Annotated in this window: 38 protein-coding genes (1 of these 38 only partly in view); 20 read left to right on the top strand and 18 right to left on the bottom strand. The window is 64.5% G+C overall.

The window, feature by feature from the left end; all coding sequences use genetic code 11:
- Positions 1-111 precede the first annotated feature (111 nt).
- The 3 genes from FHS94_RS15150 to FHS94_RS15140 form a co-directional block, all read right to left on the bottom strand.
- Positions 112-393, bottom strand: coding sequence for a hypothetical protein (locus FHS94_RS15150; RefSeq protein ID WP_184059361.1), 282 nt, complete (start codon positions 391-393; stop codon positions 112-114).
- A 192-nt stretch (positions 394-585) separates the two neighbouring features.
- Positions 586-1,818: a hypothetical protein gene (locus tag FHS94_RS15145; RefSeq protein WP_184059359.1), complete on the bottom strand. Its 1,233-nt coding sequence runs from the start codon at positions 1,816-1,818 to the stop codon at positions 586-588.
- A 659-nt stretch (positions 1,819-2,477) separates the two neighbouring features.
- A complete protein-coding gene (locus tag FHS94_RS15140; RefSeq protein WP_184059357.1) occupies positions 2,478-2,723 on the bottom strand; it encodes a hypothetical protein in 246 nt (81 codons plus the stop codon).
- A gap of 231 nt (positions 2,724-2,954) precedes the next feature.
- Between FHS94_RS15140 and FHS94_RS15135 the strand changes: the two genes are divergently transcribed.
- From FHS94_RS15135 to FHS94_RS15125, 3 genes are all read left to right on the top strand, one after another.
- On the top strand, positions 2,955-3,374 hold the full coding sequence (locus tag FHS94_RS15135) for a hypothetical protein (protein WP_184059355.1): 420 nt from the start codon (positions 2,955-2,957) through the stop codon (positions 3,372-3,374).
- 262 nt (positions 3,375-3,636) lie between these two features.
- A complete protein-coding gene (locus tag FHS94_RS15130) occupies positions 3,637-4,065 on the top strand; it encodes a hypothetical protein (protein ID WP_184059353.1) in 429 nt (142 codons plus the stop codon).
- The gene (locus tag FHS94_RS15125) at positions 4,058-4,276 is read left to right on the top strand and encodes a helix-turn-helix transcriptional regulator (protein WP_184059351.1); all 219 of its coding nucleotides are present in this window, start codon (positions 4,058-4,060) and stop codon (positions 4,274-4,276) included. Before FHS94_RS15130 ends, FHS94_RS15125 begins: the two co-directional genes overlap by 8 nt.
- 280 nt (positions 4,277-4,556) lie before the next feature.
- On the opposite strand, the gene FHS94_RS15120 is transcribed toward FHS94_RS15125, so the two are convergent.
- Entirely contained in the window at positions 4,557-5,264 is a 708-nt protein-coding gene (locus FHS94_RS15120) for a hypothetical protein (RefSeq protein WP_184059349.1), read from the bottom strand.
- A 19-nt stretch (positions 5,265-5,283) separates the two neighbouring features.
- Positions 5,284-6,084 carry a COG4705 family protein gene (locus tag FHS94_RS15115; RefSeq protein WP_184059347.1) on the bottom strand — a complete coding sequence of 267 codons (801 nt, stop codon included), beginning with the start codon at positions 6,082-6,084 and terminating at the stop codon, positions 5,284-5,286.
- Between the two features lie 264 nt (positions 6,085-6,348).
- Between FHS94_RS15115 and FHS94_RS15110 the strand changes: the two genes are divergently transcribed.
- Positions 6,349-6,546 (top strand): hypothetical protein, encoded by a 198-nt coding sequence (locus FHS94_RS15110; RefSeq protein WP_184059345.1) that lies wholly within the window; start codon positions 6,349-6,351, stop codon positions 6,544-6,546.
- Between the two features lie 279 nt (positions 6,547-6,825).
- Here the strand turns inward: FHS94_RS15110 and FHS94_RS15105 are convergent, their stop codons facing one another.
- On the bottom strand, positions 6,826-7,296 hold the full coding sequence (locus FHS94_RS15105) for a hypothetical protein (protein WP_184059343.1): 471 nt from the start codon (positions 7,294-7,296) through the stop codon (positions 6,826-6,828).
- Between the two features lie 702 nt (positions 7,297-7,998).
- On the opposite strand from FHS94_RS15105, the gene FHS94_RS15100 reads away from it, so the two are divergent.
- Together FHS94_RS15100 and FHS94_RS15095 are read left to right on the top strand one after the other, a co-directional pair.
- Positions 7,999-8,319, top strand: coding sequence for a ribonuclease E inhibitor RraB (locus FHS94_RS15100; RefSeq protein WP_184059341.1), 321 nt, complete (start codon positions 7,999-8,001; stop codon positions 8,317-8,319).
- A gap of 687 nt (positions 8,320-9,006) precedes the next feature.
- Entirely contained in the window at positions 9,007-9,753 is a 747-nt protein-coding gene (locus FHS94_RS15095; RefSeq protein WP_184059339.1) for a hypothetical protein, read from the top strand.
- Positions 9,754-9,779: 26 nt separating this feature from the next.
- Here FHS94_RS15095 and FHS94_RS15090 read toward each other — a convergent pair whose 3' ends face one another.
- A complete protein-coding gene (locus FHS94_RS15090; protein ID WP_184059337.1) occupies positions 9,780-11,096 on the bottom strand; it encodes a hypothetical protein in 1,317 nt (438 codons plus the stop codon).
- Positions 11,097-11,341: 245 nt separating this feature from the next.
- On the opposite strand from FHS94_RS15090, the gene FHS94_RS15085 reads away from it, so the two are divergent.
- From FHS94_RS15085 to FHS94_RS15070, 4 genes are all read left to right on the top strand, one after another.
- On the top strand, positions 11,342-12,238 hold the full coding sequence (locus tag FHS94_RS15085; protein WP_184059335.1) for a hypothetical protein: 897 nt from the start codon (positions 11,342-11,344) through the stop codon (positions 12,236-12,238).
- Positions 12,239-12,363: 125 nt separating this feature from the next.
- Complete coding sequence (locus FHS94_RS15080) at positions 12,364-14,649, top strand: integrase (protein ID WP_184059333.1); 2,286 nt, start codon at positions 12,364-12,366, stop codon at positions 14,647-14,649.
- Positions 14,646-15,626 (top strand): TniB family NTP-binding protein, encoded by a 981-nt coding sequence (locus FHS94_RS15075; protein WP_184059331.1) that lies wholly within the window; start codon positions 14,646-14,648, stop codon positions 15,624-15,626. The genes FHS94_RS15080 and FHS94_RS15075 overlap by 4 nt, the downstream gene beginning before the upstream one ends.
- A 322-nt stretch (positions 15,627-15,948) precedes the next feature.
- Positions 15,949-17,637 carry a hypothetical protein gene (locus FHS94_RS15070; protein WP_184059329.1) on the top strand — a complete coding sequence of 563 codons (1,689 nt, stop codon included), beginning with the start codon at positions 15,949-15,951 and terminating at the stop codon, positions 17,635-17,637.
- 96 nt (positions 17,638-17,733) lie between these two features.
- On the opposite strand, the gene FHS94_RS15065 is transcribed toward FHS94_RS15070, so the two are convergent.
- Positions 17,734-20,112, bottom strand: coding sequence for a PAS domain S-box protein (locus FHS94_RS15065; protein WP_184059327.1), 2,379 nt, complete (start codon positions 20,110-20,112; stop codon positions 17,734-17,736).
- Positions 20,113-20,248: 136 nt separating this feature from the next.
- On the opposite strand from FHS94_RS15065, the gene FHS94_RS15060 reads away from it, so the two are divergent.
- From FHS94_RS15060 to FHS94_RS15030, 7 genes are all read left to right on the top strand, one after another.
- Positions 20,249-20,950 carry a DUF4129 domain-containing protein gene (locus tag FHS94_RS15060; protein ID WP_221234793.1) on the top strand — a complete coding sequence of 234 codons (702 nt, stop codon included), beginning with the start codon at positions 20,249-20,251 and terminating at the stop codon, positions 20,948-20,950.
- Positions 20,947-22,206, top strand: coding sequence for a hypothetical protein (locus FHS94_RS15055; protein WP_184059325.1), 1,260 nt, complete (start codon positions 20,947-20,949; stop codon positions 22,204-22,206). Before FHS94_RS15060 ends, FHS94_RS15055 begins: the two co-directional genes overlap by 4 nt.
- Positions 22,203-23,159 (top strand): AAA family ATPase, encoded by a 957-nt coding sequence (locus FHS94_RS15050; RefSeq protein ID WP_184059323.1) that lies wholly within the window; start codon positions 22,203-22,205, stop codon positions 23,157-23,159. The genes FHS94_RS15055 and FHS94_RS15050 overlap by 4 nt, the downstream gene beginning before the upstream one ends.
- A gap of 31 nt (positions 23,160-23,190) precedes the next feature.
- Positions 23,191-24,504, top strand: coding sequence for a DUF58 domain-containing protein (locus tag FHS94_RS15045; protein ID WP_184059321.1), 1,314 nt, complete (start codon positions 23,191-23,193; stop codon positions 24,502-24,504).
- A complete protein-coding gene (locus FHS94_RS15040; protein WP_184059319.1) occupies positions 24,501-25,523 on the top strand; it encodes a stage II sporulation protein M in 1,023 nt (340 codons plus the stop codon). The genes FHS94_RS15045 and FHS94_RS15040 overlap by 4 nt, the downstream gene beginning before the upstream one ends.
- A complete protein-coding gene (locus FHS94_RS15035; RefSeq protein ID WP_184059317.1) occupies positions 25,504-26,370 on the top strand; it encodes an RDD family protein in 867 nt (288 codons plus the stop codon). Before FHS94_RS15040 ends, FHS94_RS15035 begins: the two co-directional genes overlap by 20 nt.
- Positions 26,371-26,450: 80 nt before the next feature.
- Positions 26,451-27,197 (top strand): cytochrome b, encoded by a 747-nt coding sequence (locus FHS94_RS15030; RefSeq protein WP_184059315.1) that lies wholly within the window; start codon positions 26,451-26,453, stop codon positions 27,195-27,197.
- A gap of 24 nt (positions 27,198-27,221) precedes the next feature.
- On the opposite strand, the gene FHS94_RS15025 is transcribed toward FHS94_RS15030, so the two are convergent.
- From FHS94_RS15025 to rpiA, 6 genes are all read right to left on the bottom strand, one after another.
- Positions 27,222-27,968 carry an HAD-IIB family hydrolase gene (locus FHS94_RS15025; RefSeq protein WP_184059313.1) on the bottom strand — a complete coding sequence of 249 codons (747 nt, stop codon included), beginning with the start codon at positions 27,966-27,968 and terminating at the stop codon, positions 27,222-27,224.
- Complete coding sequence (locus FHS94_RS15020; protein ID WP_343055308.1) at positions 27,965-28,786, bottom strand: Cof-type HAD-IIB family hydrolase; 822 nt, start codon at positions 28,784-28,786, stop codon at positions 27,965-27,967. Before FHS94_RS15020 ends, FHS94_RS15025 begins: the two co-directional genes overlap by 4 nt.
- Positions 28,787-28,829: 43 nt before the next feature.
- On the bottom strand, positions 28,830-29,816 hold the full coding sequence (gnd, locus tag FHS94_RS15015) for a phosphogluconate dehydrogenase (NAD(+)-dependent, decarboxylating) (RefSeq protein ID WP_184059309.1): 987 nt from the start codon (positions 29,814-29,816) through the stop codon (positions 28,830-28,832).
- 76 nt (positions 29,817-29,892) lie between these two features.
- On the bottom strand, positions 29,893-31,017 hold the full coding sequence (gene tal, locus FHS94_RS15010) for a transaldolase (RefSeq protein ID WP_184059307.1): 1,125 nt from the start codon (positions 31,015-31,017) through the stop codon (positions 29,893-29,895).
- 2 nt (positions 31,018-31,019) lie between these two features.
- Positions 31,020-33,128 (bottom strand): transketolase, encoded by a 2,109-nt coding sequence (tkt, locus tag FHS94_RS15005; protein WP_184059305.1) that lies wholly within the window; start codon positions 33,126-33,128, stop codon positions 31,020-31,022.
- A 108-nt stretch (positions 33,129-33,236) separates the two neighbouring features.
- Positions 33,237-33,911: a ribose-5-phosphate isomerase RpiA gene (gene rpiA / locus FHS94_RS15000; protein ID WP_184059303.1), complete on the bottom strand. Its 675-nt coding sequence runs from the start codon at positions 33,909-33,911 to the stop codon at positions 33,237-33,239.
- A gap of 193 nt (positions 33,912-34,104) precedes the next feature.
- Between rpiA and FHS94_RS14995 the strand changes: the two genes are divergently transcribed.
- The 3 genes from FHS94_RS14995 to FHS94_RS14985 are packed head-to-tail and all read left to right on the top strand — an operon-like array spanning position 34,105 to position 40,235.
- Complete coding sequence (locus FHS94_RS14995) at positions 34,105-35,319, top strand: efflux RND transporter periplasmic adaptor subunit (RefSeq protein ID WP_343055307.1); 1,215 nt, start codon at positions 34,105-34,107, stop codon at positions 35,317-35,319.
- A 6-nt stretch (positions 35,320-35,325) separates the two neighbouring features.
- Positions 35,326-38,631, top strand: a complete 3,306-nt coding sequence (locus FHS94_RS14990) for a multidrug efflux RND transporter permease subunit (protein ID WP_281396917.1) — start codon at positions 35,326-35,328, stop codon at positions 38,629-38,631.
- Positions 38,628-40,235: an efflux transporter outer membrane subunit gene (locus tag FHS94_RS14985; protein WP_184059300.1), complete on the top strand. Its 1,608-nt coding sequence runs from the start codon at positions 38,628-38,630 to the stop codon at positions 40,233-40,235. Before FHS94_RS14990 ends, FHS94_RS14985 begins: the two co-directional genes overlap by 4 nt.
- Before the next feature lie 28 nt (positions 40,236-40,263).
- Here FHS94_RS14985 and FHS94_RS14980 read toward each other — a convergent pair whose 3' ends face one another.
- The 4 genes from FHS94_RS14980 to FHS94_RS14965 form a co-directional block, all read right to left on the bottom strand.
- A complete protein-coding gene (locus FHS94_RS14980; protein WP_343055306.1) occupies positions 40,264-40,605 on the bottom strand; it encodes a phasin family protein in 342 nt (113 codons plus the stop codon).
- Between the two features lie 76 nt (positions 40,606-40,681).
- On the bottom strand, positions 40,682-42,238 hold the full coding sequence (locus FHS94_RS14975) for a DHA2 family efflux MFS transporter permease subunit (protein ID WP_184059296.1): 1,557 nt from the start codon (positions 42,236-42,238) through the stop codon (positions 40,682-40,684).
- Positions 42,238-43,455: an HlyD/EmrA/EmrK family protein gene (locus tag FHS94_RS14970; RefSeq protein WP_184059293.1), complete on the bottom strand. Its 1,218-nt coding sequence runs from the start codon at positions 43,453-43,455 to the stop codon at positions 42,238-42,240. Before FHS94_RS14970 ends, FHS94_RS14975 begins: the two co-directional genes overlap by 1 nt.
- Positions 43,455-44,235, bottom strand: partial view of an efflux transporter outer membrane subunit gene (locus FHS94_RS14965; protein WP_184059290.1) — the 3' portion only. 617 nt of this gene lie beyond the right edge of the window; only the last 781 of its 1,398 coding nucleotides appear in the window; its start codon lies off the right edge, out of view; the stop codon is at positions 43,455-43,457. Before FHS94_RS14965 ends, FHS94_RS14970 begins: the two co-directional genes overlap by 1 nt.

Genomic DNA, 44,235 nt, shown 5'->3' with positions numbered 1-44,235 from the left:
GCCGCTACCCGCCTGACCGGGTCGAAGCTGCGCCGTGCCCATTCAGCGATAGCCTCGGCTCGGAACCAACCCCGACTTCTTCAACACAATCGCCCAGTTGCGGACATTCGCCTACGGGTTTCCGCGTGACCCTTTCGGGTTGATCCCCCGAAGGGGATCGCGTCCCCCTTCCTCCTCCACCTTGCGGTAGGCAATATCCATGAAGTCGTTCCAGACTGTTCCATCGGCTGGGTAGCCGTCGTGGCTATGGCTCCTGTCTAAGGTGCTCAACAGCTGCGCTATGTCCTCGGACGTCCGACCACCCCGTTCAAACCAGCTCTCGATGAAGGCGAACATCGCGTCGTAGGCGGCCAGGACGCTGATCTTGTTCGCGCAGTCCTGCTCAATCGCCATGACTCAACCCCTGAACGCAAATTGGTCGCAGACGGATTAGCTGCGTGCGTGCCAAGCGCCAATGTCCGCTTTCCTGCCAAACCCAGACAGTCCCGAAACAGCATCCCAATTGGGACAGTTCTTCCGATCCAGTCGGTATGCAGATCGGCCGCTACGTTCGACACGATGCCGGAGGGCTATCTGACGACGTCGTTATGGAACTCGCTTTGCGGTCGCTGCTGCGGGTGCTCTGGCATCCAAATAGCGTAGATTGTAGCGGCCCGACGGCAGAAGCAGCGCCACGTCCTCGCCGGGGCGGATCGCGACCCTGTCCATGGGAACAGCGGTGATTGGTTCGCCCACTGAACGGGCTTCGATCACCCGCCATCCTGCGGCCGGGCGCAGTTCGCGGGGAATGCTGACCAACTGATCGCCCATGAGTTTCCGCCATACGGGACGGTGCCGCTCGAAGAACGCTTGCGGGTGGTCGACAACCAGGTCGAATGTCCCTGCTGGCTCGCCCGCTGGAAGCGCCGACAAACGTCGGCTCTGGCCCGAGCCACGGCAGGTGGTCTGTGAGATCGTAAGCGGGTCAATGCCCGTCTTTTCCTTTAGTCGGACAGCCAGCCACCTTGCCCCGTTAGCCTGCGGGACTTCTGCCGCGTGCGAGTAGCCGACATGAACAAGCAGCTTCGACCTTGGGTGGTCCTTGACGAAGACAGCCAAGTTGCGGGCCTGTCCCTCTTCCCGAAGAGCTATGCTTTGCTCCCGCGTCATCGTCTTTTGGGACTCGCTGTCCTCGTTTGGTTCGTAGGGCAGCAGACGATAACCAAGTCTCTTCGCCACTCTTCCGAGCCGCCCAAAGCCTGCCTCGGACAGGTAATAGCCGTCCTCGTCTACAAGGTAGGGCAGACCTGGCTGCCTTTGGAATGTGGGAAGGTACCGCTCTTGCGTGCCCGGTGGAGAGTTGGACAGCGTTTCGATCGCCAGGGTATCGTAGCCTAGCGGGCGTAACCGCGTCGCGACCTCCGCGATAAAGCCACGATGCTCGGAGCGTTCGTGGCTTTCATTGATGATGACGATCGATGTCTTGGCCGCACCGGCTTCGATCGCAGTGAGTGCATCGGCCGAGCCAGCTAGGGACGCACAAGGAGCCGCTTTGAAGTCGGAGCTCGTCGGGGCGATCAGGTCTTCGCGCCCAAACAAGCTGAGTGTCTGGCTCGCCATCTCACCTGCGAGCGGGTGATTTGGGTCGAGCTTGAAGAGGTCGCCGAACTTGTACGCCAGTGTTGACGTGGAGCCCGGGATCGTAGCGCGCTGAAACGGCCCGACAAGCTGAACGCCCTTCTTTGAGTGGGTCCCCTGGCTGGCGCCGGGACCGCCCAGCACGGTAGCTGCAACAAGGGCTAGAAAGGGCGGTAGAAAGGCGAATTGAGCAGTGCGCATTGACGGATGCTAGAGCGCCGCGGGCCAGCTTTCTACAGCGACGCAGAACAACTGATTGGTCGCCCTCATGATCTCAGGACGTCCACCTCCCTGCCGGTCGGAACAGCCCTCTTGGGCAGATCCGGCCTTCCAAGGTTAGTGGATCCGGCTGTCCCAAAATACCATCGTTTGTGAGATGGCAGCTCTCGCCCACTTGCGAACATTCGTGCCTGAGCTGACGGTAGGAATATGGTTAGGCAGTTAGCCTCCTGAGAACCGTATGCTGATCCTACCCTTTCTGTTGTTGCAGGCTTCCGGCCAGCCTCAAGCTGTTGAGCCCTCGCCAGATGTGGTTGTGAAGGGACAGCACTTGTCGAAGCTCCGCTTGGACATCAGCATTGACGGAGACTTTCTCATGGATTGCCGTGTCGCAGTGTCCAGCGGCGATACTTTCATTGACAGCCAGGCATGCCGGGCAGCGGACGTCTGCGTGAGGCGGGGCATGCGGACCAGTTCCCGCCTCCTTGCCTGCATCGACCATCGGATTGCATTGGCTGTCTCTCGGCATGATGCGACTAAGTCCAAGAACTAAGTCGTACTTGCGCTGTCCACCCGAACCCGGACAGTCCCAAAACATCATCCCAATTGGGACGGCAGCTCTCGTCCAAAGTCGGACGTCGCTACTGGGCGGAGATGCGCATGATCGCGATTAATAGCGCGGAGACGATCATGACCCAACCGCAGCGCCTGTGCAGGCGCTCGCTATTCAACTGCGCGAGCCAACGTATCCACGCTGGCGCCTCATCCAACTGATCTTTGGTCAATTGGCGCGTTGAGGATGCACGCAGTACCACCAGCGATCCGAACGCGACCTCTAACGCCGGGAGCAGCAATCCTTCGGTAGCAAACCTCTCGAACCACTGCATACGGCCGCTTAGCACCGAACGGCTTGCATGTCCGCGTTCCACCAAGCCCGGACAGTCCCGTAATATCATTCCAATCGGGACGATGGCGTCGCCTGCCCGCCTCCAAAGCGGACCTTCTGCACTCGCCCACATGACGACGTTGGAGCGCCTCCAAGTCGACCCCGGTTGCTGCCGTTCTCAGTGGTTGACATAGAAAACGGTTTAGGGGAGAAGAGAGTGCTACCGATACTCATGTTGCTCGCCGCCGCCGCTGACGCGCCCGAGGCAGCTCCCACTCATGATGGCGGCGTCTGCGCTGGATTGGCTTGGGTTGAACTTGCTCCCAACGAGCGGGCCTTCATCGAAAGGGGACCGGACTTCGCTGTCTTCAGGTTTGAGGGACCGGGCGGATCAACCGATCACTGGTGGGGCGTATATGGCGGCAACGCCGCGCAGGTCCGAGGCAACGGCCCGCAATTGCTTCGCCGCGATGGCGTGAGCGTGCGTCATGCGACCGAAGACGGGAAGTTTCGTGGTTATCTTGCTAAAAAAAGCGGTTCGCAAAATCATTTCTTCGGTTCTATTTTTGACGGCAGCACGAAAGACAAAGGCTTTTTCAATCGTATAGACTTTGGCCCCAAGGGGCAGGCTCTATGCGCTAAAGGCAGATAGCGTTAGTCTATCAGGTGCGGCCGGAAAGTCCGCTTTGTTGTGGCTGCTACCTAAAAACAGCCCGTCGCCTAGCCACCCAACCCCGATAGTCCCAAAATAGCATCCCAATTGGGACAGCTTCGGCCATCTCGATCGCCCTTCCTTTGTGGGACAGCAGGAAACGGCCGAAACTGGGGCGTCGTGGGCCAGCTACTGGAGGGCAAGCTTGACAGAGGTAACCCATAGGTAACATGTAACTCACGAGTTACGTATGGAGGTTCACATGACCGCTGCAATCGATCGTGCAGACGCGCTTAGCCGTCGCCGGGCGCTGATGATGCCCTTCCTTGCCGTATTGCTACTCGCCCAACAGTCGCTGTTTTGGAATTCGGATTGGCGCGCGGTATCCATCGTTCAACTGGCTGCCTGGACGGTGATTGTGGTTGTCATGCTCTGGGCACTTGTCACCGGAGGTGGCTTTCTCCTGCCACGCGACGTGCGCGCCCTTGCCAATGACGAGGTCACCGAAGCTAATCGAGCAATCGCCATCCGGCGTGGGTTTGTTGCCTCAATTCTCACGGCGATGATCGTCTTTGCGGCGTCCCCGTTTGAACCGATCACGGCACAACGAGCGGCGCATCTGATCGTGTCTTTGGGTCTCGCCATCACGCTCCTGAGCTTTGGACTTTTAGAGCGCAAAAGCCTTGATTGACGAGCTCGCTAACAGACTGCGCGAAGCTCGCGAGGCGCGGGGTTGGACCCAGGCGGAGCTGGCGGCGCGCATGGGTGTAAGCCGCAAAACCGTCAACACCGTCGAGAATGGCGTCTTTGTACCCTCAACCGTTGTCGCCCTTAAGGCAGCGCGCGTTTTGGAGAGACCCGTCGAAAGCCTATTTCATCTTGTTGACCGGGACGGACAATAGCCGTCCACGATCCTCCCGTTTTACCGTCCCGAGCGGGACGGATAGTCGCCTGCCCTCCTCCAAAGCAGCCCTTCCGCTCTCGCCCAAATCCAGACATTCACAGCCGTCCCGGCGCTCCACGAAACCGGACACACCTTAAGAGATTATAGCTACGACGAGTGCGTCGCTGACCGGTTATCGCCAGGGCTGTTGGCCAAACTCTTGTGCGACGCAGCTTTGGGCCTCTCCCACGGCCTGCTCGAGTGGGAACACGGGGAGAGCTGGCCTAGCTGCTCTCGAATTAGAAGTTCAGGCCGCCCGCAAGGTACCCGTGAAATGCGGGTCGGCCACCGTTCCCGAAGGTGGGCCCGGCTGAAGTCAGAATGCGAAATGTGCGGCTAATCTGGAGAATACCGCCCGCTCCGAAGCTCGTGGACATGCGCCCAATGCGTGTGTCCGCTCCTTGACGGTCAGCTTCGAGCCCGAGCAGCAGATGTGGCGTTACGGCGCGGGTGACCGCGAGGCCGCCCGTCCAATAATTGCGGTTGCCGCGCCCGGGATTGAGCGCATAGCCTCCGCCACCGAACACGGACCATGGCCCCACATTCTTCTGCGCCCAAACCGGGAGGAGAGCCGTGACCCGGTGCGCGCTCAAGGCGCGAGCGCCGGTCGGCAGCGTTGCGCCTGGGAACGCCGCGACCGAGATGCCGTGCGCTTGATCGTGGACGAAGCGGTACTTGACCGAGAATTCCAGGTCGCCGCGGCCGGAGGTGAAGCCGGCCCGATCGTGCGCGAAGGACAGCGGCAAACCAACTGTCACCTGCATGCCGGGCCGGGCACCATAATTGAGCTCCGCCCCAACTGCGCCGCCATAGTCCGCCCCCCGACCGTCAACCTCGAGCAAGGGCGCGTAAATCTCCCAATGACCAACGTCGGTCGGCTCCGGATCATCAGTCAGAAAGGGCGGGCCGGCCCAGGAGGGCGTAGTCAGGCTGAGGGCGGCTGTCACCGCCGTAGCGACGCAAAGCCTACGCACGCTGGACACCCGACATGGAGCTGGCGCGCTGTGGCAGAACGGCGATGAGAAGAACAATCAAGGCAGCAAGGATCAGCGACGCGACGGGGCGGCTCACGTCGAGGCCACCCTTTGCCACCGGTTTGTCGAAGAAGTCTCCGACTGTCGCGCCAAGCGGCCGGGTGAGGATGAAGGCGCTCCAGAACAGCGCCACATGGCTGACACGCGTGAGCCGGTACAGCATTGCGAGCACCGCCAAGCCTGCCGCGAATACCAGCGCGCCACCGCCGTAGCCAAGGCCACTATCGGCCGCCCAGTCGCCCAAGGCGGTACCGAGAGTCTGCGAAAAGGTGATGGTGATCCAGTAGAAGAACTCGGCGCGGACGCCTGCGACGCTGCTCACAGCGACTGTGCCGAGCTTCCAGCGCCAGAGCGTCAGCGACGCGAGCACGCACACGAGCAATAGCAGCGAGCCGCCCGGGTACCCTATGCCGAGCGACCGGTCCGCGAAGTCGGCGAGGGTCGTACCCGCTGTGGTCGAGGCTATGATCGTCGCCCAGTATAGCCACGGGTTGAAGGCGCGCGCCCTGATTTGCAGCCACACGAGTAGCACCAAGAGCAGGCCGAAGATGCCGGTCCCAACGAGATAGCCGTTTATGCCAGCCTGTCCTGCCTCGGCCGTGGTCTCTCCGAGCCAAGTCATCGAAACAGTATCACCGCCTGTCTCGCCGAGCGTGGTCGCGAGTATCTTGATGATCCAGAAGCCCAGCGTGATGGCTGGTACCTTGACGGCGTGGCAGTCGGGCGCGGGCATAGACTTGCTCTTAGCGGAGGAACGCGGTCGCGTGGAGGGCCACGATCTCGGTCATGGCACAAGTTCCTGGCAGAGAAGGAGCCTCCGCAGTGCGGGTGATCAAGTAGCAGCCGCACGACGTCCGGCTTTCGTCATGCCCGCGCCTGAAAGCGGACAGACGGCTGTCCACCCAAACCCCGACAGTGCCAAAATACCGTCCTCAATGGGAACACGCATCTGCTTATCGGACTGCCGTTCGGGGAGCTAGGATGCTATCAGCGAATTATGCTGACTACCCGGACCAAGCGTCGCGCCGACCAAGGCGCGCGTGCCCTTAAGCACGTTGCGACATTCTATGCAGAGGTTGCTGCGCTGCCCGATGAGGACCTTCTCGACCTTGCAGACATATTCGCCGGCGTACCGGGTTCGACCATATCGAGGATCGCGGCCGAGGAGATGAACAAGCGGGGCATTAGCCTTTAGCTGCTGCTGGAGAACCGCTCCGCACCTTATTGGCGAGCTTTCCCAGATTATCATCGAAACTGTCCGAAAACTCGACGTGAGTGGCAGTCGGCGCACGTTGCCGGTGGACACCTAGCTTCCGGCGAGTCTGACCGGGCGCACTTATCTTGCCTCAGCGAAAGCGCGCTAGAAATTTTCGGACGGTCTCCATCCCTTGTGGGACGGCGGATCTCGCCCCAATCTGCTGGGTAGCAGCCTCTCGATAGATTACTGTCGTCAGTGAAAGGCAAAGCCTCTGGTTCACGATACAACGCGTGGATCGACGTATTGCTTTAAAACTGCGAGGTCCGTGAAGGGCGCAGGCCACAGCACAATCCGGTAGTGATCGTCTCCATCTAGTCCGTCGTCGCTCAAGGTCCCTAACCCACTGTGATAAGTTCTGACGCGATACGTGCCTGCCGGAACAGTCAGGATGTCGATCGACTCCCCAGTGCATTCGTAAATTTCCAGCCTGCCCGACGGTAAGTCGAGGCTGGCCTCAGCAACATGATCCCAGGCATCGAGCGCAAGTTCAGGCGCCTCGCCCGTAATTTCGACCTCGACCGAAACGTTCATGTTGCGTTCGGGTTGAACGACAACCACGAATGGAGCCGCCTTAATACGGCGGATCGTATCCTCTTCTGTGTAACTAGTAGGGACGTCGGGGTTCGCCTCGTGATCCCACAGGTAGAACTGGTGATAGTCGGCAAAGATGCTGTAGTGCTTCATCATGTCGGTTCTGCTGTTTGCTGCGAGCTGAGTTTACAGTTGTATTCGATTGTAGAGGTTAGCAAGACTAGGGCTCATGGCATGAATATCGAATCAGGAGGGAATGGCGAGCATTCCAGCGATGACCATTACGCCCAATTGCGACATTCAGCTTCTGTGGATAAGCTCGGCCATGCGGCGCCCTCGTCCACTGCTCGCTGTTGCAATGCTAGTGGGGCTTGGTGCCTGCGGGCCGAACAGGGTCACGCTTCCGCCGTGCTGGCGGGCCGCTGATTTGCAGCAGGGCAAGCGCTTTCACGGCACTATCCTGACCTTTGCTGCGCCAGACATACATCCAATGATGTTCCCGGTCGCCTGCGATGGTGGGGTCACAGCCGATTTGCCAGACGGGTTGCGTCTGCCCGTTTCAAAAGTAGGCGGGGACCCCGAAGCTGACGGCGCGAGCCTGTTCTATGAGGCTCGCGTTGACGGACAAGTGGCGGGAATTGCGTTTGGGAGACCGAGCGTGCGGCTAGAGCGGGTAATTAGCCCCAAACAGGTGATCCCTGCTTGGTCGCGCGCGAATGTTCACTAACCCCCCGAACCCGGACGGTCCCGAAATAGCATCCCAATCGGGACGGCTGCCGCAGCGGGAAGCGCCCACTGGCAGTCGTTCAGCTTGCTCGAAACAAGCTGCCGTCTAGATTTGTAGGCCAAGGGACTGACATGTCGCTGCTCGATGAGAATGCCGAAATTCTGAAACGAATTGACGAGGGTGGGAACGATCTTACCCCTTCGCGGGAGGTGGATTTCAGCCACCTCTTTGCTGACCGGCTCTCGGCAGAGGCCTTCGCTTCGGATGTTGAGCATCTTGGGTTCAGAGCAGCCGTCGAAAAAGTTGATCGCGACGAGGGCCATTGGGACGTGACAGCATCCAAGGAGCTGGTGCCCTCAGCGGCAAACGTGACCGCAGCAGAGGAGCAGTTGCACGCGCTGGCGCAAGTGTATGGCGGCTATGCAGACGGGTGGGGCTTCATGAACCCTTAAGGTGCGAACGTCCGCTTATCTCTTCCGCACTCCCGAAAGCCGCCATTCCGTTCTCCACCTATCAGCAGCCGTTAGCATCGACCTCGAAAGCGACCGCCTTGCCACGGCAGGTGGGCTCCCAACCGGCCGCCTACGCCGCACAAATCCCGTTTTCCATGATCCGCTGATCCACCTGCGGGCGGCGTAAATGCGGCTGCAACTTTGAGCGACGCGCAGAGGGTATCGGAAATTCCAAGATCGCCTCGCGCTGGCCAAAATGCGACCGGAGAACGATTGTCATACCGCGCCATCCGGTTGAAGAAGCACAGCATCGGCGGTCTTCTGTCGGGACGACGGGGGCCATGCTTGCGGTCAACGATGCTGCGGCAAGTCCGTTCAAACAGCATAAGTCGTTTCCCGGGTCGCAATCATCAACAGCCTCGCGGCACCCTCGCCGGTATGGATCAGCAATGCCTCGAATTCGGCGACGTCGAGTGGTGACGGTGGTGAGTAGCGTAAGTCTTCCGACTTTGTTCGGGAGAGAAAAGCATGGAAGACCACCTTCGGCGGGAGATGATGCAGTCGCCTCCGCAACATTGGGCTGAGATTATGCGTCGAGCGACAGCGATACGGGACTTTATCGCTTCCGGTGATAACTCAGTAGGCGCTGCAGAAACAGCAGCAGCTTCTCTCGGGCTGCGTCCCCGAATGTTCTACAACCTTGTGCGTATTTTCAGACTGCGCCAAGAGGGAGAGCAGGTCCGTGCGTCATCGCAGGGGCGACATGAACACCTTGCGCCAGAGGTTGCCCAAGCGGTCGAGGATGCGATCGCTGAACTCGGGCCCGGCGCAATCGAAGCGCAGGTGCGCAACCGCTCGGCTGAGATCTGTCGAGAGCGGGGGCTGCCACAGCCGAGCAGGAACGCAGTGTGGACGCGCTTCGGACGCCCAAACCAAGCATTCGAACTCGGGCCGCGTCTAGGCGTATCCGCCGGTGCCATCCTCGACTGCTGTCCGCTTGCCATCGATGTCGAGCAGGATGGCCACTCCTATCCCGCAAATCTGCTGACGTTGGTGGACGTGAGCACCGGAGTGATGCCCGGGCGAGCGCTGATCGCGGGCTTGCCCACTCCCGACGATGTCATACGAGTGCTGCGCAAGCACCCGAACGCCAAGGGAGCCAGCATCGTGTCCTCCAGCGGCATCCCCCCGCAGGTCGTCGGTGAACTATCGCAAAACCCCGACCGATCGGTCAGCATTGCCCCAATTCGCAGCTTACGTGCCGGGGCTGCGACGCGGGCCATCTTTGGTCTACGCATCGGGCGCGTGCCACTGGCCCCTCGTAGAAAGGAGGTCGGCGGTCCGGATGTGCCTCCGCCTCTACCATTCGACCAGGTCCGCGAGGTGGTTCATGCCCTCGTGGATGAACGCAACGCCGAGTTGCAAGACGCGTAGACAGGCGGCCAGGCTTGACCTGCCTTTTAGAAGAACACTCTTACCGGACGACGGTAATCCTCGAGGCCCCGATCGAACTGCTCTTCGATGCGCAGCAAGACGGGTTCGAACAGCGTCCGGAGCGCCAAAGCGAGCTGCTCGATGCGTGCCTGACGGATTTCGGCGTCGTCGCCGGCCTTGGCCAGCTTCATCAGTCGCGCAGCGTTCGCCTCGTCCGCCGCCAGACGCAACGCGGGAAGCACGTCCTCGACTCCCAGCAAAGCGCGCCTGGTCAACGCGGGTTCACCATCGGCATACTTTGACGCCTCCTCCGACAGCGGTCTGCTGCCTGTCGATCGCACACGGAAAGCGAACTGCCCGAGCCTGTCCCCAAGAAGGCGCACCACCTCGCTTCCGTGGCGCCTTCTCCCGGCCGAGCGGATGACGATCTCGGGCGGTGGCTGGAGTTTAGCGGCTCCCTCCAACACGGCGTCGGCCACATCCTCCAGCCCGGGCGGCACGACCCACTCCACACGGGACAGGGTCTCTGCGAGGACAACGCCAGAGTCGCCGATCTTTGCCAGCCGTCGGCGGATCGCGTCTGCGACGGCCCCCTGCAGGCCCATCCCCATACTGTTCTCGACTGCCAGACCGACCCCGACGATCAGACTCGTTGCACGGTCCACCAGCAGGGTCGCCACGACATCGTTCGATCGGCCGAAGACCGTTCCGACCGTGACGTTCAGCGCAACCTGATCAAGCACCATTCGTCCACCGAAAGGTATCTTACGCGTTCGAGTACGTAGCTCAGCCTCGCCGCTGCGGATCGCGTGCACCCTCCTATACAGGCTTGACGAGGACGGCAGATCGAACTCGGCGAACGTCTCGGCCGAGCCAGTCGACCTTGTTCGAGTGTGTTTGTCGAAGCGTCTGCTCAGGTAATCGGCTATTTCGGCGACGGACGCGTCCGGCTTGCGACGAAGCTTCTCGGCGATCCACTTTTCGATCGGCTCGCCCAAGCCCTTGCGGACCGGCGCCTCTCGCTTCGAGGCGCGAAACCCGGGCGCAAGACCGCCGACTGGCCCCACCTCCTTCATCCGGTCAATCAGCCGATAGAGGTTGCGCACACCGCGACCCAGAGCCCTCGCCGCCTGCTCGACATGCTCCATGGTTCGTTCGTCGCCGCCAGGCAGAGCGTCGATGATCGCCAGTCGATCATCGACGATCCGCTGCTTGTCGGCGGGTAGGGTCGCGAAGACGGCGAGTTCGACTTCGAGCCCCCGCCCCTCCTTAAGATGCCGCGCGATCCGCCGCCTACGCCATTCAGCGGGGCTCGGCTCCTGACCGTCTTCGCCTTTGTCCATGCCGACGAGCGATACAACACACCGATCGTCGACGATACCGTTCCCAGCTAACTGTGCAAAAAACCTGTTGCCCTCCCGTTTCGGCTGGACTACCCAATAGTTGTTGCACAACTAATTGGGAACGATGAACCGCGAGACTTTGAATTAAGGGACATGTGGAGATACGGCCACAAGCCCGTCCAAAGTCGATTCAACGCCATCAACGAGGTCGCCAGCAACAGATCAGCATAGCCAAGGAGTACAACATGCCCTCAACTCAACACGACTCGCATCCGGCAACCGACGGCGACAAAGCCGCCGAGGGCGGTCACGTAACCGTCCGTATCCCGCCGCTTGTCGAATGCCTGCATCCTCGAGTCTGGCAGATCGGGGGGAAGAACCGCATCCACCCGCTCCACCGAGACGTTGTCGAGCAGGCGACGCTCGTTACGGCCAGTCCGGATTGGGGGTACGGGACGCTGAAATCCGTCGATCAGCCGCTGCGCGTGACCTTTCACGAGCGTGCCGGAACGTTCGCGGACTTCTCCCGCAAGGCGGGCAGAACAGTATCGGGACGCGGTCCGCACGAGCAGGCCAACTTCGAAGAGATGGAAGTGGACCCTGTGTGGGTCAACCTTGCCCTCGAGGGCGCGGTGATCTCGTGGGAGGCTGGCGGGACATACACTCCAGACTTTATCGGTCTTCACGTCGATGACGGCGTGGTCACGGGTGAGGTTAAGGCCGACATGTCCTACTTCGTCGACCGCAACTATGCGCCGATCGTTGCCAACGCCGAGCGAACCTGCGCCGCCGTCGGCATCACCTTCAAGAAGGTGGTTGGCACCAAGTTGCACGGACAGGTCGTGCGTCGCCAAAACGTGCGCCGGGCCTTCATCGACCGCTTCACCCACGTTCCACCCAGCGGAGTGGACGCCGTCGCCAACCTGCTCGCGGCCCATGGGACGGCTCCGCTGGGTCGAGTCGAAGAGGTTGTCGCTCCCGGCCGTGCGAACGCCCGCGGTGTCGTTCATGCCCTGCTCTGCGCACGCGGCCTGTCCTTCGACCTCAACTTGCCGGTGACGGCCGACACCATCGTCGGCCCTGCCCCCGTCCAGCGCCACTCGGCCGATATCCGCGCGCTGGAACTCTCGGAAGCGGCCTGAACCCCGCCGCGGCCTCACGGCCGCGGCACCCAACAACTCCAACCAAGAGATCCCGCCCGGTCACCTTGACCTGGCGTCGACCACGCTCGTCCGCCGGACGGGCGCAACACTGAAAAGGAACTGCCATGCGCATCGACAAGATCAACGCCTCGACAGCCCTCCCGGTTGTCCTTCCCGTTCCCCTGATCGTGGGCCAAGTCCTGACCATCGAGGACCGGACCGTCCGCATCGAAAAGCTCCACGACGATGGGACGATCGAACTCATCGACATGCGTACCCACGGCCACCTGCAGGTGCGCGATGCGAAGACGGGCGCGCTCCAGGCGCCGACCCTCGATTGGCTACGGGAGATGTACCGCGAAGGGCGCATCACGTTCCCGACCGCGCCCGAGACGGCCGAGGAAAGGCAGGGCCGCTACGCGTTGCTCGACCCAACCGTCGTCGTCGATCGCGATCCCAAATCCGCCTGGCGTTTTGGGCTCGCCAGCCGAGCCCTAGCGGACGGAATCGGCAAGAACGACGACGAGTGTCAGACTTGGCTTCATGCCAACTACGGCCAGGTCGCGGATGATCTCAAATATTCAAAGCCCGCCGGAAGCACACTGCGTCGCTGGATTCGTTACCTGAAGAAGCGCGGCAAGCGGGCGTCGTCGCTTGCTGCAACGACCGGCCGTCCGCGCGGCCACTCCCAGCTCAATCCCGTCGTTAATGCCTTCGTTCATGAAGCCGCGCTGTTCTTCTGGTCGAGACCGCGGGCGCAGATCATTCACGCGTTCGCGTGGCTCGAGGAGCAGATCACGAAGTACAACGACAAGCTGGCGTCTGGAGCGGTCAAGCTGCAGATGCCCAGCAAGGAGGCGCTCCGGAAGCGTGTCCACAAGCTGAGGTGCTTCGACACCTATGCCGCCAAACATGGCACCGAGGCGGCCGAGAAGATGTTTGCCGGTTCCGGCGAACGCCTCCTCGTCTCGAACCTGCTGGAGCTGGCGCTCGTCGATGCGACCACCTTGGAGCAAACAATCGTCTTCGACGCCGACTGGGCGCTTCCCGCCTGCAAGGTCCGCATCGTCGCGATCATGGAGGCCCTGAGCCACGCCATCCTGGGCTTCCACGTCTATGCCGGGCCAAACCGATCCGAAACCTCGATCGAGGCGCTGATCAACTGCATGACGCCCCCGACGGTCGATCCGGAGCGATTGGCCGAGCACCCCGAACTCGCCTGGATATTCGGAAAGCCGGCGCGCCTTCTGGGAGACAACGAGAAGGCACTGTTCGGCCCGTCCGTACTGCCTTCCCTTCTTGATGCTGGCATCGGTGTCATGCCAGCGCCCGTTGGCACGCCGACCGCGAAAGCCTCGCTCGAAAGATTCTGGCGAACCCTCAAAGAGGCGCTCGCGCAATGTCCAGGCACCCTGATCGACCCCAAGCGCGCCACCGAGATCGGCTACGACGCGATCGGAGCTGCTTGTCTTACCCTCCCACAACTGCGCGCCATCGTGCAGCAGGTGATCGACGCCTTCAACACGGATGAGTCCACGGCGCTCGGCGGGCAGTCGCCCGCAATGGTTTTTGTGAGGCGGAACGCCTCTCGTGTGACGCCGGTGTTCACGGACATGGCGGAAGTCAGACGGCAGCTCGGTCGTCGTGTGTCTGCTCTCTTGACCCGCGACGGCGTCGAGATCGACGGCATCCGCTACCGGGAGGCGGTTGCTGTCCGGGCGCTGCTCGAGAACATGGCGCAGTCGCAAGCGTTGCGGGGCCGCCGCAAGGACGGCAGCATCACGATCGAGGTCATGTGCAACGTCATGGCAGGCGATCTCGACTCGGTGCAAGTCTGGGACACGACGATCGACGAGTGGGTCACTCTCCCATCCACCCAGCCCGAGTACACCTACGAGCTCACCCAATGGGAGCACCGCGAGTTCCGGCGCATGGCCAAGAAGCGGAACGAACCGTTCGCGTCGCAGAAGCACCGCTTGGCCTCGAAACGCGGGACCATGCGGCTGATTGACGAAATGGCGCCCCACCTGGGATTCCAGCAGCGCCGTACACTGGCGGCTCTCTACCAGTCGACCCAGGTCGCGAGACTGGCGGGCGACGTCGGTGGCGCGAGCCCTCCGGTGGCGCTCGATGACATCGCGAGGGTGTCACCGCAGGTCACCGTCTCTCGGGAACGCCAGGACTCCGGTCTGCCGGTCCAAGCCACCAGCAAGGATGCCAAGGTGCCCGGGTGCATGCTCCCGCCGCCGCGCGGCGACGACCATGGCAGGTCGGCCAGGCCGCTGCCCGACTTCAACTGGGACGAGATTGGCCTCGATGATCAGCACGTAGATCCAGAAATCGGCGAGGAACCCATCCTGGACGCCGACGAAGAACCTTTCGTCGACACCGACGGGGAGGACTCCGAATGAACCGCGATCTGAACACCGGGGGCGGCAGCATGCCGTCCCCGATCACGGGTCATGCGCTGCCCATCTACGAGGAGCCGCATATCTCCCGCGTCGGCATCGCAATGGACGCCTTCGAAAAACTACTCATCCCGTACGCTCCGCAGACGGCGATCAAGGGGCGCATGGAGGTCCTACGCATCCGTTGTCTCGGCAAACGCGGGGTGCCCCTGCCCGGGCTCCGACTGAGCCAAGTCAGCCAAGCCGGAAAATCAAAGGCGCTCACCAGCTTCCGTGACGAGGCGATGGCGCGTGCGGAGGCAGCGGGTGAACCCTTCAACCCCTACCGGATCCTCTATGTCAGGCTTGACAAGAAGGGCACCCTGAAAATGCTTTGCCGCCGGATCCTCCGCATGTTGGGCGATCCGCACGACGATGTGGGAAATCTCGACGACGTGCGGCTCCGCCTGGCGGAGTTCATGGTCCTAAGGGGGGTGGAGCTTCTGATCATCGACGAGGTGCAGCACCTCAAGGGTTCGTCCAACGACAAGGAGGAGATCACGGACGAGCTGAAGGGCTTCCTGGACGCGGGCATCGTGCCGGTGGTCATGGCGGGCAACGAAGAGGCGGACGAGTTCTTCAACTCGAATATCCAATTCGCCGGTCGGCTTGGTAGTCCCCTCGAGCTGTCGCCAATAGACATTTCCAAGAGGGCGGAAGCGGTGGCGTTCAAGACCTTCTGCAAGGATCTGGATACTGCGATGAAGGACGCCGACATCGTCCGACGTTTGTCCGGCTTCCAGGACGCCAAGATCCTCAATGGCCTGCTCGCCGCGTCCGGCGGCCACGTCGGTCGGGTCTGTCGCATCGTCGAGGCGGCTCTGGAGCATGCCATCCAGCGGGATGCCGACTTCATCGAGACGTACGATCTGGCCTACGCGGTCGAGACCTTTGCGATTCCGAAGGGATACGTCATCAAGAACCCCTTCGGTCAATTGTGAGGATGGAGAGCGAGATCCAAGCTGCTGAAGCCGGCAGCTTGCCGAGCATCCGTCCGTTGGTAGTACCTACCCGGTTCGCGCCGGATGAAAGCCTGATCGGCGCCGTCGCCGCCTCGACACGAGCCAACGTTCTCAAACACCTGAACGTGATCCTGAGCGAGGTCGGCCTGCCCCTGCTGCGGCCCGGCGTCGTCGGCCAGGAACTCGGCGGGCTAGCCCCACGGCTCGCCGAAAAGCTGGGCTGCGACGTGCAGGACGTCGTGCTTCGTCAGCATCCTTACCTCGCTGAGCCCATCTCGGCCGGTCGAGGTGGAGGCAACTTGTGGCTGCCGGTCCGATGGGGCTCGGGAGTCCTCCTCCGTCAGCACTTGGACCTCAAGACACGCCGCATCTCGCCCCGCGCGTTGAGGAGGCGCCACATCACCGCTCGAACTGGCTCTGCCTCCTCCTGCCCTACTGCACCGAGACGCTCGATCAGCTCGTCGACACGTGCGACGCCTGCGGCGCAAAGCTGGCATGGAAGTTCGGTTGGGGTATCGGCGTCTGTGAAGGATGTCGAGCCGTGGTGAACCCTTCAGGCGAGCCGCCGTTGGCCGAGCAGCATGCACCTGGTTACCGCCGGTTTGCGTCCGTCATCTCAGCCGTACCCTCGGAACGCGAGGCTGCTCTGGCCGCATTGCCTGCCGAGATACAGGCACTATCGCCGACGTCGCTGATTAGCCTCGTGTTGGGGCTGGGGCACGCACTTGAACCCACGTCCCGCGAGCGTTCCGAGGCCCATGCTGCTGCCTTGACGGCGACGAGCGTCGCGATGGCCACCCGGATCGCCCGCGGAATGGATTTGCTGTCACGCTGGCCCCACGACTTACGCCAGGAAATCTCGCGACAGTTGGACAGCGCCGAGGCCGACCCAAATTCCCGCCGCACTCTGGGACGCCGGCTACGCCGCCTCGGTGATCCCGATCTAGTGCCGGCTGATCAGGCCGCGGTGCTCCGGACCGCGCTTCCGGAGGCCTTTGTAACGCTCAGCCGCTCCTTCGCCCTGACCGGCCAGGTGATGCTCGCGTCCGAAATCGCGCGCGAAGCCGGAATTGCGATCGATCAGGTGAGGAAGTTGGAATTCAACGACGTGATCACGGGCGTCGAAACCCGCAAGGGCAAGCGGATCTACCGCCAGTACCCCTATGTGGAGTCACAACGCGTGATCCGGCTTTGGCGTGGTTCAGAGTCCTGCACCCGGCTCGAGCAGCGCCTGAGCATTCCTCGATACGCAGTCGAACAGCTTGTCTGCCTCGGCGAAGTCGATCCGGAGCTGTCGACGATCGCGACCGTGCTCGATTCCAATCTTCGCTTGATCACAACATCGGTCGATCAGCTAGTCGTCGACCTGGATGCCCGTATGCGCCGGAATGCCGCTCCCGGCGATGCTGTGCAGCTCGCCGCAGTGACTCGTACCACCGGCGGCAAGCTGAAGCCTTGGGGTGCGCTAATAGGGGCTATGCGGCGAGGCGACGTGCCGTTATGGCCAAGCTCAGACCATGACGACCGGACCAGTCGTGGCTGGCGGTGGGTCCGCCGCGTCCTTGTGCGCCCGAGCGATCTTGAGCCTGTGATGGCCGAGAACTTCGACAATCGGCGGTTCCCCGACTTCTTGTTCACCGACATTGTTTCGCAGTTGGACGCATGCGAAATCCTGAACTGCAACAACCCGCAGATTAGGGAGGTGATCGGCGCCGGTGACTTGGAGTTTGTGGCCGCTGGGCAGGGACTTTGGGCCTCCATGACCTCAGTGCTCCAGCTTGCGGAACGCACGATCACCATACCGGAACTCGGTCGACTTCTCGCTCTCCCTAAACACCCGCTCGTCAAGATCATGTCGGAACACTGCCACGTGAGAAAAGCCAGCCTCGGCTGGCTGAGGGCTGACGTCGAGGTCAACTTCCCGGCTCTGCTTAGAGCCGCCGTCGAGAAGCGTTCGACCGAACACGGCTTGCCCACCGGTACGCCATGACAAGAGGGCATTTCCGGGTTGTGGGACCTGCCATCTGAGCGCCTTCGGGTTGTCTGAGTAAGAGTGTCTGGAGCAGATCACCCTCTTACGCCGTGGTCACCCTTCTCTGGTCCCAACACCGCCAGCAACGCCCGGAACCGGCAACCGCGCCATTGCGGCCGCGAGGTCGCGTACGCCGAAAGGTTTGGCCAGGCGCCCGACCACCAGGCGCGGTTCGTCGCCCTGCGGATAGCCCGAGATGATCAGCGCCGGCAGTGTCGGACGCCGCTGCCGCGCCGCGGTGACCAGTTCAACGCCGCTCATCTGCGGCATGACCTGGTCGGTGACGAGCAGGTCGGGCGACAGGCCAGCTTCGAGCAGTTTGATGGCTTCCGGACCTGAACCGCAATCGACCACCTGATGGTGCAACTCAGCCAGCATGGCGGCAGTATTGGCGCGGACCAGCGGTTCGTCATCGACCAGCAAGATGGTCAGCGCGTCACCCGCCGCGACTTCGCCATCGCCTCGCACGGCAGTGTCGGGGGACTGCCCGCTTACAGGTAGCAGCATCTCGATTCGGGTACCCTTGCCGACTTCGCTGTGGATGCGCAGCGCCCCGCCCAGCTGCCCGACCAGTCCATGAACCATCGACAGCCCAAGGCCCGTGCCCGCACCACTGGCCTTGGTAGAGAAAAAAGGCTCGGCCGCTCGCGCCAGCGTCTCGGCATCCATGCCCGTTCCCTCGTCGGCCACAGCGAGCATCAGATACTGCCCTGGCGAGACGTCCTGACCGCGCTCAGTCTGATCGTGCGCGGAAAGGCTTATCTGGATGCGACCGCCCGCCGGCATCGCATCGCGCGCGTTCACGACGAGGTTAAGGACGGCCATTTCGATCTGGTTGGCATCGACCATGGCGGGGGGCAGGTTGTCGGCCAGATCCGCCTCGATCGTGATCGTCGGGCCGATCGTACTGCGCAGCAGGTCGCCCAATCCTTCCAGCAAGGGCTTAAGCGCCGTAGGCTTCGCCTCCAACGGCTGGCGGCGTGAATAGGCCAGCAAGCGTTGTACCAGCGTCTTGGCGCGGAGCGCCGATTGCAGTGCCCCGTCGAGCAACCGGGTTTGCCGCTCTCCGGCCGGGGAGCGCGCCAGCAACAGGTCCAGCGTTCCTAGAATGGGGGTGAGGAGGTTGTTGAAGTCATGCGCAACGCCGCCGGTCAATTGACCCAGCGCTTCCATTTTCTGGCTTTGCCGCAGCGCATCTTCGACCTGGCGCATGGCATCCGCCCGTTCGCGCTCGATCGTCACGTCGCGACCAATGCAATACACCCGGTCGCCCTCCGGCACCGCGCTCCAGGAGATGATACGGTAGCCGCCGTCGGCGGATCGCAGGCGATGGCTGAAGGCCCGCTGAGGCAATCCCGCCAGCAAATTCTTGCTCGCTTGTTCCGTCGCGGCCCGATCATCCGGATGTACCATCCAGGCCGAGGTTCGGCCAAGAAGCTGGCTGGTCGACCAACCCAGGATCGTGGTCCACGCCGGACTGGCGCTCAGCCAGACCCCGTTCAGGTCGCACACTGCAAAGGCATCGGTGGACAGCGACCATAGTCGGTCGCGTTCCAGCGTCCGCCGGTCAACGCTTGCCTGTAGCTCACGCGCCCGATCCAGCGCCTCACGCTCGGCATTCTTGGCGGCCGTGATGTCCGTCGCCACGCCGATAAAGCCTTCAGGCATGCCGTCCCCGTCGAAACGGGGTTGCGAGATGGACCGAACCCAACGCCACTCGCCATCGCCGCGGCGGTACCGTGCCTCCAGCGTGAACGCCTGCCGCGAGGCCTCTCCCGCGACTGATTCCGCTAGGATGCGTTCCTGATCCTCGACGTGCAGGATCGTGCGCCAATCGAACCGCAAGGCTTCGTCGAAAGTCAGGCCCAGGAACGCGCAATACGCCTCGTTGACGAACTCTCGCGTCCGGTCGCTCGCGGTCACCCAGATCGGTACGGGAGCGCTGTCGGCAATCCGGCGGAACCGGATCTCGCTCTCGCGCGCAGCCTCCAGCGCATGCCATTGATCGGTGATGTCCTGCACCATCGCATAAACACCCACCACATGGTCCTCGACCACCTGGGGAATGTTGTGGATGATGGTGCGGCGCAGTCCTGTGGGGTGACGGAAATCCTGCTCGTAGCGCAGCGTCTCCCCGGCAAGCGCGCGGTGCACAAAGGGAGCGCGACGGGCATATTCCTCGGCAGGCATAACCTCGCTCAGCCGCCGCCCGATGATCTGGTCGAGCGGGAGGCCGAACCAGGGTTCATAAGCCTTGTTCGCGAAAACGAAGCGCTCGTCACGGTCGAGGAAGGAGATCATCACGGGCAACGCGTCGGCAATGCCCCGCAGTTGCCGTGCCGTGCGCGCGTGTACGCCACTCAATTGCCGGCGCAGTGCCGCGTTCTCAGCCTCCAGCGCGGCAATCCGCTCAACGCTGCTTTCGGCCGCCATCCTCGTCTCCCCCGCGTCGCATGCGCCGCAAAACGATCCTTCCCGCCTGCGTTTCGAAACGCAAGCGTTCGCGTTGGATTAGCCGTTGCGTGCACGCGTCGCTCGGCTAGTCTTCGGGAACAGGGGGCAACAACACTTGGCGGCAGGACCATCGCACGCAGCGGCCGACGCCGCCCAGCGTTTGCACGCCGCGCACAGCGCGCTGCGGGCCGACCGTGACGTGCAGTTCACGATGCTCCCCGAAGCGCCGCCGCCCGAGCCACCCGCCTGGCTTACGGCGCTGGGACGATTTCTCGCCCGGCTGCTGCGTCCCGTCGGCCGACTTTTGCGCTGGATCGGTGAACACATGCCCGATGCTCCGGTCGCTCGCGTGCTGCTGTGGGCGGTGATCTTTGTGGCGCTCGGGGCCATGGTCTGGGCCGTGGCGGAGCGGCTGCGCCACGGCATCTGGCGCTTGCCACGTCGCCGTTCGTTGGCCGAACCGGTCGCGGTCGCTGACGAGGAATGGACGCCAGACGCCGCCCCGGTTCGGGCGTGGCTGCGCGAAGCGGACGCGCTCGCCGCGGAGAGGCGCTATGCAGAGGCGGCACATTCCTTGCTGATCCGATCGGTCGAGGACATGGCCCGCCGGCGCCCCCGTCTGGTGCGCCCGGCACTCACCAGTCGAGAGCTGGCGGCCTCGCCGGATGTGCCCGTCCCCGCGCGCGCCTTGTTCTCCGACATCGCTGCGCTGGTCGAACGCAGCCTGTTCGGGGGGCGAGCGGTGGCTGCCGTTGATTGGCAGGTCGCTCGTGCTGCCTATACCGACTATGCCCTGCCCCAGGCGTGGCGACCATGAGCGATGCTGCATCCGCCGCTCCGCGCGATGGTGCCTTCCGGCCGGTTGTGGTCGCCATCCTGATCGGGGTGGGCGTGCTCGCCTTCGCCGCAACGCTGGTGTTGGGCGCCTTCGCCCCGGATTGGCGATCGGGCAACAACGGCGGCGCGCATGCGCTGTCCAATGCCGCCGTGGGCTATAGCGGCCTCGTGCGCCTGGCGGAGGCGACCGGGCGGTCACCACAAGTGGTGCGCAGCGAATACGCCCTGAATTCGGAAAACCTCGCGGTGGCGACGCCGGAGCATGGGGATGTCCCCATTGATCCGGTGCTGTCGCAGCGCGGATCACGGGTAACGCTGTTCGTTCTGCCCAAATGGCAGACCGCCGCCGATCGAAAGCGGGGGGGCTGGGTGCGACGGGTCGGATTGCTACCGCGATATGATCCGGAGGGCGTGCTGGCCCCGGGGACACGCCTGAGGCTGATACGTGAGCGCAGCGGCGGACGCCCGCTCATCAACGCACCCGAATTGCCCGCCGCCATTGCGTTTCGCGCGCCCCGCCCATTGCAGGTCATCGGGGGCATCGATCGCTACATCGAAACCGACGCGGACGGCCACAAGCACCGGTCGCCCGGCTTCGATCCGCTGATCACGGATGGTCACGGACACACGGTGCTCGCCCGCCTTCAGGGGCGGAACGTCTATGTCCTGTCGGATCCGGACCTGCTCAACAACATGGGGATGCGGCGCGAGGAGCAGGCGGCGTCTGCCCTGGCATTGCTCGACTGGCTGAACTCGAACGAGGCGAACGGCATCCTGTTCGACGTGACCTTGAACGGCTTCGAGCACACGCGCAGCCCCCTCAAGCTCGCGTTCGAGCCGCCCTTTCTGGCGATGACGCTGGCCATCCTCGTCGCGCTTCTGCTGGCGGGTTGGCAGGCCACCCATCGTTTCGGCGCGCCACGCCGGCTGCCGCGAGCGATCCCATTCGGTAAGGCTGCGTTGATCGACAACACCGCCGCGCTGATCCGCAAGGCTGGCCGGTGGCGCATCCTTGGCCCGCGCTATGCCGAACTGGCCCGGGAACGAGCGCGGCAGTCCTTTGGCGTCCCCGCCCGGCTTCACGACCGCGAACTGGACAGGTACCTCGACCGGATCGAACGACCGCAGCGCTTTTCAGACCTCGCCGCCAGCGCGTCTGCGGCACAAACGGCCGAGGAGGTGCTTACCGCCGCCCGCGCGCTCCATGACTGGCAGAAAGGACACAAACAAGCGTGACCGTGAACGAGGTACCCGCACTTGCAGCAGCCATCCGGCGCGAGGTCGGCAAGGCTGTGGTCGGGCAGGACGCGACGGTGGAACTACTGCTGGTCGCGCTGCTGGCAGGCGGCCACATCCTGCTGGAAGGGCCACCGGGAACCGCCAAAACCCTGATCGCGCACAGCTTCGCCCGCGCAACCGGCCTTGGCTTCGGACGGATCCAGTTCACCCCGGACCTGCTGCCGGGCGACATCATCGGCGCGAACCTGTTCAATTTCCAGACTTCGACCTTCACGCTGACCCGTGGTCCGATCTTCTGCGACCTGCTGCTGGCGGACGAGATTAACCGCACCCCGCCCAAGACCCAGGCCGCGCTGCTGGAGGCGATGCAGGAGCGTACGGTGACGATCGACGGCGACACGCTGTCGCTCGGCGCCCGCTTCACCGTTGTCGCAACGCAGAACCCGATCGAGCAGCAGGGCGTGTATCCGCTGCCCGAGGCCCAGTTGGACCGCTTTTTGTTCAAGCACCTGGTCGACTATCCTTCCGCCGAGGAGGAGCGCCGGATCATCGCTGCCCATGGCAGCCGGCAAAGCGTCATGACGCCGGACGATTGGGGCATTGAGCCGGCCCTTGACGCTGATACGATCGCGGCCGCTGTCGATGCCGTGGCGGGTGTGCGACTGGCGGATGAGGTCATCGACTATATTGCCTCGCTGATCCGGGGCACCCGCGAGGTCGCGGACCTGGACAGCGGCGCGTCGCCACGTGCCGGTGCGATGCTGGCCGGCGCCGCCAGGGCTCGGGCGGCGATCGAGGAACGCGACTTCGTGATCCCGGACGATGTGAAGGCACTCGCCCCCGCCCTCCTCCGCCACCGGCTGATCCTGTCGCCCGCCGCGGAGATTGACGGCCGCGCGATCGAGGATGTCGTGGCCGGGATCATCGATACAATCGAGGTGCCACGGTGACGGCCAGCGCCGGCGGGTCGGGCAGCCAAACTTGATCTACCCTACCCGCCTGTCGGTCGCGGCGGCCGCTGCCGGGGCGCCGGTCGCGCTCCTTGTGGCGGTCTCGATGCCTGGCCAGTGGTATCTTGGCCTCGCATGGCCCTTCGCCGTGATCCTGCTGACTCTCGCAGACGGGTTCACCGGCGGACGGCACGGGACGGTGTCGCTTGCGATACCGCGCACAGCGAGTGTCGGGGAGCCAATCGCGGCCACGGTCACGGCGCGCATCGCGCAGGGACAGGCACCCTCGCGTGCCGAGGTCGCCATCGATGCGGGCCCCATGATTGGCACCGAGGATGATGGCCGATTGGCGCTGCTGCTCGATCAGAAGGGGGTCGGCGCTGCCCACGTGCCGCTTCAGGCCCTGCGGCGCGGAACGGCGCGGATCGGTGCGTTGTGGATACGCTGGCGCGGGCCGATGGGGCTCACCTGGCGGCAGCAACAGGCTGACACGCCCGCAGAGATCGCGATTCTGCCCGACATTGGCCCCGTTCGTGAGCAAGGCGCGCGGCTGTTCCAGCGCCATGCCCTCGAAGGATTGCTGACCCAGGCTCGGCGCGGCGACGGCGGCGAGTTCGAGACCCTGGTCGAGTTTCAGCCGGGCATGGAGCGGCGCGCCATCGACTGGAAGGGGTCAGCCCGCCACGGCAAGCTCGTCGCGCGCGAGTTCAGGACCGAACGGAACAACCAGATCGTCTTCGCGGTCGATGCCGGGCGGCAGATGGCAGAGCCGGTGGCCGGCTTGCCGCGGGTCGATCGTGCGGTCACGGCAATGCTGCTGGCCGCCTGGGTAGCGCTGAAGCTGGGCGACCGCGTTGCCCTGCACGCCTTCGACTCCCGTCCACGCATCGCAAGCGGCATGGCCGGCGGCATCGGCGCGTTCGCCGACCTGCAGCGTCTGGCGGCCCGGATCGACTATGGCACGGATGAAACCAATCATACCTTTGCGCTGACCTCGCTCGCCAGCGCATTGAACCGCCGGTCGATGATCGTCCTGCTGACGGAGATCGTCGACACCACCCAGGCCGATTTCATGGTGCGCGCGGCGCAGCGGCTGGTCGAAAAGCACCTGCTGATGGTCGTCGTCCTGCGCGACGAGGAGCTGGAAAGCATCGCGGACCGCGCGCCCGCAACCGCGGACGACGTCGGCCGCGCCGTGACCGCCGCCGCGCTGCTGCGTGAACGTCGCGTGGTCATCCGGCGCCTGGGCCGGCTGGGCGTGCACGTCGTCGAGGCGGAGCACGACCGCGTGGGCGAACGATTGGTGCAGGCCTATACTGACCTCAAGCGAAGGAACCTGCTGTGAGCGCCCTGGTCGACGCCGCCGGGGCCGCCCCGGTAAACGCCAGTCGCTTTCGCGCAGCCCATGGGGCCGAGTGGGAGCAACTGGAACGTCTGGTCACCAGCATCGAGAGACGATCGGTACGCGCCCTGTCGGACGAGGACCTGATCGCCCTGCCGCTGCTCTACCGGGCCACCCTGTCTTCCCTGTCGGTCGCCCGCGAGACCTCGCTGGACCGCGCGCTGATCACCTATCTCGAACAGCTCTCCACCAGGGCCTATTTCCAGATCTATGGGGTGCAGAGTTCGCTTGGATCGCAGCTCGGCCGCTTTTTCGCGCGGGGTTGGCCCGATGCGGTGCGGGCGCTGTGGCGAGAGACGCTGGTCGTGGTGCTGTTCACGATCGCCGGAGCATTTGTCGCCTATTTGCTCGTCCGCAGTGACCCGAGCTGGTTCTATGCGCTTCTGCCAGAAGGTTTGGCGAACGGTCGCGATCCTGCGGCCTCCGCCGACAGCCTGCGCGAAAGCCTGTACGCCAGCGACCAGAACATGCTGGCGACCTTTGCCGCATACCTGTTCCAGAACAACGCCCAGGTTGCGATCTTTTCCTTTGCGCTTGGCTTTGCGTTAGGGATCCCGACGATCCTGCTGATCCTCTACAATGGCCTGATGCTGGGCGCCTTCTTTGCGGTGTTCGTGCCCAAGGGGTTGGGGCCGAACTTCACCTGCTGGCTGGCGATCCACGGCACCACAGAGCTGTTTGCGATCTTCATCGCGGGAGCGGCCGGGCTTCGGATCGGCGGCGCCATCGCCTTTCCGGGCCGCATCGCCCGCGTGGACGCCGCGGTCGCCGCCGGGCGCTCGGCCGCGACCGCGATGGCCGGCACCGTGGTCATGCTTGCTGTTGCCGGCCTGCTGGAGGGTATCGGCCGCCAGACGGTGACGAACGACGGCCTGCGCCTGCTGATCGGGCTCGCGATGCTGTCGGGGTGGCTCGCCTATTTCTACCTGCCAAGGAAGCGACATGCGCTGGCCCTGGCGTAAGGCGTCCTCTCCACGGGAGCCTCGTTCACCCCGCCGGCGCTTCATCACGCCAGAGGGGGTCGACCTGCAGCTGGAGCTCGGCGCGGGCGGCGCGCGGGCCGGCGCGTTCACCATCGACCTGATGCTTCAGCTCGCGATCCTGATCGGCGCGTCGCTGGCCCTCGCTTATCTCGCTCGCGGCGACAAAACCGGCCTGCTGATGATCATCTGGCTCCTCGGCGCCTTTGTCCTTCGCAACGGCTGGTTCACGCTGTTCGAAATGGGTGGCCGCGGCGCAACGCCCGGCAAGCGGCTGCTCGGCCTGCGCGTCGTTGCGCGGGACGGCGCGCGGCTGACGGGCGGCGCGGTGATCGCCCGCAACGCCATGCGCGAGATTGAAGTCTTCCTGCCGCTCTCGTTCCTCGGCATGCAGGCATCGCAGGGGCTGGCCGACACCTTCCTGACCGTTTTCGCCCTCACCTGGAGCGGCATTTTCCTGTTCTTCCTCTTATTCAACCGCGACCGGCTGCGCATCGGCGACCTGGTCGCTGGGACCTGGGTGGTGCGCACCAGCCGCGCCAAGCTGGCCGGTGACCTGATCGCGACGGCACCGGCCGAACGGCGCGAGTTCAGCGAGCGCGCGCTCAACCTGTATGGGATTCGCGAGTTGCAGACGCTGGAAGAGGTGCTGCGCGCGGGCCGGCCCGAAACCCTGGCCACTGTCGCCAACATCATCCGGGCCAAGGCCGACATGCCGGACGATGGCGATGATCGCGCCTTCCTGTCGGAGTATTATGTCGCGCTGTGCGCTCGGCTAGAGCGCGGGATGATGGTCGGCCGCCGACGCGAGAACAAGCATGCAGCCTGAACGCTGCGGCCAACCGGCCGACAAGTGCTTGACGCAACCGCCCGAGCGCCCGCATCCTGCGCCAGGCAGTGGGTAGCGTCATGGCCAGCGTAACCTTTGATCGGTCCGCCTCGAAAACTCCCGGGCTTCGATACACCAACGTTGCGATTGCGCTTCACTGGGCGACCGCCGCGCTGATCCTCTATAACCTTACCTCGGGCCTGTTGCGGCCGCTTCTGCCACGCGGCTTCTTCGCGCTTCACGTCTCGTCCGGCATCACGATCCTGGCGCTGACCTTGATCCGCATCGGATGGCGGCTAACCCATCGCGCGCCACCTTACCTGCCCATGCCCGCGTGGCAGCAGGGCCTCGCGCATGGTGTCCATTTCCTGCTTTATGCCGGAATGCTGATCCTCCCCTTTTCCGGCTGGGCGATGGTCTCGGCCAGTCCGCCCGCGGGGTCGCCCGGTGCCGCCTGGGCAGAGGCACATCGGCCGGGACCGCCGCCCGCACCCGCCGGCGGCAAGGATCGGACATCACAGGGCGGCCCGGCCGGCGAGGGCAAGGGCGGCGGCCAGGCACCGCGCAAACGCGGGCCGCTGATGATCTGGGGCGTCGTCCCGCTGCCACTGATCGGGCCGGTCAATGAGTTGGGTCGCACACCCGAGGGTGTGCCCGAACAGCGCGAGGTTCACGAGCGGATCGAGACATTCCATGCGGCTGGCGCCTGGGTGCTGCTCGCGCTGTTGGTGCTCCACATTGCCGGTGCCCTGAAGCACCAACTGGTCGACCGCCGCGGCGAACTGGCGCGCATGGGGCTTGGGACAGCGAAGGCGAGTGCGGCTTGAGGCCGCTCTCGCCTCCCCTTCAGATCACTTCAGGCAGGCGACGATGCCTTCGATCACCGCGATCGTTTCCTGCGGGTCGCGCACGCGCACCGTGTCGAGCCCAAGTTCCTTCGCCGGATAGTCATTGCCGCCCGGAAAGATCGCGTCGCCGATGAACATCATCGCATCCAGAGGAATGCCGCTCGCGTCGCGCAGCTTCTTGAGGCCGTATGCCTTGTCCACGCCCTCGCGGGTGATGTCGATGGAGGTGGCCCCACCCATGTTGATTGACAGCCCCGGCAGCCGCTTCTTCAGATCCGCCTGGATCACCTTGCGCTTTTCGAACTTGGGATCCCAATGCTCCTTCGCCTCGATCGGTGCCTGCTGCCCGAGCGCAGAAAAGGTGATCTGAGATCCGCGATCCTCGATCCGCTCACCCCAGGTCTGCTCGGGCACAAAGCCGGTCGCCTCCAGCGAGGCGTCGAACTCGGTCAGGATCTTCTTCTTGGTTTCGTCGTCGAACAACTCGGCATAGACCGGCGTCCAGACGCCATCCTTGTGAGTGTACAACTTGGTGCCCGTGGTCGGCATCAACCACAATCTGTCGAGGTTCGCGCGCGGCAACATGCGGCTTGCCACCTGCTTCTCGAATTGCGGCCAGTCGCCCCCTGAGATGACGGCGACATTGGCGACACCCAGCAGGTCCGCCAATGCATTTGCCATCGGCTCCTGCACGGCCTGCTTGCTCTCGGCCAAAGTCCCGTCGAGGTCAAAGGCGACCAACTGCTTCATTCGGTAATCCCTTTTCGTGGTAAGATGATCGCGTCGATCGCAAAGGCGACGCCGTCCTGATCGTTTGCACGGGTGCCATAATCGGCCACCGCCCGCACGCCGTCGGGTGCATTGCCCATGGCGATCGAGGTGCCAGCCCTCTCCAGCATCGGCACGTCATTGAACTGGTCGCCAATGGCAGCGACCGCATCGATCGGCACATCGAACGCGTTCGCCAAGGCAATCAGGCCATCTCCCTTGTTCGCCGCGGTCGCCGTGACGTCGAGGTAGTAGGTCTGCGACTGTGCGATCGTCGCGAGGCCACCGAACGCCGCCTTGCACCGCTCCAGCAGCCGGGCGAGCACCGGCGGATCATCCGAGACAAAGGTTATCTTGTCGACCCGTTCCACCAACGCGGTAAAATCAGCGGTGACCATCGGCTCCTGGTTCGCGGCGACCCGCTCGTGGTCCGCATGGACGCCCTGGTCGGCGGATGCATGCCACTGGTCGTCGGCGAAAACCCAGATGTCGACCGGCTCGTCCGCGGCAAGCGCCAGCGCCTGCTCCACCGCCTCGCGCGGCAGAACATGATGCTCCTCGATAGTGCCGTCGCGACGAAAGATCAGGCCGCCGTTGAAGGCTGCGATCGGTGCGTCGATGCCCAGCGTATCGGCAAGGGGCTGCACCCCCGACCGCGGCCGGGCGGAGATGATGGTGAAGCCTACCCCAGCAGCCACCAACCGCGCGACCGCATCGGTCGTCACGGCTGTCAGGTGCTTATCCTTGTCGACCAGCGTGCCATCCACGTCCGACACCAACAACCTGATCGGCTGGCTCACGCCAGTACCCCGCTCACTGCTATACCCCTCACTGCTGTACCCCTCACTGGGGCATCTCGACATGACCGCCAAAGCCAAAGCGCATTGCCGACAACACCTGGTCACCGAACGTGTGGTCGACACGGCTGCGATAGCGCGCGAACAGGGCTGCGGTCAGCACGTTGGCCGGCACCGCTTCTTCCATGGCCGCATCGATGGTCCAATGCCCCTCCCCTGAGTCTGCGACCCGGCCGGAGAAGGTGGACAACGCGTTGTCCCGTGCCAGCGCCTGGGCGGTAAGGTCCAGCAGCCAGGACGAGATCACGCTGCCACGCCGCCAGACCTCTGCGATGTCGGTCAGGTTCAGGTCGAAGCGTTCGTCCTCGGGGAGCTTTTCCGACGATTTTCCCTTCAGGATATCGAAGCCTTCAGCATAGGCCTGCATCAGGCCGTACTCGATGCCGTTGTGTATCATCTTGACGAAGTGGCCCGCGCCAGCCGGCCCTGCATGAATGTAGCCCAGCTCCGCCCGGTCATCCTCGCCCTCGCCCTGCACGCGCTCGGGAGTACGGGGGATCGTGCCGATGCCGGGCGCCAGCGTCCGAAAGATCGGGTCGAGCAGATCGACAGTTTCCTTGTCGCCGCCGATCATCATGCAATAGCCGCGCTCCAGCCCCCACACGCCGCCGGACGTGCCGACGTCCACATAATGAAGTTGCTTCTCGCGCAGCGCTTTGGCCCGGCGGATATCGTCCTTGTAGAAGCTGTTGCCCCCGTCGATCACGATGTCGCCGGGCTGTGCATTCGCCGCGATCTGTTCGATCGTCGCTTGCGTGATCTCACCAGCGGGCAGCATCACCCACCAGATGGCCGGGCTGTCGAGCTTGCCGCGGGCCTCGTCGAGCGATGACGCACCCTCGGCGCCATCCGCCACCAGCTTTGCTACCGCACCCGCGTCCCGGTCAAAGGCGACGATCTGGTGACCGTCGCGCATCAGCCGGCGCGCCATGTTGCCGCCCATACGGCCAAGGCCGATCATGCCGATTTTCATGCTGCTGTCCTGTGTCTCGGGAAATCGTAAGCCAAACGCGAAAGGGCCCGGTGGTTTCCCACCGGGCCCCTTTGGTTCACGCCGTCGCCGGCTGCTTGTGTGCAATGGCGCCAAGCAGATCGTCGAACGCCTTGGTGAATGAGGCCACGCCCTCACTGACCAGTGTGTCGGTGACCTCGGTTAGATTGAGGCCCAGGCGATCGACCTCCGCCATGACCTTGCGCGCGCCCTCGACGTCGTCGGTCAGCGTGTCCGCGACCGTCCCGTGGTCGCGGAACGCGTCCATGGTTGGCTGGGGCATGGTATTGACCGTGTCGGCGCCGATCAAAGTGTCGACGTAAAGCGTGTCGGGATACGCCTTGTCCTTGACCCCCGTGGACGCCCAGAGCAGCCGCTGCGACTGCGCACCCTTGGCCTTCAGCGCCTGCCATCGGTCCGACTTCTCGAAGTCGAGGAACCACTGATACGCCATCTTGGCGTTGGCGATCGCGACCTTGCCGCGAAGTGCCTTCAGCGCCTCGGCTTCAGGATCATTCTCGGCGATCCGGCGATCTATTTCCTTGTCGATCACCGAATCGATGCGGCTGACAAAGAAGCTTGCGACCGAGGCGATCCGGTCGATCGGCTGACCCTGGCGGACGCGCTCCTCGAGACCTGTCGCATAAGCCTCGGCGACCCGGATATACGCTTCAACCGCGAACAGCAGCGTCACGTTGACGTTGATGCCCTTCGCGATCGTGGCGCTGATCGCAGGTCCGCCGGCCAGCGTGCCGGGGATCTTGATCATCAGGTTCGGGCGATCAACGGCGTGCCACAGCTTTTCGGCCTCAGAGATCGTCGCATCCGTGTCGTCGGCGATGTATGGCGACACTTCCAGGCTGATATAGCCATCCTTGGCGTCCAGGCGGTCGTACACGGGCCGAAGCGTATCCGCGGCCGCCTTGATGTCTTCGATCGCCTGGTGCTCGTAGCGGTCGATCGTCGCGGCGCCCGGATGCTCCCTGTCATAGGCGGCCAGGCTTTCGTCATAGGCGTTGCCATGACCCATCGCCTTTTCAAAGATCGACGGGTTGGAAGTGACGCCGGTCAGGCCGTCCTGTTCGATCAGCGTCTTGAGGCCGCCGGCGGCCAGGAACTTGCGGTCGACAAAGTCGAGCCACACGGCAGTGCCCTTGGCGGATAGCTCGGAAAGCTTGCTCATGCTCATTCCTTATCGGTCGAGGCGGCCTCGGCAATCAGCGCCTTGGCCTTTGCAACGACGTTGTCGACGGTGAAGCCGTACTTGTCCTGCAATTTGGATATGGGGGCGGAGGCACCAAAGGTCGACATGGTGATCGTGTCGCCATGACTACCGACATAACGATGCCAGCCCATCTCGCCGGCCATCTCCACGGCCAACCGCGCCTTGGCCGCAGGCGGCAGTACCGCATCGCGATAGGCCTGGTCCTGCAATTCGAAGCGATACCAGCTTGGGATCGAAACGACCCGGCTCTTCACGCCCTCGGCCCGCAGCTTCTCGTGCGCGTCCACGACCATGGCCAGCTCCGACCCGGTCGCCATCAGGATCACCTCCGGCTCGCCGTCGCTGTCGGCGAGCACATAGGCCCCCTTCAGCACGCCTTCCGCCCCCGCATATTTCTCACGGTCGAGCGTCGGCAGCGCCTGGCGCGAGAAGATCAGCGCGGTCGGGCGGGAGGCATCCTCCAGCGCCGCACGCCAAGCATAAGCGACTTCGTTCGCATCGCCCGGACGGATCGTGTCGAGCCCCGGAATGGCGCGCAGCGACGCGAGTTGCTCGATCGGCTGGTGGGTCGGGCCATCCTCGCCCACGCCGATCGAGTCATGGGTGAACACCCATACGCTTGCCAGCTCCATGATCGCCGACAGGCGGATCGGCGGGCGCATATAGTCGGCGAACACCAGGAAGGTTGAGCCATAGCCACGCACGTGGCTCAGCGTCATGCCGTTCACCACCGCGCCCATGCCGTGCTCGCGCACGCCGAAGTGGAAGTTGCGGCCGCCATAGTTGCTCGCCTCGAAGGAGTCGGCACCCTTGATGTCGGTCTTGGTCGATGGTGACAGGTCCGCCGAACCGCCGATCAGCCACGGCACGCGGTTGGCAATGGCGTTGAGCACCTTGCCACCCGAGTCGCGGCTGGCAACGCCCTTGGCATCAGCCGGGAAGACCGGGATGTCCGCATCCCAGCCCTCGGGCAGCTTGTCGCGCAGCAGCAGGTCCAACTCTGCCGCGAGCTCCGGGTATTCCTTGCCATAGCGGACCAGCATAGCGTCCCAGTCGTCGCGGCGCTGGAACCCGTTCTTCCGCATCGCCTCGCGGAAGCCCTCGGGCACGCCATCAGGGACATAGAAGTCCTTGTCCTCGGGCCAGCCATACGCCTTCTTGGTCGCGCGGATGTTGTCGGCACCCAGCGGCTCGCCATGCGCCTTCTCGCTACCCGCCTTGGGGCTGCCCCAACCGATGATCGAATGGACCACGATGAAGGTCGGCTTGTCGTCCGTCTGCTTGAACGAGTCGAGCGCCGCCGTCAGCGCGCCAACGTCGTTTGCATCGTTCACGTGCAGCACGTTCCAGCCATAGGCTTCGAACCGCTTGCCCACATCCTCGTCGAAGGAAAGCGCGGTATCGCCCTCGATCGAGATGTGGTTGGAATCGTACAGCCAGCACAGGTTGGACAGCTTCAGGTGGCCGGCAAGGCTCGCCGCCTCGGCCGCCACGCCTTCCTGCATGTCGCCATCGCCGCACAGGACGTACACGTCGTGGTCGAACAGCTGGAAGCCTTCGCGATTATAGCGCGCGGCAAGCCAGCGCTCCGCCATCGCCATGCCGACCGAGTTGCCGCAACCAGCGCCCAGCGGCCCCGTGGTGGTCTCGACGCCCGTGGTGTGTCGGTATTCAGGGTGGCCCGGCGTCTTGGAGGACAGCTGGCGAAAGCCCTTGATGTCGTCGAGGCTGACCGCCTCCTTGCCCGTCTTGTTGCCGTCAGCGTCTATTTCCTCGATCCCGGCGAGGTGGATCAGGCTGTAGAGCAGCATGGACGCATGACCCACGGACAGCACGAACCGGTCGCGGTTCGGCCAGTCGGGACGCGTCGGGTCATAGCGCAGGAACTTGGTCCAGATCGTGTGCCCAACCGGCGCCAATGCCATGGGCGTACCCGGGTGGCCCGAGTTTGCCGCCTGCACAGCGTCCATGCTGAGCGTACGAATGGTGTCGATGGCCAGCCGCTCCGGGCTGCCGTCCTCGTGAACCGCGGTCTGCGCGGCGGGCGTGGAAGTATCGATGTCGGCCATGAAAGTGACTGTGCTCCGCTGTCTCGATCCGAACGCGCACGCGCCCGCTTGGGTTGCCGCGCCGACTTACGCGCTTGCAAGTCGGGCGGCAACAATGGGGTGGTAGCGCTAACCTGTATTCCGCTCCAGCCGGATGACCTGGCCCGACGTGGCAATCAGGGCGAGATCGATTTCGGCAAGGAACAGCCCATGGCCAACGACCCCCGGTGTCGCGTCCAGCGCCACCGCGAGCGGCTCCAAAGCCTGCCCGAGCACGCCGGTGCAGTCGAGCACCAGATTGTGCTGATCGGTCAGATACGCCTCGCCATCACCGGCGCGCCGCAATTCCGGAACCAGCCCCAGTGCCCTTACCTGATCTTCCACGAAAGCACGGGCGAAGGGCAACACCTCAACCGGCAGCGCCGCGGTACCGAGTTGCTCCACACGCTTCGACCCGTCGGCGATGGCGATCATGCGGGTCGACGCTGACGCAACGATCTTTTCCCTCACCATCGCGCCGCCCGCGCCCTTGATCGCGCGGCAGGTCGCATCGACTTCGTCCACACCATCGACGGTAAGATCGACTCGTGCGACCTCGGCGAAGTCGCGCACCGGCAGACCGAGCGAACGCGCGAGTGCCGCGCTCGCATCGGAGGTCGCAACCGTGGTCACGGCCAGCCGCCGCGCCGCCAGCGCCCGAATGAAATGCGCAGCGGTGGAACCGGTACCCAGCCCCAGCAGCATCCCGTCGGCCACTTCGTTCACCGCCGCTTCAGCCGCGCTTCGCTTGTCGTCATCCTGCATGCCAGCTACACGCCCCGAACCGCGCAAAAGTGCAACCCCAATGCAGGCCGGAAATTATATAGGTCAGCAACTGCAACCAATTGCAGCGGAGTGCATTTCCGCGGTCTGCGGACGCGGTCGCCGCCTAACTTCATCTCGGGCAGGAGTACCGTTGCCGTTGTCTAGCTATTCTCGCCGTTGTGGCGCTGCCATTGTGCTGACGGCCGCTCTTCTTGCCGGTTGCAGCGGCGGCGAACAGGGCCAGCAGAAGGGCGGCGCCGGCCGCAGCGGACAGCCCGGCCAGGGAACGCCGGAGGTCGGCTTTGTCGTCGTGCGACCGACCAGCGCCGCGCTCACCAGCGAGTTGTCGGGCCGAACCGCCGCCTTTGAAAGCTCGGACGTGCGCCCGCAGGTGAACGGCATCATCCGGCGGCGCTTCTTCACAGAAGGGTCGCTGGTTCGCCAGGGCCAGCCGCTTTACGAGATCGACCCCCGCGTCTACCGCGCCGCGGTCAACGAAGCGCGCGCCAACGTGCTGAGCGCGCAGGCCAATGCCGAAGCGACCCGGATCCAGGCCGAACGCTATCGCCCGCTCGCCCAGATCGAGGCGGTGTCCAAGCAGGAACTGACCAACGCCATCGCACAGGCGCGACAGGCAAGCGCATCGGTGGCGCAGACCAACGCGCAGTTGCAGACCGCTCGCGTCAATCTCGGCTTCACCACCGTGCCGGCCCCGATCACCGGGCGGATCGGTCGGTCGCTGTTCACCGTCGGTGCGCTGGTGTCTGCCAGCCAGACCGACCCGCTTGCCCAGATCCAGCGGCTCGACCCCATGTTTGTGGACATTCAGCAGTCCGCCAACGATCTCCTGTCGCTGCGGCGCGCCCTCAGCAGCGACGGCCTGGTCCCGACGCGGGCCGTCGTGCGGCTGAAGCTCGGTGACGGCAGCGACTATGGCCAGACCGGAACCGTCGAATTCTCCGAAGCCGTGGTGGATCAGGCGACCGGCACCGTGACCCTGCGCGCCCGCTTCCCCAATCCGCAGGGGCTGTTGCTCCCGGGCATGTTCGTGCGGGCAAGCTTTGCCCAGGCGATCAACACCCGCGCCTTCCTTGTTCCGCAACAGGCTGTCACCCGCGATCCCAAGGGCAACGCGACGGTCATGGTCGTCGGTCCGGGTGACAAGGCGGTGCAGCGCACCGTGACGGCGCAGCGGGTACAGGGGCCATATTGGGTAGTGACCGCCGGCCTGAAGGAAGGGGACCGCGTCATCACGCAGGGCCTGAGCAAGCTGCGCGCGGGCCAGGGCATCAAGCCTGTTCCCGCCAACCAGAATCAGCAGATCGCGCCGCCGCAGGGTGACGGCAAAGGTGGCGGATCGGGCGGGTCGGAGGGCGGCCAGTCGAGCGGCCAGAGCAAGGCCGGCTGACCGCTCATGATGTCGCGCATCTTCATTGACCGGCCCATCTTTGCATGGGTGCTGGCCATCATCGTCATGTTGGCCGGCGTCGGCGGCATCATGGGCCTGCCGATCGCCCAATATCCGGACGTCGCGCCGCCGCAGGTCACGATCCGCGCGACCTTCCCCGGTGCGTCCGCGACGACCATCCAGAACAGCGTCACCCAGGTTGTCGAACAATCGCTGACCGGCATCGACGGCCTGCTTTACTTCAGTTCCTCCTCGTCCTCGCGCGGGCAGGTGACGATCACCGCCACCTTCAACAAGGGAACCGATCCCGACATCGCGCAGGTTCAGGTCCAGAACCAGGTGCAACAGGCCCTGCCCCGGCTGCCACAGCAGGTGCAGCAGCAGGGGCTGATCGTCCGCAAGTCCAATCCGGACTTCCTGTTGATCGTCGGCGTGTATGACGAAACCGACCAGCGCACGAACCAGGACGTGTCCGACTATCTGGTGTCCAACCTCCAGGACCCGCTCGGCCGCATCCAGGGCGTTGGCGATACCAACGTCTTCGGATCGCAATATGCGATGCGCATCTGGCTGAACCCGACCCAGCTCGCGAGCTTTCAGCTGATCCCCAGCGACATCACCGCGGCAATCCAGGCTCAGAATACCGAAGTCGCGGCCGGTGAACTGGGCGGTCTTCCTTCTCCGCGCGACCAGTATCTTAACGCGACGGTGACGGCTCAGTCGCGCCTGCAAACACCCGAACAATTCGCCAACATCATCCTGAAGACGCAGCCTAACGGCGCTAGCGTCCGCATGAAGGACGTTGCGCGCATCGAACTCGGCGCCGAAAGCTATGCCGCGGTCAGCCGCGTCAACCAGCACCCCGGCGCCGGTATCGCGGTGCTGCTCGCGCCGGGCGCCGACGCGCTCGAAACCGCCGAGTTGGTGAAGGCACAGATCAACCAGGCGGCAAAGTCGTTCCCCGCAGGGTTCAAGGTCGCCTACGCCAACGATGCGACCGACTTTATCAAGCTGTCGATCGAAGACGTGGTGAAGACGCTGATCGAGGCGATCATCCTCGTCGTCATCGTCATGTTCGTGTTTCTGCAAAGCTGGCGCGCGACCCTGATCCCGGCGATCGCGGTGCCGGTGGTGCTGCTTGGCACCTTTGCCGTGTTCTACCTCGCCGGTTTTTCCATCAACACGCTGACGCTGTTCGGGCTGGTGCTCGCGATCGGCCTGCTGGTCGACGATGCGATCGTCGTCGTCGAGAATGTCGAACGCTTGATGGAGGAGGACCCCTCCCTCACCCCGCGTGAGGCGACCATCAAGTCGATGGACGAGATCACGGTAGCATTGGTCGCCATCGCGCTGGTGCTGTCGGCGGTGTTCCTGCCCATGGCCTTCTTTGGCGGATCTACCGGCGTGATCTACCGTCAGTTCTCGCTCACCATCGTATCCGCGATGGTGTTGTCGGTGCTGGTCGCCCTGATCCTGTCGCCTGCGCTGACCTCCCACCTGCTCAAGCAGAAGAAGCGCAATGGCGACGAGCATGAGATCGAAGACAGCTGGCTGGGTCGCCGCTTCCCCAAGGTGGCGCACTTCTTCAAGGTCGCGCGCGACAAGTTCAACACCGGCTTTGACCGGCTGAGCGAACGCTACCGAAACACGGTGCGGTGGATCATCGACCGCAGGTGGCTGTTTCTGCTGATCTATGCTGGGTGCGTCGCGCTGCTGGTGGTGCTGTTCCTGCGCCTGCCGACCGGATTCCTGCCGACGGAGGACCAGGGGGGCGCCATTGTGCAGTTCCAGCTTCCCGCCGGTGCGACCCAGAACCGCACCACGGAGGTGCAGCGTCAGGTGGAGCAGTATTTCCGTAAGTATGAGGGCGCGAACACCAAGACGATGTTCACCGTCGCTGGCGGCGGCGGTGGCGGCACCAGCGGCCAGAACACGGGCCAGGGCTTCCTGGCGCTGACCGACTGGGCGGATCGCAAGGGCAAGGAAAACACCGCCGACGCGATCACCGGCCGCGCTTCTGCCGCCTTCTCCCATCTTCGCGACGCGCGGGTCTATGCGCTCGTGCCGCCAGCGGTGCGCGGCCTCGGCCAATCGAACGGCTTCACCATGGAGCTGCAGAATTCCAGCGGCATGTCACAAGAGGCCTTCGGGGCTGCGCGCGACAAGCTGCTGGCGCTCGCCAGCAACGATCCCAAGCTTGCGGCCGTTCGCCTGACCGAGCTGCCTGACGTCGCGACTCTGAAGATCGATGTGGACCAGCAGAAGTTGAGCACGCTGGGGCTGACCCAGGCGAATGTGAACTCCACCCTATCGACCGCCTGGGGCGGCAGCTACGTCAACGACTTCGTGGATCGTGGTCGCGTCAAACGGGTCTATGTCCAGGGTGACGCTCCCTACCGCTCGAAGCCTGAAGACCTGTCGCAATGGTTCGTGCGCGGCAGCAACGGGCAGATGGCACCCTTCTCGTCCTTTGCGCAGACCGGCTGGTCACAGGCACCGACGACCCTGTCCCGGTTCAACGGCATCCCGTCCTATGAATTCCAGGGATCCGCCGCACCGGGCCAAAGCTCGGGCGACGCGATGGAGCGGATGGCGCAGCTGGCGGCTCAGATCCCGGGCACCAGCGTCGCCTGGTCTGGGCTGTCCTTCCAGGAGCGGCTGTCCTCGGGTCAGGCGCCGATCCTGTATGGCCTGTCCTTGCTGGTCGTCTTCCTGTGCCTCGCCGCCCTGTACGAAAGCTGGTCGATCCCGTTCGCCGTGCTGCTCATCATTCCGCTGGGGCTGGTCGGGGCAGTCGCGTTCGTGACCCTGCGCGGGCTGATCAACGACGTATACCTACAGATCGGGCTGCTCACCACGATGGGCCTGGCGTCCAAGAACGCGATCCTGATGATCGAATTCGCCGAACAGGCCGAACGCAGTGGCAAGCGTGTGATCGACGCCGCGCTGGAGGCGGCTCGCATCCGGCTGCGGCCGATCCTGATGACCTCGTTCGCCTTCATCTTCGGCGTGTTCCCGCTGGCCGTTTCGACCGGCGCGGGCGCCAACAGCCGGATTGCGATCGGTACTGCGGTGATCGGGGGCATGCTGACCGCGACGTTCCTCGCGATCTTCTACATCCCGCTCTTCTTCGTCCTGGTGCGACGCGGCGTGCGCGACGGCATGGCCCGGCTGCGTGGCAAGCCCGTGAAGCGCCATCCCGACGACGAGGGCGGCGATGGCAATTCCCACGGGGGCGGTGACGGTCCGCCGCCACCACAACTTCCCCCGCCCCCGTCACGCGCGGCGCTGCCTGCGCCAGAGGGTGCATGATGCGTCGTTTCGGTTCCCTTCTCGCGCTCGCCAGCCTGTCGGCGTGCAGCCTTACTCCCAAATATGTGCGGCCCGACTTGCCGGTGCCGCCATCCTGGCCGGCGGGCGATCCGTATCTTCACGCCAATGAGGCAGAGCTGCCTGCGCTGACCTGGCGGCAGGTGTTCCGCGACCCGCGGCTGCAGCGGTTGATTGAGCAGGCGCTGGTCAACAACCGCGACCTGCGCGTCGCCGCGGCCAGCGTGCAGGCGGCGCGCGCGCAGTACCGCATCCAGCGTGCCGACCTGCTGCCTCAACTCGATGCGACCGCTCGCTACAGCTATTCGGGCGGCGGTACGCGCGCCGGCAGCACGACAGGAACGGGCACCGGCAACTCTGGCACTGGCTCGGGCGGCACCGGAACGGGCACGGGAACCGGTACGGGCACTGGTGGCGTCGGGACTGGCACAGGCACCGGCGGCACAGGATCGGGCGGCAGCGTCGTCAGCACGCGCGGCGGCAGCAGCTTCCAGGTCGACCTTGGCACCACGGCGTTTGAGCTCGACCTGTTCGGCCGCATTCGCTCGCTCAGCCGGGCAGCCCTCGACCGGTACTTCGCGCAGGAAGCGGCAGCCCGGGCGACCCGACTGGCGCTCGTTGGCGATATCGCCACCGCGTGGCTTAACTATGCGGCCGACTCAACGCTGCTACAGGTGGCGCAGCAGACCGCTCAGGTCGCGGAAAGCAGCGTCCGGCTAACCGATGCGCGTCGCCAGGGCGGCATCAGCCCACGCACTGACGTGACGCAGGCGCAAACCGTCCTTGCCGCCGCCCAGTCCGATCTCGCCGAACAGCGCACGCTGGTGGCGCAGGACAAGAACGCGCTCGAACTCCTGGTCGGCGCACCTGTGGACGACAATCTGCTGTCGCGCTCGATCGATCAGGCTGCGCCAACGGTGGCCGATGTGCCCGCCGGCCTCGACAGCCGCATCCTGCTGCGCCGGCCGGACGTGGTGCAGTCGGAATATGAGTTGCGCGCTGCGAATGCGGAGATCGGTGCCGCGCGCGCAGAGCTGTTCCCACGCATCTCCCTGACCGGGCTTGTCGGGTTTGCGAGCAGCGCCTTGAGCTCGCTCTTCACGGGTGGCGCGTTCAGCTATTCGGTGGCGCCCTCCGTCAGCTACCCGATCTTCCGCGCCGGCGCGGGCCGGGCCAATGTCCAGTACACCGAAGCGCAGCGCGACGCGTTGCTCGCAACCTACCAGCGCTCGATCCAGTCGGCCTTCCGCGAGACGGCGGATGCGCTTGCCCGTTCGGGCACGCTGGCAGATCAGCTTCGGGCCAACGACCTGGGCGTTCGGGCCGCGTCCGAAACTCTGACCCTGACCAATGCCCGCTACCGGGGCGGGATCGACACCTTCCTGTCGAGCCTCGACGCCCAGAGGTCGCTTTACTCGGCCCAGCGCTTGCTGGTGGCGACCCGGCTGGTCGGCGCTGCAAACCGTGCCACGTTGTATCGGGTGCTAGGCGGAGACGACAGTCTGGAGGCAACGGCGGACGGGCCCAAGCCCGTCACGGCCACTGGCTCAGCGCGGCCCGAACAGCCGCTGCCCCCCGCTCGCTGACCTGATCCGCTGCAGGCGGGGTAGCGGCTCAGCCCTGGTCGCTGCCGCCGCCGCGCCGGGGTGAGGCCGCGTCCTTGCCGAACTGCACGATCAAATCGCTGATTTCGCGCGCCTGCGCCATCGCGCGGTTGCTCTGCTCCTGGAGAAATTCGGCCTGGATCTTCATCACCTCGGCCATGTCCTTCGCGCCCGCCGCCTTGCGCATCGCAGCAAAGGCCTCGCTGGCATTCTGCTCGGCCTGATCGATCAGCTTGACGCCGACGGCAGAGCCACCCTGCACCGCCTTGCGGCCGCTTTCCGTCCAGGCCTCGCTTGCCTTGGCGCCCGGCATCGCGGAGCCTTCGCCCGATCCGGCGCCCTCGCCCTTCACATCCTCATTCGCCATACTCACCTCCTGGACGGTTTCTAACCTGCCTAAACTGGCGGCACGACACCAGGTTGCACGGTCAGTCCGCAGCGACGGGGCCGCTTGGTGGCTTGGGCCGGCGAGTCAGCCAAACGATGATCACCGACGCGCCGGCCAGCCATGCCGACAGGCGGAACAGGTCGGTGGAGGCGAGCAGATAGGCTTGCCCGACCATCTGGCGCGTGATCGCGGCCGCTGCCTGCGTGTCGGTCATCCCCAGGCCGCGCAGCGTGTCGCGTGCCATCTGGAACGGCATACCCGTACCGACCGCCTCCGCCAGATGGTTCTGGTGCAAGGCTGCGCGCCGGTCCCAGGCTGTGGTGATGATCGAGGCGGCGAACGATCCCGCGACGATACGGGTGAAATTCGACAACCCGGTCGCTGACGGGATCCGCTCCGGCGGGATACCGTCCAGGCAGATGGTCAGCATCGCCAGGAAGAAGGTGCTCATCGACACGCCCTGCACCAACAATGGCAGGGTGAAGTCCCATGTGCTCGCCGTGGCGGTGTAGCCCGACCGCATCCAATAGCTGAGCGCGAAGAAGACAAAGGACACGGTCGCCAGCCAACGCGCGTCGACCTTGCCCGACATGCGCGCGACAAAGGGGGTCAACAGCACGGCGACCACGCCGCTCGGCGCCGCGACCAAACCCGCCCAGGTCGCCGTATAGCCAAGCTGCGTCTGCAACCACAGCGGCAGCAGCAGCGTGTTCGCGAAGAACACCGCATAGCCGATACAGAAGATGATCGACCCCAGCGTGAAATTGCGGCTGCGGAACAGGGACAGGTCGACCGCGGGGTGCTTATCGGTCAGTTCCCAGATCAACCACGCGACAAAGCCAACGCCGGCAATGATGGTCAGCACCACGATGGTGGGATCGTTGAACCAATCGGCGTTCTTGCCAAGGTCCAGCATCACCTGCAAACACCCGACCCACAGAACCAGCAGCCCGAGCCCGACCGTATCGATCGGCAGCTTGCGCGTCGGCGTTTCACGGGACTTCAGCCCCCGCCAGCAGATCATTGATACGAAGATGCCGAAAGGCACGTTGATCAGGAAGATCCAGCTCCAGTGATAGTTGTCGCTGATATACCCGCCCAGGATCGGACCCATGACGGGGGCCACCAGCGTCGTCATCGACCAGATGCCCAGCGCCGTGGCGCGCTTGGTCGGGGGAAAGACGGAGATCAGCAGCGCCTGGCTGCCCGGCATGATCGGCCCCGCCACCCCGCCCTGCAGCACGCGAAACGCGATCAGCGACGGCAGGTCCCATGCAATGCCGCACAGGAAGGATGCGACCGTGAACAGCCCGACCGCGACGCAAAAGGTCCGCACCACCCCGAACCGGCCCATCAGCCAGCCGGTCAACGGCACGAACACGCCGTTCGCCACGGCAAAGGCGGTGACGACCCAGGTCGAATTATCGCTCGACACGCCCAGATTGCCGGCGATCGTGGGCAGGGACACGTTCGCGATGGTGGAGTCGAGCACCATCATGAACGTGCCCAGCGCCAGCGCGAAGGAGATCAGCGCCAGCTGACCGCCAGCAAGCGGCGCCTGCTCGACGGGCGCGGAGCCGGGCGCGGCGCGTGCCATCAGCGGTTGGCCGCGATGATCCGGCGGATACGCGCGTCGACCTCGGCATCCAGCGCCGACGAAACCTGACCCTGATAGGGCTGCGCAGCCTGCCCCGACACGCGCGGCCCGCGCGTATCGGCAGTGTCCACCGTTGTCGCGACCGACAGTCCCACGCGCAGCGGATTCGCCTGCAACTCCTTCGGGTCCAGCGCGATGCGCACGGGCACACGCTGCACGATCTTGATCCAGTTACCGCTCGCGTTCTGCGGCGGCAGCAGGGCGAACGCGTTGCCCGATCCCGCTCCCAGCCCAACGACACGGCCGTGATAGACGATGTCGCCACCGTAAACGTCGGCTGTCACGATGGCACGCTGACCGATCCGCAGGTCCTTCAGCTGCGTCTCACGGAAATTCGCATCGACCCACACCCGCGACAAGGGCACAATCGCCATCAGGGGCGTGCCGGCGTTGACCTGCTGGCCGACCTGCACCGTGCGCTGCGCGACGACCCCGTCGATCGGGGCTGTAACCCGCATGTGACCAAGCGAGATTGCGGCGCGGCGATAATTGGCGATAGCGCTCAGGACGGCGGGGTTGGTGTTGACGTCGGTACCCGCGACGGCACTGCGCGACTGTGCCTGCTGGCTCTGCGCCAGGTTTAGGGAAGCCTGCGCGACCCGCACCGCGTCCGCCGCGTGAGCCAGCTCTTCGCCGGACACTGCGCCCTCGGCGGCGGCGCCACGGCGGCGAGCATAGTCGTTGCGGGCGGCCGTTAGCTGCGCCTGCGCCTGCGCGACCGATGCGCCGCTTTCATTGACCTGGCTGAAGCTTGCCCGCGTGGTCCGCACCGCCCGCGCCAGATCGGCCTCCGCGGCGGCCAGGTTGACCTGTGCCGTTGCCGGGTCGAGCTCGATCAAGGGCTGGCCGGCCTTCACCGACTGCGTGTTGTCCGCATGAAGCGCCAGCACCGTCCCCGGATCCCGCGCCGTGATCGCCACCACATCGCCCGCGACATAGGCGTCGTCGGTTTCTTGCTCCGGCGGCGCCAGCAGGAAATGGAACACCGCCCAGATCGCAACCCCGATCACGACGGCCGCAGCCAGAACGCTCAGTCCGACCCGTCGTGCACGGGACCTGCCCGCGATGGGTGCGGGCGGCGGCGCTACCGTCTCGGTTGGCTGGACGATCGCGTCAGGCTCCGCCGGCAGGCGGGTGGGGGAACCGAAGTCGGCCATCACAGCGTGTCCTGGGCAGGATCGACGCCACCACCCAGCGCCAGCACAAGCTGGACGCGCGCAATGGCGGCATCGTGGAGAAGGTTGGCGTCGACCAGTCGCGCATCGAGCAACCGGACGTCGTTATCGACCAAGTCAAGGCGAGACGACAGCCCGCTCGAAACCCGGATGTTATTGAGCCGCCCGGTCTCGGCAAAGCCGCGCACCACGGCCGCGGCCTGCTGGCGCCGTGCGGCCAGGGCGCGAATGCGGGCGAGGGCATCGGCCGCCTCTCGAACAGCATCCACGACCTCGCCATTATAGTCGGCGATGGCGAGGTCCACCGCCGCGGTCGCTCCGGCCAGGTCCGCGCGCAGGCGGCCATTGTCGAACAAGGGCAAGTGGACGGCCACCCCGCCTTGTGCCGTACCGGCGTCGAGCGATAGCAAATTGCCAATCCCGATTGCTTGCAGCCCGACCAGCCCCAGCAGGTTGACGTTGGGGTAGAAGGCGCGCCGCGCAACCTGACGCCCGGCAGCCGCGGCATCTATTCGTGCCTGTGCGGCGAGCACGTCAGGCCGGCGGGCCAGCAGGTCGGCGGGAACGGCCGCGGGCAGCGGCAGCGCCGCGTCGAGCGTCAGCCGCGTCGGGACGAGCGTCGCAGGGAAGTCGGCACCGCGGCCTGCCAAGGCGGCCAGCGCGTTCGCGGCCAGCGCCCGCTGGCCCTCCGCGCGGACCAGTTCCTCGCGCGCCTGCGACAACAGCGTGCCGACCGCCTCCGCGTCCAGTTGCGACGCGAGC

Origin of the sequence: Sphingomonas aerophila (assembly GCF_014199305.1) — a bacterium.
Classification (GTDB): Bacteria; Pseudomonadota; Alphaproteobacteria; order Sphingomonadales; family Sphingomonadaceae; genus Sphingomonas; species Sphingomonas aerophila.
Note: the sequence above shows the minus strand (reverse complement) of the source record. Positions and strands in the feature narration are given on the sequence as shown.

What these genes read in the sequence shown, in the direction of transcription:
- FHS94_RS15150 (WP_184059361.1), bottom strand. Translation starts at nt 393, where the DNA reads ATGGCGATTGAGCAGGACTGCGCGAACAAGATCAGCGTCCTGGCCGCC.
- FHS94_RS15145 (WP_184059359.1), bottom strand. Translation starts at nt 1,818, where the DNA reads ATGCGCACTGCTCAATTCGCCTTTCTACCGCCCTTTCTAGCCCTTGTT.
- FHS94_RS15140 (WP_184059357.1), bottom strand. Translation starts at nt 2,723, where the DNA reads ATGCAGTGGTTCGAGAGGTTTGCTACCGAAGGATTGCTGCTCCCGGCG.
- FHS94_RS15135 (WP_184059355.1), top strand. Translation starts at nt 2,955, where the DNA reads ATGTTGCTCGCCGCCGCCGCTGACGCGCCCGAGGCAGCTCCCACTCAT.
- FHS94_RS15130 (WP_184059353.1), top strand. Translation starts at nt 3,637, where the DNA reads ATGACCGCTGCAATCGATCGTGCAGACGCGCTTAGCCGTCGCCGGGCG.
- FHS94_RS15115 (WP_184059347.1), bottom strand. Translation starts at nt 6,084, where the DNA reads ATGCCCGCGCCCGACTGCCACGCCGTCAAGGTACCAGCCATCACGCTG.
- FHS94_RS15110 (WP_184059345.1), top strand. Translation starts at nt 6,349, where the DNA reads ATGCTGACTACCCGGACCAAGCGTCGCGCCGACCAAGGCGCGCGTGCC.
- FHS94_RS15105 (WP_184059343.1), bottom strand. Translation starts at nt 7,296, where the DNA reads ATGATGAAGCACTACAGCATCTTTGCCGACTATCACCAGTTCTACCTG.
- FHS94_RS15100 (WP_184059341.1), top strand. Translation starts at nt 7,999, where the DNA reads ATGTCGCTGCTCGATGAGAATGCCGAAATTCTGAAACGAATTGACGAG.
- FHS94_RS15095 (WP_184059339.1), top strand. Translation starts at nt 9,007, where the DNA reads ATGTTCTACAACCTTGTGCGTATTTTCAGACTGCGCCAAGAGGGAGAG.
- FHS94_RS15090 (WP_184059337.1), bottom strand. Translation starts at nt 11,096, where the DNA reads ATGGACAAAGGCGAAGACGGTCAGGAGCCGAGCCCCGCTGAATGGCGT.
- FHS94_RS15085 (WP_184059335.1), top strand. Translation starts at nt 11,342, where the DNA reads ATGCCCTCAACTCAACACGACTCGCATCCGGCAACCGACGGCGACAAA.
- FHS94_RS15080 (WP_184059333.1), top strand. Translation starts at nt 12,364, where the DNA reads ATGCGCATCGACAAGATCAACGCCTCGACAGCCCTCCCGGTTGTCCTT.
- FHS94_RS15075 (WP_184059331.1), top strand. Translation starts at nt 14,646, where the DNA reads ATGAACCGCGATCTGAACACCGGGGGCGGCAGCATGCCGTCCCCGATC.
- FHS94_RS15065 (WP_184059327.1), bottom strand. Translation starts at nt 20,112, where the DNA reads ATGGCGGCCGAAAGCAGCGTTGAGCGGATTGCCGCGCTGGAGGCTGAG.
- FHS94_RS15055 (WP_184059325.1), top strand. Translation starts at nt 20,947, where the DNA reads ATGAGCGATGCTGCATCCGCCGCTCCGCGCGATGGTGCCTTCCGGCCG.
- FHS94_RS15035 (WP_184059317.1), top strand. Translation starts at nt 25,504, where the DNA reads ATGCGCTGGCCCTGGCGTAAGGCGTCCTCTCCACGGGAGCCTCGTTCA.
- FHS94_RS15030 (WP_184059315.1), top strand. Translation starts at nt 26,451, where the DNA reads ATGGCCAGCGTAACCTTTGATCGGTCCGCCTCGAAAACTCCCGGGCTT.
- FHS94_RS15025 (WP_184059313.1), bottom strand. Translation starts at nt 27,968, where the DNA reads ATGAAGCAGTTGGTCGCCTTTGACCTCGACGGGACTTTGGCCGAGAGC.
- gnd (WP_184059309.1), bottom strand. Translation starts at nt 29,816, where the DNA reads ATGAAAATCGGCATGATCGGCCTTGGCCGTATGGGCGGCAACATGGCG.
- tal (WP_184059307.1), bottom strand. Translation starts at nt 31,017, where the DNA reads ATGAGCAAGCTTTCCGAGCTATCCGCCAAGGGCACTGCCGTGTGGCTC.
- tkt (WP_184059305.1), bottom strand. Translation starts at nt 33,128, where the DNA reads ATGGCCGACATCGATACTTCCACGCCCGCCGCGCAGACCGCGGTTCAC.
- rpiA (WP_184059303.1), bottom strand. Translation starts at nt 33,911, where the DNA reads ATGCAGGATGACGACAAGCGAAGCGCGGCTGAAGCGGCGGTGAACGAA.
- FHS94_RS14990 (WP_281396917.1), top strand. Translation starts at nt 35,326, where the DNA reads ATGATGTCGCGCATCTTCATTGACCGGCCCATCTTTGCATGGGTGCTG.
- FHS94_RS14985 (WP_184059300.1), top strand. Translation starts at nt 38,628, where the DNA reads ATGATGCGTCGTTTCGGTTCCCTTCTCGCGCTCGCCAGCCTGTCGGCG.
- FHS94_RS14975 (WP_184059296.1), bottom strand. Translation starts at nt 42,238, where the DNA reads ATGGCACGCGCCGCGCCCGGCTCCGCGCCCGTCGAGCAGGCGCCGCTT.
- FHS94_RS14970 (WP_184059293.1), bottom strand. Translation starts at nt 43,455, where the DNA reads ATGGCCGACTTCGGTTCCCCCACCCGCCTGCCGGCGGAGCCTGACGCG.